The organism is Mesorhizobium sp. C416B (genome assembly GCF_030323165.1).
In the GTDB taxonomy this organism is placed as follows: domain Bacteria; phylum Pseudomonadota; class Alphaproteobacteria; order Rhizobiales; family Rhizobiaceae; genus Mesorhizobium.
Genome location: NZ_CP100471.1, coordinates 4,815,322 through 4,870,379, shown reverse-complemented (window position 1 = coordinate 4,870,379; position 55,058 = coordinate 4,815,322). Strand labels below are relative to the sequence as shown.

Below are 55,058 nucleotides of genomic sequence, written 5' to 3'. Positions count from 1 at the left end.
TCCTGCCGCTTGCCTATGTCGAGCAGAGCCTCGGCCGGCTGAAGAACACCGCGATCCGCCACCGCAACCACCAGGTCGCAACCGACGGTTCGCAGAAGATCGTCCAGCGCCTGCTCAACCCGATCCGCGACCGGCTTGCGATGGGCCAGAGCATCGGCCTGCTGTCGGTGCCGGTCGCCGGCTGGATGGCCTATCTGATCCAGGCCTCGGAACGTTTCGGCAGACGCTGGCCGGTGTCGGATCCCTATGCCGGCAAGGTCGCCGCAATCGCCGACGCGACGGGTCCCGATGCCAGCGCGCTGGTGTCCGCCATCCTTGCCATCGACGGGATATTCGACCCCGGCCTTGCCGTTGACGGGACGTTCCGCGCGGCCGTGATATCGGCGCTGGGCGACCTGCTGTCGGACGATCCGATGGCGGCTGTCCGGCACAGTCTCGAACAAGATGAGGTCGCGAGGTTGAAGCGATCCAAACAATCGGCATTATAGTCGTCGGGGTCTAGGGAGGCAGAATGAAACTAGGAGTGCTTACAGCACCTTTTGCGGAGACGCCGCTTGGCGAGGTTGCCGACTGGGCGCACTCGGCCGGCTTCGAGGCGCTGGAAATCGCCTGCTGGCCGAAGACCTCCGGCGCGACGCGGCGCTATGCCGGCACCAGCCATATCGATGCCGCTTCCACCTCGCTCGCGCAGGCCAAGGAGATCGTCGCCTCGCTGACGGAGAAGAAGCTGACGGTCTCTGGCCTCGGCTACTACCCGAACCCACTGCATCCGGACCCTGCCCATCGCGAGGCCGTCATCGGCCATCTGAAGAAGGTCATCGTGCTGGCCGCCAATATGGGCGTGCCGGTGGTCAACACCTTCTGCGGTGGCGATGCCTCGAAGACCGTCGACGTCAACTGGCAGGACGCGCTGAAAGTCTGGCCCGAGACCGTCGCCTATGCGCGCGATCACGGGGTAAAACTCGCCTTCGAGAACTGCCCGATGATCTTCAGTTATGACGAGTGGCCGGGCGGGCACAACATCGCCTATTCGCCCTACATCTGGCGGCGCATCCTCGAGGCCTGGGGCGGCGAGGTCGGCATGAATTTCGACCCCTCGCATCTGGTCTGGCAGATGATCGACCAGGGCCGCTTCATCAAGGAGTTCGGCCCCTACATGCTGCATGTCCACGCCAAGGATTTGATGATCGATCATGATGGTTTGTATGAGCGCGGGATTCTTTCCGCCGGGATAGGCTGGCAGGTGCCGCGCATGCCGGGATTGGGCGATGTCGACTGGAGCGGCTTCTTCTCCGGCCTCTACCGCGCCGGCTATGACGGCTCGGTCATCATCGAACATGAGGACAGGCGGTTTGAAGGCAACGACGATGCGGTGAAGCGGGGCTTCCTGCTCGCCCGCGACGTGCTGCGCCCCTTCGTCAAATGACGAGGTGAATGACTTGGTCTGAACCTGCCGAAGGGTCTGACCCTGAGACGAAAAACAACAATGTGGAGGAGTACTGACATGAAGAAAATACTGACCATGGTCCCGTTGCTTGCGGGCGCTGCCTTGCTGGCATCGATGGGCGTGTCGTCGGCCGAAGCCAAATATACGATCGGCATTTCCAACACCGTGCAGGGCAATGGCTGGCGCGAGGAAATGGTCTGCGCCATGAAGGCGCAGGCGCTGGCTTCGGGCGAAGTGACGAAGCTCAACATCGCCCACCGCAACACCGATGCCGCCGGCCAGCTCGAAGACATCCGCAATCTGATCAGCGCCAAGGTCGACGCCATCGTCGTCAACCCCGCTGATCCCGCCGGCATCAAGGCGGGCCTGGAAGAAGCCACCAAGGCCGGCATCGTCGTCGTTGCCGTCGACCAGGCGGTGACCGAACCGTCGGCCTACATCATCTCCAACAACCAGGAACAGTATGCCTATCTCGGCGCCAAATGGCTGTTCCAGCAGATGGGCGGCAAGGGCGAGGTGTTCTACATGCGCGGCGCCGCCGGCGCCTCGGCCGATAGCGATCGCGACAAAGGCTTCAAGAAGGCGCTGGCCGAAAACCCCGGCGTGAAGGTGGCGCAGGAAGTCTTCACCGGCTGGCAGCAGGATCAGGCCAAGCAGCAGATGCTGTCGTTCCTGGCCACCGGCACGCCGTTCAACGGCGTGTGGACGTCGGGCATCGACAACGTCATCGTCGACGCGCTGGTCGAATCGCAGGCGGCGCTGGTGCCGGTGGTCGGCGCCGACAATGCCGGCTTCGTCGGCCAGCTGAGCTCGGTGAAAGGTCTCGTCGGTGCAGCCGTCACCAACCCCGGCTCGATCGGCGGCGCGGGCGTGACGCTGGCGCTGCAGATCCTCGACGGCAAGAAGCCGGCGCAGCAGACCGTGCTGGTCGACCCGCAGCTGTGGGACAACGCCACCGACGAAGGCAAGGCCAAGCTGAAGGCAGCCGCCGACCCGTCGCTCAGCCCGGAATGGCCGGTCTCGATCTCGATCCCGGAGTGGACGACCTACACGAAGGAGCAGATCGTGGCCTGCAAGGGGCCGGGGGAGTAAGCCTGGTTTGAATGAACTGGCGAGGACGGCGAACGGCCGTCCTCGTCACACAGACTAGCGCTCTACGGCGCCCCCTCTGTCCTGCCGGACATCTCCCCCACAGGTGGGGAGATTGGCTGTCATCTCGGCTTTCGCTAATTTTCTACGTCGCAAGACGAGGGGCGGCGCCGGAACTGCCAATCTCCCCCAAGTGGGGGAGATGTCCGGCAGGACAGAGGGGGGCGCCGTAGAGCGCCGACATTAGTTTCTGGAACCGTCAATTTTGACAACAAACCATTTGACCACCAGCCCCCTCCTCGACGCCACCGGCGTCGCCAAGAACTACGGCGCGGTTGCAGCGCTTCGCAACGCGTCGCTCTCCGTGCTGCCGGGCGAGGTCCACGCGCTGATGGGCGCCAACGGCGCCGGCAAGTCGACGCTGGTGAAGATCCTGACAGGCGCCATTCCGGCGAACGCCGGCCGCATCCTGATCCGCGGCGAAGCGCGCGACATTCGCACGCCCGCCGCCGCGCGCCGCGCCGGGCTGCTGCCGGTCTACCAGGAGCCGTCGCTGATCCCCGATCTCGACGTTCTCTCCAATCTCAGGCTCACCGGCACGCCGGTCGAGCCGTTCCGCGCCTGGGTGCGCGAGCTCGGCATCACCGACCTCGATCTGCGCGACACCGCGCGCGACATTCCGCTCGCCGTGCTGCGCGTGCTCGACCTGGCGCGGGCGCTCGCCGTCGAGCCGGACGTGCTGCTGCTCGACGAGATGACGGCGGCCCTGCCCGCCAACCTCGCCGAAAAAGTGCTGGAAGTGGTGCGCCGCCAGGGCGATGCCGGTCGCGCGGTGATCTTCATCTCGCACCGCTTCGTCGAAATCTCCGCACTGTGCGACCGCGCCACCGTGCTGCGCGACGGCGAGACCGTCGGTGTCGTCGACATCGTACCCGGCGTCGAGGAAAAGATCGTCGAGCTGATGCTCGGCACCCGCATCGTGAAAACTCATGTCGCCGCCCGCAGCGCCGCCGAGAAGGCCGCGCCCGCAGCTGCCCGGCCGCGCATCTCCGTGCGCAATCTCCGCGTCGGCGCCAAGCTCAGCGATGTCTCCTTCGATCTCGCCGACGGCGAAGTCGCCGGCGTCGTCGCGCTCGAAGGCCAGGGTCAGGACGAGTTGTTCGCCGCCCTTGCCGGCTCGATCCGGCCCTCCGGCGGCACCATCGAAGTCGATGGCCAGCCGGTGAAATTCTCGCATCCGATCGACGCCATCCGCGCCGGCATTGCCTATGTGCCGGGCGACCGCTCGGAAGCGCTCGCCATGCAGCGCTCGGTGCGCGAAAACATCGCCCTGCCTTTCAGCGCTGCCTTGCGCAACTGGGGTCCGATCAACATGCGCCGCGAACGCGCGACCGTGCTCAGCGCGATCGAGCGGCTGCAGATCGACACCCGCGCGCAAGGCGAGGTGCAGCGCCTGTCCGGCGGCAACCAGCAGAAGGTGACCATCGCCCGCTGGATCGCGGCGGATGCCCGCACCATCCTGTGCTTCGACCCGACGCGCGGCATCGATGTCGGCACCAAGCAGGAGATCTACAAGCTGCTGCGCGAACTCGCCGGCAACGGCAAGTCGGTGCTGTTCTACACCTCGGAGCTGGAGGAGGTGCAGCGCGTCTGCGACCGCGTCATCGTCATCTTCGGCGGCCGCCTGGTCGACATTTTTCCGGTCGAGGACGCCGACGAGCCGGCGCTGATGCGCGCCGCCTACGGCCTGCCGCGCGGCGCCAAGGCCGATATCGGCATATTGGCTGATCCGACCGCGAACACTTCGGCTTCGCCGGAGGCGACGCCATGAGCCATTTCCTGCGCCGCCAGGGCTGGGTTGTCGGCCTGTTCGCCCTGCTCATCGTCCTGTTCATCGCCACCAGGATCATCCAGCCGGCCTATGGCAGCAATGATTTCGGCTCGCTCGCCCGCGCCGTTCTGCCCTATGCCTTCGCAGTCGCCGCGCAGACGGTGGTCGTCATCGCCGGCGGCATCGACCTGTCGGTCGCCGCCATGATGGCGCTGACCAGCGTCACCGCGGCGTCGATGATGAATGGCGCGAGCGAGGAATACGCGCTGTTCGTGGTGCCCTTCGTGCTGGCCATGGGGTTTGGCCTTGGCGCGCTCAACGGCCTGCTCATCGTCGTCACCCGCGTGCCCGACATTGTCGTCACGCTGGCCATGCTGTTCGTGCTGCAGGGCGCCGCCCTGCTGGTGCTCGATGCGCCCGGCGGTGGCATCGCCGAATGGCTGAAGGCGCTGATCTCCGGCACGGTACCGATCCCCGGCCTGCCCGACGCCGTAGATGCCTGGCTGCCCAAGGCGCTGCTGGTGCTGATCGTGTGCCTCTGCGTCATCTGGATACCGCTGCGGCGCTCGCGCCTCGGCCTCTCCATCTACGCCATCGGCTCTAGCGAACTGGCGGCGTTCCGCTCCGGCGTGCCGGTCAAGCGCACTCGCATCATCGCCTATGCGCTGTCGGGCCTGTTCGCCGCCTTTGGCGGCCTGGCGCTGACCATGAGCACCGGCATCGGCGCCCCCATCCCCGGCCCCTATCTGCTCGCCAGCGTCGCCGCCGTGGTGCTGGGCGGCGTAGCGCTCGGCGGCGGCAAGGGCGGCCTGCTCGGCCCCATCGTCGCCGTCTTCGTGTTGAGGCTGGTGCGCACCGACCTGACGCTGCTCGCCATCGACCCGAATGTCACCGCGATTATTGAAGGGCTGATCATGGTGGCGGTGGTGATGTTCGGGGCGTTTATCACCATGCGGGGGCGGCAATGATGGGTGTGCTGTCGCAGAGAGACGTCGGCGTTCCTTCGCGCCCCCCTCGGTCCTGCCGGACATCTCCCCCACGAGGGGGGAGATCAGCTGTCATCGCCGCTTTCGCCAGCCTTCAACGTTGCAAAAAGGAGCGAGGCGCTGGAGCTGCCAATCTCCCCACAAGTGGGGGAGATGGCCGGCAGGCCAGAGGGGGGCGCCGTAGAGCGCCATCCTCGCAGCACACAACACCAAGAGCCGCCCCATGAGCACCACCGCCATCACCCCGGTCCCCTTCGGCCGCCGCATAAAGCGCTTCATGGCCGATCGCCCGCTCATCCCGCTGATCGTCCTGCTCGCCATCCTGGTTATAATCCTGCAGGTCCTGCGCCCCGGCATCGTCAACGAGCGCTGGATCGCCAACACCATCAAATTCGCCATCCCGCTGGCGATCCTCTCGGGATGCCAGACCATAACCATGCTGACCGGCGGCATCGACCTGTCGGTCGGCACGGTGGCGACGATGAGCGCCTTCATCATGGCCACGCAAGTGGTCAACCAGGATCCGGCGGTGGCGTTCCTCCTGGCGATGATGCCGGCGGTGCTGATCGGCCTCGTCAATGGCATCGGCGTCGGCGTCTTCCGCGTCCACCCGCTGATCATGACGCTGGGCACCAGCCTGATCGGCACCGGCTGCCTGCAGGTCTACCAGCGCACGGTGATCGCGTCGGGCGCAAAAATCCCCGACTTCCTGGCTTGGCTCGGCACCGGCGTGACATGGGGCTTCCCCAACGCGCTGCTTTTGTTCGTGCCGCTCGCCGCCCTCATCGTCTTCACGCTCGCCCGCACCGGCTTCGGCCGCCTGCTCTACGCCGTCGGCGACAATGAGCGCGCGACCCGCCTGTCGGGCGTGCAATACTGGCAGGTCATCACCGCGCTCTACGTCACCTCCAGCGTGCTCGCCGGCATCACCGGCCTGCTCTATATCGGCTTGATCAAGGCGCCGTCGCTGTCGCTCGCCGAACCGCTGGTGCTGCCCTCGGTCGCCGCCGCCGTCATCGGCGGCACCTCCATCTTCGGCGGCCGCGGCGGCTACACCGGCACCATCATCGGCGCCCTGATCCTGACCGTGCTGACAACACTGCTGACCATCCTGCAGATGCCGGAGGGGGCACGGCGGATCTTGTTCGGGCTGATCGTGCTGTTCGTGACGGCGGCGTATTTGCGGATTGTGGAGGAGCGGTAGGGGGCTGGCGGCAGTAGTGCCGCCGGTCCGGCGCTGCAAGCCAGGCTTACCCGTCAGAAGCGCAAGGCTATCGCCTACGGCAGCGCCAGCCCCCACTCCGTCTCGGCTTCGCCGAGCCACCTCTACCCCCACGTCCGTGGGGGAGAGGAAATGCCAAGCTTTCATAGGAAGGAAATCCAAGTTTTTCTTGAGGCAGAACCTAAGCCTTTGAAGCCGCGACTTCCAAAATTAGCGTTTCCTCTCCCCCACGAAAGTGGGGGTAGAGGTGGCTCGGCGAAGCCGAGACGGAGTGGGGGACCGACCTACTGATTGCCACCATCCTGGGCGACCTTGCCCACCCAGACGCAACGCCCCTTACTTCAACGAAATCGCCATCCCGCTCAGATCCGCATTCACCTGCAGGCCCACCTGCCGGCCGGTAAGCTCGAGCTGGGCGCCCTTGTCGTTGGTCATGACGATCACCTGCGCCCCCTTGCCGAGCGCGCCGCCACCGCCGGCCGCGCCATAAACGCCGGTCGCATCCCGCACCCTGCGGATATGGCGCACGGTGCCCCGGAAATAGGTCTTGGAAACCCCGAAGGCGAAGCCGCCCGAAACGCCGCCGATCGTGATGGGATAGGAGCGGCCGTGGAAGGTCAGCGTCCCCTCGCCGCCGGAACCGCCGACGAAGAAGGCCGCCTTGTAGACGGCAAAGCGGATCGTGCCGCTATCGGCATGCGCGGCGCTGGCAGCGCTGACGGACACAGTTGTGATGGCCGCAACCGCAAGCGAACGAAAGCTGGACGAGATGGTCATGGTGGGAGCTCCTCAAGTGCGCCGCTTGCCCAGCCGGCAGGCGGCGTCGAATTCGTAACCAACTTGAACAATCTAGCCCGTGATTTGGTTCCAGGCAGGCTGTGACAAGATCCGACGAAACGTGACGTGGTGTACTTTCGGGTTGCGGAGGAGGCGGCGCCTATTTTCTCTTCCTGAGCACTTTTCGCAGCATTAACTTCAGCCGCCTCATCTGGTAATGGCGCCGCAACTTGGCCAGCGCCGACTGGTGGGCGGTGTCGATTGCAGCCAGCGAGTCCGCCTCGGTAGCCTGCGGCAGCGCGAGCAGCGCGTCGGCCTGAAGATCGGCAAAGGGCTTGGGGTCATAGCTGGCGAACGGCGTCGGCGGGTCGCTGAGCACGGTGGGGTTGCTGTTGATCTCGAACACCACCAGCCTGCCGTCGACGAATGTGTAGTCGATGCGTCCATACTGCATATGGGCTTTTTCGAAGACCCGCATGACCGCATTGGCGTCAGGATTCGTATCGATATAGGTCCTGATTTCTTCGATATGCGCCGGCAGCAATTGCTCGGGCGAATTCTTGACGAACCACGATTTCGACATGGCGCAATGCTGGCCGTAGATCGTATCGCCGACCCGAAACGCCGCGTACTTCCTGAAATAACCGTCCATTCCGGGGGTGCCGATCATCTCCACCACCATCGGCCGCACTAGATCGCTACCGTCCAGCCGGGCGATCGCGGCGTCCAGCGCCGGCCGGTCGTGCAGCAGCGGCGGCTCCCTGTAGAGTGCGCCCGTCTCGTCGCGGATGAAAACGGGATAGCGTATCGGCTCTTCCAACTCGTCCGGCCTGAACACACGAAAAGCGTTGCTGCCGTCGGCGTGAAGCAGGCGCAGCAGGTCGAAGCGCTGCAGGCTGGCGGTCGGGTGATTGAGCTGCGTCAGGCCGGTGTTGTCAGCCAGTTCGGCGCTGATGCCGGCCGCGCGGCTCAATTCGTCCGATGTCAGCCGGTCCATGTCGGACCAGATGACCACCCCGGCGCGAACGCCGCGCAGCAGCCCGGCATCCTCGTAGCGCACCAGCCGGAACCACGCCTCCAGGTCAGTCCGGTGATACAGAAGCACCACCGCCTGCGTGTAGGCGTGCTCCCGATGCGCGACGTAAAATATCATGCGTTTCCGTTGTCCGTATGTAATTGCAAAGGGGAACCATGATGATTAGACAGGCTTGTGAAAGCCGTGAAATGGTTCTCGATCCGGCATGCGTCAAACAGGAGATAGAACAGGTTGACGTTTCCGTGAAGCTGCAAACCGCATTGGCAAGAAACTGCCATGCGCCATCAACGCGTTAGAAGTCGAGGCAGCCGACACATGAATTTAGACGATGTTGCGATACCCATCCGCCGGTTAGAGCTGGAAGACATGCCGTTGCTGATGGAGCTTGAGGCTGCCGCCTGGGCAGCCCCGCTGCAGGCGAGCGAAACGACCATCCGCCACCGGCTGGCACTCGGACACACCATGTTCGGCGCGATCGATGGCGATCTGCTTGCCGGCACCATCTGCTTTGCCGAGACCAGCCAGGATCCGCTGGTGCGCGCCGATTTCCCCAGGAATTTCGATGCCTATGCATCGCTGCCGCGCAGCGAGCCGGTTTACGCGCTTTACGCCTACAATCTCTGCGTCCGGCCGAGCCATCGCGGCACCAACACGGCGGTGCGGCTCTTGAAGGAGATGGAGAGCCACGGCCGCCGCCTGGGCGCCAGCTGGCTGATCGGCGATGGCCGCTGCTCGTCCTATGCCGGCTCCTCGGGCGACGAGTATGATCATGTCAAGGCCGATGCGCGGTTCCGCGCCACCATCGACCGCTGGAACCAGACCGGCACAAGACCGCCGCTGGAAGAGATCATCCGCGATCCGCTGCTGCGCATGCACTACCGCGTCTACGGATGCGAGTTCCTCTACGTCATGCCGGACTTCTTCCCGCAGGACGCCACGTCAGGCGGCTTCAGGGTCATTTCAGCCAAGAATCTCAAGGCATGAGATTCGAGCCGTCATGACAGCTCCGCATTTCGATCCGTTCGCGCTCGGCGACGACCCGTTTCCGCATTTCGCCCGCATGCGCGCCGCCGGCGGCATTGCGCGCGGCGTCGCGCCCTATCCCGAGCTGGCCGACGCGCATTATGTGTTCAGCCATGAGCTGGTGTCGGGCGCGCTGAAGCATCCCGCTCTTGTTCAGGCGCCGCCGGGTACATATGAAGAGGTCCGCCGCAAGCTCGTCGACCATGCGCCCATGGCTCTGCTCAGCCGCTCGGTGCTGCTTGCCGATCCGCCTCAGCATGGCGCCTTGCGCCGGCCGGTCGCTGGCTTTTTCTCACGGCCGGCCATCGAAGCGCTGACGCAAGGTCTTCGCGCGCTGAGCCACGAGCTGGTCGAGCGTGCGCTGGCGGATGGCCGCGTCGACGCCGTCGCCGGGCTCGCCGTGCCGGTGTCCTTCTGGCTGCTGCAGGAAATCCTCGGCATCGAGATCGAGGACCCTTGGGCGTTGAAATCGGTGACCCGCCGCATGGCCAGCGCATTCGACCTGCGAAGAGCGCAGCCGCCGGCAGCAAGCGCCGAGGCCTATCGCGAATGCCAGGCTTTTGTCGAGGAGCGGCTGGCTCGACAGGCCTACCGGCCGGACGGAATGGTTGCCGGCATGGTGCGGGAGGTTGCGCAAGGCCGCTGGTCGCGTGAGGACATGGTGGCCAACATCGTCTTCATGCTGTTTGCCGGACAGGAGACTGTCGTCGACGCTCTCGGCAACGCAATTGTTGCGCTGGATCGCTTTCCCGAACAGCGCGCGCTGCTCGAGCGCGGCGCTGTCGACTGGAGCAGCGCGGCGGCCGAACTGCTGCGCTATGGCGCCTCGGTGCAATACGCCGTCGCCCGCATCGCGGCGCAGGACATCGACCTCGGCGACGTCAGGATTGCGGCTGGCGAAGCGGTCGTGCCGGTGCTCGGCAGCGGCAATCGCGACGATGCCGTCTTCGCCGATGGCGACCGGCTGGACCTCACGCGCCCGCCAACCATGTCGATGACCTTCGGCACCGGCCTGCATGTCTGCCTCGGGCAGCATGTCGCCCGTATCGAGATCGCGGCGATGATAGAAGCCCTGTTCACCCGTGCGCCCGGATGGCGGCTCGATGCCGCAAATGCCGAGCGCCGCGCCTCGATGTCGTTTCACGGCATGGCTACCGCGCCGCTGATCCTCAACCCCGCTGCGTGAAAAGCGGCCGCGTCTGGGGCATGACCGCCGGGTCGAGCGACCTGACGATTTCCGAAACCTTTGCCCGCAAGGCGCCCACCGTCGCATCGTCGAGCGGATCGAGAATATCGTTCTGATCTCTCGATACCCGGTACTCGTCCAGCGACGGCGCCTCGCTCGACGGCGTGAAGCCGCCGCCGCGGGCATGCTTGTCGGCCAGTTCCTGCCTCGATTTCACGGCATAGTGGCGGATCCAGCCGATCTTCCATTCCATCGGCATGGCCGCCGGGTGCTTGTCGAGCGTCATGCCGTCGACCAGCGTCCTGCGCAGCGAGATGCGGAAACCGTGCGGGTGCGGCATGAACTGCCCGGGATCCCGCAGCGCCTTGCGCAGCACCGAGGACACGCGGGCAAACGACTTCTTCCAGCGCGCGGTCGGGGCGTCATGCGTGCCGCGCCTTTGAAACCGCACCGTCACCAGTTCGTCGTCATAGGCCTCTTTGCCGTCGCTGCCGAAATTCACCCAGCGAAAGGCGACGCTGCGCACGCCCGGGCGGCTCAAAAGCGAGCGGACCAGTTCGGCTCCGCTCCAGGGCGGCGCGTCGAGCGGCTCGAGGAACTCGTCGGCGTCCATGAAGCCCAGATAGCGATAGCCGTGGAGCAATGCCTGCCAGTAAAGATAGGAATAGGCCCGCCGCTGCGGCAGCACCGTGTCGTGTCGCCAGTCGACCAGCCGGATCCAGCCGGCATCGCGCAACGCCTGGAGCACCGCCGTCTGCGGTCCGGCGCTGCAGTTGTCAGCGATCATCAGGTCGAAGCCATGCAGCTTGTGCCAGGCGACCCACTCGATCACATAGGGCTGCTCCAGCTTCATGATCGCGCAGATCACCGGCCTGTTGACGGAAAACGGAATTCTCATCGCAACGCTTTCCCCGCGCCACCGGCTGCTGCTTGAGGCTCGACCTGCCGGAACGGGATCGCGTCGCCATAAAATGCTGCAAGCTGCTCCGAAGAGCCCGTCCAGTCGCCCATGTCGAACTGGTGGAACCGATAGCGGGGGTCGTCAAGCGGCAGCAAGTCGATATCCGGCCTGATGCGCGGGTCGAATATGCCGGCCACCGGCAGATGGATCGTCCGCGCCGAAGACAACCAACCGGCCAGCCAGGAGAAGCTGCTCACCCCCGTGACGAGATGGCTCGCCCGGCGCAGCGTCTCGAAATCCGTCAATGGCGACGCCTTCGGCGCGAAGACAGCATCGGGAAAACGCTGACGCAGGCGCCGGCAATAATCGTTGTCGTCATGGGTCTGGCCGACGAAGACCGGCTTGCGGCCGCTATCCTTGATGAGCGTCTCGAAGAAGCCGAATGGCATCGGGCAATAGTTGCGGTGGAAGCCGTCGAGGATGTCGCCGGCCCGCACATGGATGACGAGAAAATCGTCGCCATGGGTCGGCGCGGCGACGGCACGCCCGTCGAACAGCCCGGAGACCTCGTCCCGGTCATAATAACCCAGCCGCTGCGCGAAGCCCTTGAAGCGGATGCTCCGCGCCCGCCTGTCGCGGAGCGCGGCTATGATCCCGTCGAGGTCGTAGCGGTGATAGCCGTCGACCCGAAGCAGCCGGTATTTCCACAACAAAGGCGGCCGCACCTTGGCAATGGACCATTCCGGCAGGTCGGCGTCGCAGACATAGCCACCGGGGATACGCTTCGCCAGCACATGGCAAAACATGTACTGGAACATCTTGTTCGCCATGCCGCCAAACGGCTGCATCACGATGGGCACTTGCCGCATTGGACCCCTTTCGCCAAAGACGGTCATTGTTACCCGAGCTGCGCGGGCCGGTCGACTGGCCTCTGACGCCAAGGGCGCATCATGATCGCCGCCGGCAAGCCACCCTCAGGGATAATGCGTCGGCTTTGGCGCGTAGATCTTTGGATCGAAGTCCAGATCCCTCGGCAAGGGCAGGCTTGAGCACTGCAAATGCACCTCGCGTGCGAGCAGCCGGCGCCGCTTCTGCTCATTCTCCTTGATGGCCGCAACGAGCCCCATGCTGTAAGGCCCCAGCACGACGCCGGCGGCCCATCCCGGATGCTCCTTCTCGCGCCGGTCGTAGTTCAAGGCATCCGTGCGGGCCTGCTGGCATTCCGGCGTCGCCCATTTCGGGTCCTGCGGCGAGAGCGAGGCTCCATACTGGACCGGAGACGATACGCACCCTGCCACTGTCGCGGTCAACGCGACGACCATTGCAATTCTCATCCGCAAGCCCCTCCTAATGTAGGAGGCGACTACAAGACGATTCCAGCGGGAAAAAGGCGGCTTCAGGATGCGGATCTTGCATGGCCGCTCACCCCAACAGGTTGCGCGCCGTGCGCATGAAGATTTTCGAGCCGATCGGGATCAGATCGTCGGGAAAATCATAATCGGGATTGTGCAGCGAAGGATGGCGCTCGCCGGCGCCGAGAAAGAACATGGCTGAGCTCGCCTTGTGGCCGAAGATGCCAAAATCTTCCGAGGCGCGCATCGGCAGGGCCTCTTCGCTGCGCGCGACACCTTCCTCGTCGAGTGCGCGGTTGAGATGCTCCACCGCATCCGGCGCATTGATGCTGGCGACGAATATCTCGTGATAGTCGCAGCGCACGGAAAGGTGGTGCTCGTCCGCAGTCCTGGCAGCCAGGGCTTCCGCAGCTGCGACCAGCTCCGCCATGCGCTCGTCGCGCCTTGTGCGCAGCGTCGCCCACACCTCCGCATGTCCGGGCGCAATGCCGAATACGGCCTCGCCCATGGTCGCATGGGTGACGGTCACCATGCTGAAATCAGCATCGGCGAAAGTGCCGCGCCCGAGTGCCGGAAGCGCCGGCATCAGTTGGCTGATCGCCGGCATCGGCGACACGCCGGTTTCGGGCATGGAGGAATGCGCGGTCTTGCCCTCCAGCACGATGCGGATGCCGCGCGAGGCGCAGTTGACGACGCCGGGCTTGAGGCGAACCTCGCCGAACGGCACGCCCGGCAGATTGTGCAGGGAGAAGGCGAAGTCCGGCGCGATCTCGTCAAAGCGCGCATCGGCGACGACGCCGGCCGCGCCATTGCCGGTCTCTTCCGCCGGCTGGAACATCAAGACGACGCGGCCGCGCGCCGGCCGTTCTCGTCCGAGCTGGCGGCCGAGTGCGGCCAGGATCGCGGTGTGGCCGTCATGGCCGCACATATGCGATTTTCCCGGCACCTGCGAGGCATGCTCGACGCCCGAAAGCTCCTCGATCGGCAGCGCATCGATCTCCGAGCGGAACAGCACCGTCGGTCCCGCCTGGCCGCTGTCATAGACCGCCGCCACGCCATGACCGCCGAGGCCGGTCAGTACCTTGTCCGGCCCTGTATCGGCGAGGAAGCTGACGACTTCCTTGGCGGTCTGTTCTTCCTCGTTGGAGATTTCCGGCCGCTGGTGCAGCTTGCGGCGCCATGCCGTCAGCTCGATGATATCGCGATTGGTCAGGGTCATGGTTGGGGCTCCGCTTAGTGCTGTGGCTGCAAACTCAACATACAATGACCTGTAGATAGTCCGGCGAGGCAAGCCCCTGCATGATTGTGTCGCGGGTGATGATCGGAATTTTTCTTACTCGCGCCGTCGCGATCAGGTAGCAGTCGCCGGGATCCTTATGCCCCGTATCGGTCACCACGGTCGCTGCCTCGCAAGCGATACGTTGCTTGATCGGGATGATCTTAGATCCCGTTGCTGCAACTGCCTCGGAAAACCATTTCGACGGCGTTCCTATGCCGAGATAGGGCGGGTTCTTGTGCGTCGGCTTATGGGACGCGATCGCCAATTCCCACGCAGTGATTGGGGAAACATAAAGCTTGCCCGCAGTTTGGCTCTCGGGGATTGCGATGAGAGCTTCTTCCGAAAGCGTGCCTGCGGACCAGCCAATAAAACGTATGCGTGTCGAGAAGCGCCCCTGGCAAGGATCAACTATCCCTGGGTTTGCGCACCTGGTGAGAGCCGCCTTTGAGGGCTTGATTAGCAATCGGCTTCGTAAGGTCCACACCCTTTTTCAGGGGCAACTGCGACGACTTCATCGAATCAGCACCGCGCACTTCAACGTAGCGGCCGCTGCGGGAATCGCGCACCACCCACTTGCCGGTCAGCTCCTGTTTGGTCTGTGCTTTTGTCATGAACCCAATATAGCGGCAAATTGTTATGGATGCGAGCGGTCTCGGCCTGTTGAAGCCAAAGGCGGTACCGTGACGGCGCATCAGAAAGTCGTCAATCTCATCTCCGACATCCGGTGGCTTCTCCTGAAAAGCGCCGCGTGCTCGCCTGTGCGACATCTTTCGCGATAATTGCTTCCATCCACCCGAAGGAACGGTTTCGGAGCAACAATGGCCAGGCGGTTTGCGTTTCTCTTGGTTCGCGACTTCACGCTGTCGCCGCTGTCGCTGTTCATCGACACGCTGCGGCTCGCCGGCGATGAAGGCGACCGCAGCCGCCGGATCGAGTTCGACTGGGAGATCGTCGGCGAGCGTGGCCTGCCGATCCGGGCGAGTTGCGGTGTCGAGCTGCTGCCGACCAAGGCGATCGGCAATCCGCAGAAGTTCGACAATGTCGTCGTGGTCGGCGGCCTGCTCGACACCAACCGCAGCCTCAGCTCCGAAAAGGAGGCCTTCCTGTTGCGGGCGGCCGAAAGGGGCGTGCCGCTGACGGCACTCTGCACCGGCAGCTTCGTGCTCGCGCGCTACGGTCTGCTCGATGGCTACAGTGCTGCCGTCAGCTGGTTTCACATCAAGGATTTCCGCAGCCAATTCCCTGATGTGAACGCCCATGCCGACAGCCTGTTTTCCGTCGATAGGGGCCGCTCGACCTGCGCCGGAGGCACGGGTGCGGCCGACCTTGCCGGCCATTTCGTGTCGCAGTTCATCGGCCGCAAGGCTGCGGAAAAAGCCGCCAAGATCCTCGTGCTCGACCGCATCCGCTCAAGCCTGGATGTGCAGCCCGTCGGCGATCTCTTTCCGGCCGCGTCGAGCCGAGCGGTGAAACGGGCGCTGCTTCTGATGGAAAGCAATCTCCAGGAGACGCTGTCGGTCGCCGAGATCGCGGGCCGGTTGCATTTATCCCGGCGCCAGCTTGAGCGGCTGTTCGGCGCCGAGCTCGGCATCGGCCCGATGGCCGCCTATCTTGCGCTGCGCGTACATCAGGCCAAGTCGCTGCTGGAGGGGAGCGACTTGGCAATCGGCGACATCGCCTACCGCTGCGGTTTTCCCAATGCCGGCCATTTCAGCCGTGTCTTCCGCCATCAGACCGGTATCACGCCGACCCATCTCAGGCATCCGAACCGAATGTCCGGTGTCTTTGCCGACGGCAAGGGGAGCGGTCCCTAAGCCTATATTGGGGCGTGCGATCTCGCCGTTGGTATGATAATATCATACCAACCTGATAGGAGGGATCCATGTCCGCCACCGAAAAACGCACCTTCAGCCTGCCGGCCGAGCAGGCTGCTTTCATCGACCAGCTCGTTCGGTCCGGCACATACGCGACCAGCAGTGAAGTGATCCGCGCCGGTCTTCGCGCATTGCAGGAACGCGACGCCGCCGTGGAGCGCTGGCTGCGTGAGGAGGTCGCGCCAACCTATGATAGGTGGAAGGCAGACCCCTCCCAGGCCATCCCGGCCGACAAGTCTTTTGACAGCATTCGCGCACATCACGCAGCTCGCCTCAAGGGGAACGTGTGAAGCGCCGGCATGTTGTCCTTTTGCCGGAAGCCCAGACGGATCTGTTATGGATATACGATACGGTCGCTCACGCATCCGGCAACCTCACCGCCCTTCGCTACATCGAGCGGATCGAGCGATTTTGCCTGGGTCTCGACTATGCCTCGGAACGCGGAACCCTAAGGGATGATGTGCGGCCGGGGCTTCGCATCGTTGGCTTCGAGCGCCGCCTGACTGTGGCCTTCACCGTAGAAGGCGACCAGGTGGTGATTCTCAGGGTGTTCTACGGCGGCGTCAACTGGGAGGACGAGTTGGCGCCTATCGCTCCGTGAACGCCCGCGCGAACGAGTCCAGCATCGGCCGCGCCAGATATTCGAGGAAGGTTCGGTCGCCGGTGCTGATAAACGCCTCGACCGGCGTTCCTGGGTAAAGCTGCTCGGCTTTCACGCCCTGCGGCAGCGTGTCGGTGATCTTCAGCCTGGCGCGGAAATACGCCTCATGCGTGGTTTCATCGATCAGCCGGTCGGCGGAAATTTGCATCACCGTAGCCGGGACCTCAGGGGTGAGGCGCGCGTTCAGGGCGGACAGCCTGAGCTTCGCCGGCTGGCCGACGCGAACCAGGTCCACGTCTTTCGGCCGCAGCTTCGCGTCGACGATGAGGCCCGACGCGGTCGGCAGGATCTCCATGATCTTCTGCCCCGGCGCAATCACGCTGCCTTTGGAGTTGTAGATCGAGGATACCACGATGCCGGCTGCCGGCGCCTTGATCGTCGTGCGCCCCAGCACCGCCTCGGCTGCGGTGATCTGTTCGCCGATGTCGGCCAGGCTGGTGCGAACCTCGTCGAGCTTGGTCAGCGCGTCCTCGACGCGCTGCGTGGTCGCGCGCTCGACCTGCGCCTGGGCTTCGACGATCTGCGTCTTGGTCGCTGCGATATCCGCCTCCAGCGCGCCGGCCTGGCCGACCAGATCGGCCTCGCTGCGCAGAAGCTGCGAATATTCGCTGCGGTTGGTGAGACCCTTGTCGAGCAGGCCGGTCTTGATGCCGAGTTCCTTCTTCACGATCTCGGCCTGTTGCTGGATGGCGAGTTTCTGCGCCTCCAGTCCCAGCGCCGACTCACGATGCATGGCGACGCGCTGCGCCAGGATCGACTGCTCGGAGCGGAACCGGGCGAGCCTGGCCTCGAACTCCTTCTGCTGTTCGTGCACCAGATTGTCGAAATCGCGCTGGAACGGCGCGGGTGCTGCTTCGGCGATCGGCGCCAGCCTGTCCGATCCGTCGCGCTCGGCCTCAAGTCGCGCGGCACTTGCCCTGAGCGCGATCGTCTGTCTGGTCAGCCGGTTGAGGTCGGTCTCGGCCGCCCTGCGGTCGAGCAGGACCAGCGGTTCGCCTTGTTGCACGCGGTCGCCTTCATGCACCAGCAACTGCTCGATGATACCGCCCTCGGGGTGCTGGATGAGGATGTTGCCGCCCGTCGCCGAGATCGTGCCGGAGGTGATCACCGCGCCGGAGAGCGGCGCGTTCGCCGCCCAATAGCCGAAGCAGCCGACGAAGAGCGCTATGGCCACGTAGCCGACGACGGCCATGCGGCGGAAGTCGGTGCGCGGTCGACCTTCGAAGGCGAGGCTCTGCTGCATCATCGTCTATGACCCGAAGCGGACGCTGTGCGGGCGCACGGTCGGCACGAACGAGCCTGTCACCACCGCGCTCCCGGCCTTGCCGGCCGCCGGTTGCCTCAGCACCTCGCTCGCAGGGCCGAAAGCTTCGACCATGCCGTTGCGCAGGACCATGACGCGGTCGCAGGCCGCGGCGATCGAAGGGCGATGCGTGATGACGACTGTCGTGACGCTTACACTTCGCGCGGCCGAAAGCATCCCTTCGAGCGCCGCCTCCCCACTGCCGTCGAGATGGGCGTTGGGCTCGTCCAGCACCAGCATGCGTGGCTTGCCGTAGAAGGCGCGCGCCAGCCCTATCCGCTGGCGCTCGCCGCCCGACAGCACGGTATGCGACGGGCCTATCATGGTCTGATAGCCGTCGCGCAGCGTGAGAATCAGCTCATGCGCCTCGGCGCGCCTGGCCGCTTCGACGATCGCGGCGTCATCGGCGTCGGGTTCGAAGCGGGCGACATTTTGCGCGATCGATCCCGGGAAAAGCTCCACCTCCTGCGCGAGATAGCCGATATGCCTGCCAAGCTGGGTTTCGTCCCAGCTCCTCAGGTCGGCGCCGTCGACCCTTACCGCGCCGCCGGTCGGCTGCAGCGCGCCCACAAGCAATTTCGCCAACGTCGATTTGCCGGCCCCGCTCGGGCCGACGATCGCCACCGCTTCGCCGGCGCCGATGGCAAAATTCAACCGCTTGAGGATGGGCTCCGTGCCGAAAGCCGCAGTCGGCGCGATGAAGAACAGATCCTGCACCGAAATCGCGCCCAATGGATCGGGCAGTGCGAGCTTGCGCCCCTGCGCTGGTTGCGCCGCAAGGGCGGTGTCCAGTCGCTTCCAGCATCGCTTGGCGTCGACGATCTGCCGCCAGGATCCGATCAGCTGGTCGAGCGGCTGCAGCGCGCGCGACGACACCAGCGACGAAGCGAAGATCATGCCGGCGGTCATCTGCCCTTGTAGCACCAGCCACGCGCCGGCGCCGAGGATCGCCAGTTGCAGCATCATGCGCAGCGCCCGCGACGTCGCGCTGAAGATCGCATTGGCGCTTCCGGAACGGTCATGCAGGGTCAGCGCCTCAGCAACGTGCTGTCCCCAGACCGCGGCGGCATTTTGCACCATGCCCATGGCGCGCAGCGTGTCGGTGTTGCGGGCGAAGGCCTGCTCCGCCTGGCTGGCCACCGCCGAGCGTTCCGCCGACATGGCATCGTTCCTGCCGATGGCAAGCTGGTTGGCCACGACCAGGAGAAACAGCAGCACGGCGCCGGCGAGCGTCAGCCAGAACAGGACGGGATGGATGAAATAGAGCAAGGCCAGGAAGACGGGCGCAAACGGCAGGTCGAACAGCACCGCCACGCCGCGCGACCTGATGAAGGCGCAAGTCGTGGCAAGGTCGTTCAGCGGCGACAGCCCGCTGCCGGCATGTCTGGCGCCAAGCGAGGCGGCGAATGTCCGCGCGCCCAGTTTCTGGTCGACGGTGGCCGCAACACGTTGCGCGTAGATGGCGCGGACCGCGTCCAGCAGGCCGAGGAAGGCGAGCGCGAGGACCGCCATGGCCGAGAGATAAAGCAGCGTCTCGACGCTGGAGGACGGCAACACCCGGTCATAGACCTGCAGCAGATAGAGCGGGATCACCAGGAGCAGGATGTTGATCAGCAACGAAAAGATGCCGATGTCGGCGATGCCACGCAGGAAGACCGGGCGCAGGCCGATGGCCGCATCCCTGAGTGGCGCGCGGTCCCGTGACATCTAGACCGCGTGCTCGGCTGTCGTGCTCAGATGGCTCTGCTGCAAATCGTTCAGCGTATAGGAGTGGATATAGTCGATCTTCATTTGCGCGGGCGTCGCCAGATGGTCGGGCGGCGCGCCGGCTTGACCGCCGACCGCAAGGTCGACCAGCATATACATGGGCTTGTTCATATCGGACGGCGTCGCCGCTTCCGCGACCTGGACGCCATCATAGGTCCAGACCAGCTTGTCCGGCGTCCACAACAGGCCATAGGTGTGATAGCCGTCGGTGTTGGAGACATTCACCGTCGACCCGACCGTGGTGTGGGTTCCCGTCTCATTTGTGTGCGCGGTCATGAGAAGCGCATTCGGGTTCTGCCCATACATTTCGATCACGTCGAGTTCCGGGGGCCATGAACCGTCTTCGGGCAGAAGCCAGAAGGCCGGCCACGCGCCGGCATTTTCCGGGAGATCGGCCCGCATTTCGAAATAGCCATAGGTCTGCGAGAAGGTGTCGTGCGTCGTCAGTATGCCGGAAGTGTATTCGTAATTGTTGATCAGCGGCTTGATGTCGTCGGGCGCATGCGCCGCGGTTATGGTGAGCACGCCGCTTGCGACGCTGAACGGATGGACCGAGCTGGTCGGCGCATAATTGGCGTCGATATACCATTGCAGCTCGCCGTTCTGGGGCTGCGAGCTGCCGTTCTGCGCCCCCCACCAGAAATTGGAATCCCAGATGCCGCTCTGGCCGTTCCACAGGCTCAGCGTGTTGAAATCGTCGTTGAAAGACAGCGTCATGCCGGTCTTGTCGATCGGCAGCTCGAACTGGCCGGGCTGAAACTTGTCGATCGTGGTGTTGTGGAACACCAGCACCTCGCTCGAGCCGAGGTTCAGCTGCACGTTCGATCCCACCTGGACCATATTGGCGTGGACGGCCTCGAACGAGGTGAAGGCATAGCCGTTGAGGCGCACCGTGTCGGTCGCGCCGAAATCGGAGATCAGGTCGCTGCCATTGCCCTTGGTGATGATGAAGGTGTCGGCGCCGGCGCCGCCGATCAGCACGTCATTGCCCTTGCCGCCTTCCAGCGTCTGGCTGCCAGCGCCGCCCGTTATGATGTTGTCCTGACCATTGCCGAAGGCATAGTGGCCGTCGCCGGTGACGACGAGGTTCTCGAAATTCGCGGGCAGCTTGTAGCTCATCCAGGTATCGATCGTGTCGACGCCCGCGCCGTAGTTCTCGACCGCTTTGTTGATCGTCGAATAGAGATGGTAATAGTCGTCGCCCGCGCCGCCATACATGGTGACCTTGACGTTGGTGTCGCCCCAGAAGGAATCGTTGCCCGAGGTGCCGTAGCGGTAAGGCGCGCCTCCAGTCGCCGAGAACCAATGGGTGGAAGCGCCGGTATACGGAAGTGGAATGCCTTTGGCGTTGAGGACTGTGGTCATTCCGACACTCCTTGCGCGTGCTGCCTTGGTCGTTCGACAACCTTCGAGCGACCATTTCGGATCAACTCTTAAATTGATCCGTCGTTCCAGGGAATCATTCTATAGTACACCAAGGAGATCGTCGCCCATCATTTAATAGATAATGCCGAAGGCGTTAAGCTGATCCTAATACAACTTTGTAGGAGAGACTTACAATTTTAATAAATTGTGAGATCCGCGCCGAAAAGTTAGGCAACCTGTCAATGATGCATGCAATTTGACGCGACACGACCGCCTGCCTGAGGCGGCGGTCGAAGTCGCGGGCGGATGGCCGCGGGCAAAGGGCTCAAGAAAATTTGACAGGCTATGTCGGACCGGGTGAGGTTCACCCGTCCTTGGGGCATCGGACAACGAAACCACAAAGGATACCGAAGAGATGCCAAGCACCGTACGTTTGCACCGCGTTCTGACGACCAGCCCGGAGAAGGTCTACCGCGCATTCACAGAAGCCGACGCGCTGGCGAAATGGCTTCCGCCGAACGGCTTCACTTGCACGGTACACAGCTTCGACGCGAAAGTCGGTGGCGCCTTCAAGATGTCGTTCCGAAACTTCACGACGGGCGGCAGCCATTCCTTCGGCGGCGAATATCTCGAACTCGTTCCCGGCGAGCGCCTGCGCTACACCGACAGGTTCGACGACCCCAATTTGCCCGGCCAGATCGAAGTGACCGTGCTCATGAAGAAAGTGTCGGTCGGCACGGAACTCGACATCACGCAGGCCGGCATTCCGGACGTTATTCCGGCCGAAGCCTGCTATCTCGGCTGGCAGGAGTCGCTGCGCAATCTGGCAAAGCTCGTCGAACCCGAGATCAATCAGTAGAGCCCATCGGATCGGCGGCGCCGCCCAGCCAGTCCGCGCCGCCGACAATGCCGAGCCGAGGACTCATCCCTCACGGCCCGGTGCAGATCGGCAACGGTTGTGGCGGCGGTGGCGGGTTGTCCTTGGCGTATTGCGCGATGATCGGCTCAAGGCTCTTTCGCGGCCAGAATTTCGGCTTGCCGATCTCCTTCAGGCAGGACGCATTCCAATAGGCGCCCGATTTACCAACGGCGGTGATGTCGCGCGATTCCGGGTATATATAGAGCGTCGTCGGATTGCCCTTCACCATCGAAATGATCTGGTCGGCGTCGGACGGCGACCAGCTGGTGCAGCCATTGCTGCGGCCGCCGGCATAATCCACCAGCTTGCCGTATGGCACGAAGCCGTCATGGTCGGCATAGGAGCTGTTCGGGTTCTTGCGCAGGCACATGCCGCGCAACAGCCGCGCCGCGTGGCCACCGATCACCCGCTGCCTGGCATTCGCCGTCTCCCCCTCACCGTCGAACTGGATGAAGGTGCGCAGCAGCGCCTGGTCCTTTTTTGCGCCGATGCGGTAAAAACCCTTGAATGAGGTCTTTGCCTCGCCGGTCATATAGGCGCCGCCGGTCGTCAAGGACGAGTCCAGCGCATTGCCGAAGTTTTTCGCGCAGCGCTTGCCGTTGGAGAAATCGACCACGCCCTTCAGATTGCGGCCGCCGCCATGGCCCGACGAGATCGCCCTGAACGACTGCTTGGCCTCGCAAATGACGTAGTAGCGCCGCCCCAGCACGCCATTGCCGAGATCGCCGGGGCGCGTCGCATCCATGGCGAAATAGCAGCCATTGTGGACCGCGCCTTGCGCGACCTTCTTCAGGTAAAGCGCGCGCGCCCGCTCCAGCACCACTTGCGAAATCTCGCCGTCGTCATTGCCGACATGGGCCTGCAGCCAGGCCGGTATATCGGAGGACGCGGCAAAAGACCGGGCAGACATCGTCAAGGTGATGCCGGCGATGGCGAGGAGGCCAAAGACAAAGACAGCCAGAGATTTCAACCGCACCGGACAACCCTCCCGCCCGAACCGTTCTGCGATTCTCGGAAACTCATCATAAATCGTCGCGCGTCGATCGGCGAAACACATCTTGTTCAGAACCGCGCAAGCAAGTCAGGTAGCTGCCTGTTCGCCTTTCACAGCGCCAGGCTGCCCTGTTCCGCCTCCGCGGCATTGGGGTCGCCCGGCGCCGTCGCCCAGGCGAGCTCGACCAGCGTCACCGTGCGGCGGCCGGTGCCGTCGAGCTGGCAGACGATGAGGCCCTGCTCCTCGATATAGGTGAGCAGCCGCCGGGCGCGCCGCAGCGAATGCGAGCCGTAGGCGCGCGCGATCGCCGCGTCGCTCGGGCACGGCCAGCCCTCCTTGGCGGCGCGGGCGATCATCATGAACACGCCCTGCATGTCCTCGGGCAGCAGCGAGGCGCGCACGGAAACGTCCTGCCAGGCGCCATCGCCTGCCATGTCGGCGCCGAGCCCGGCGCGGGCACGCGTCAGCATGCGGCGGAATTCTGAGAGGTCCGGCACCACCGAAGCGAGGCCTTCGATGCGGCAGCGGACGACGAACTCCTGATAAAGCACGCCGATGACGCGGAAACCCGCATCGGGCTGCGCCAGGATGGCGCGCAGGACACGGTCCACCCGCTCTCGCCGCTCGGCCCTATCCTCGGCGCTTACCGCCGGTTCCGCAGGTTCCGGGCGGATCTCCATCGCCGCCGATTTGGCCGCCATCAGCTGGTCGAGCAGCTCCGGCGACGCCATCCGGCGCGGCGCGCGCATCGTCTCGGGCGGCGGCGCCGCCAGGATGATGGCGCGCGCGTCTTCAAGCGCTGTTTCCGGCATTGCCATCAGCCGCGGCGTACCGTTGCGCGGGCTGGTCTCGGTCTGGCCGATGCGCACGCCGAGCGGACGGCGCGACAGCGCTGGGCCCAACGCCATGAAGTGCCCGCGCTCCAGGTCTCGAAACGCCTCGGCCTGACGCCGTTCCATGCCCAGAAGGTCGGCGGCGCGCGCCATGTCGATATCGAGGAAGGTACGGCCCATGAGGAAATTGGACGCCTCCGCCGCGACATTCTTGGCGAGCTTTGCCAGCCGCTGCGTGGCGATGATGCCGGCAAGGCCGCGCTTGCGGCCGCGGCACATCAAATTGGTCATGGCGCCGAGCGAGAGCTTTCGCGCCTCGTCGGACACTTCGCCGGCCACGGCGGGCGCGAACAGCTGCGCTTCGTCGACCACCACCAGCATCGGATACCAATGCTCGCGGGCAACCTCGAACAACCCGCCGAGAAAGGCAGCGGCGCGCCGCATCTGGTTCTCGGCATCGAGCCCTTCGAGATTGAGCACCGTGGAGACGCGGTGGATGCGCGCCCGCTCGCCGGCTGCTTGCAGGCCACGCTCCGTATGCTCCTCGGCATCGATGACCAGATGGCCGTAATGGTCGCCCAGCGAGACGAAATCGCCTTCCGGGTCGATGATGGTCTGCTGCACCCAGGGCGCGCTCTGCTCCAGGAGCCGGCGCAAAAGGTGCGATTTGCCGGAGCCGGAATTGCCCTGCACCAGAAGCCGGGTGGCCAGCAGCTCCTCAAGGTCGAGCGCCGCCGACGCACCCGCCGTCGTCTGTCCCATCTCGATGGCTACGGTCATGTCACGACTCTCCTTGCGGACAGGGCTTATCAACCCGGCCGCGAGCCGTCGAGCGCGCCATGGCAACTCGCCCGCTGTTCCACACCTATGCTGCCAAAGCGCCACACATCAGCCCATCTGCCCAAAGGGAAGGCACATCAAGCGGAGTTGACCGGCGGCAGAAGCGGCGCTTCCAGCCCGTCGAAGGGATCGCGCCAGGCATCGATGGCTTCGAGCCGGCGATACCAACCCAGAACAGAGGGATAGTCCGCCAGCGGCAGGCCGGCTGCATCGTTGAACGGCAAAAACGTCGCCATGCGGAAATCGGCATAGGAAAGCGACTTGCCCACAAGCCATGGCCGCTTGGCGAGCTCCGCCTCGAGAATCGCTGCCGCGATGCGGAACTCCGCCAGCCCCTCCTCGACCTTGCCCTGGTCGACAGGCCCAATCCCGTAGCGCTGCTTGGTTCCGCGCTCGAAATGCACGGTGTCGCAGGCCCGGACGAAATTTTCCTTGCCCCAGCTCAGCCAGCGGATCATGTCGGGTTGGTCGCCGCCGCCGCGCCAGAAATCCGAACCCGCTTCGCGCGACAGAAGGCAGGCTATGGCGTCGGCTTCCCACAGGCTGCCGCCCGGCCATGCCAATATCGGCAGGGTAAGATTGGGATTGAGCTGACGAAACCGCTCAGCCTGTCCGGGCGCCATGGGTGCCGCGAACTCACACTCGACCTTGGCCTGCAGATGACGTGCCGTTGCTACCGCAAGGCGCGGATTGGGATTGCGGCTGAAGTACAGTTTCATGTCGTGTCCTGGACGCTGTGGGCTCGATCCTATCAAACACGCAAACGTGCCCTCTCGGCAATCTGGTCGGACCACGATTCCGCTGGCACACGCCGTCGTTCGGCGTATTATTTCCTTCGGGAGAGGGTTCTTGGCAGGAGGAAGCCATGAACGTAGTGCCGAGCGTACCTGTCATCGACGTGACAACCCAGAACCTTGTTTCCTCTGCGCTTTCCAGATTCCGCGCCGGCGATACCGTCTCGACCAGGGCGGCGCTCGACGCCATCCGCCGCATGGATCCAACCTGTGTCGACAGCGACGACGATCTCGTCGAACTCGTCGTCATGGCGGCAATTGGTAAGACCATGGCGGTTGTGTTCGACCACCGCTCCCGCTAGCCCTGTTGGACGAACCTGTCCCGTTCAACTCGCTTGAGCTCGAGTGGGTTCGGTTGGCGAGCTTTTACAGCTGCAGCCCGGAAGCGGACGTCTTCGTGCGCGAAGGCCGGCAATAGCATCAGCGGGTAAACCTCAGTTCCCCAAGGGATGCGGCATGTAGCCGACGAAGCCGCCGATCTTCCAGTGGCCCGCCACCTTCCTGCAGAAATACAGCGTCTGCCATTTCAGCTTGTCGACGCTGCCATCGGCCTTGGCCACCGAGCCGTTGAACTTCTTGTGCAGCACGGCGCGGTCGCCATCGACATCGATGTCGCGCATGTTGGTGACGCGAAACAGCGCCTCGCGCAGCGGCTCGGCGAATCTGGTCGTCGCCGTCTCCTTGGCCTGGCGCAGCCATTCGTCGCGATAGACGGCAAGGCTCGGGAATTGCAGACGCCAAGCGTCGGCATCGCTGAGGAAATGCGCATGCATGCCGAAGAAGCTGTCGGCGAGGAAATCATCCTCGACCATCGACCAGTCCTGACCGATAAAGGCGTCGATGTCGCGCCGCACCAACATTTCCCAGAGCGCGTGGCGATCGGCATCGCCCTCTGGAAACGGGTTCTTGTCGAAGGTCATTGAAATCTCCTGTCGGGAAAATGCGACGCGCAAGATGCTGGCGAGCCTGCGATAAAGCAACACGCGTTTGGAAAAATGCTGCTTTCCAAAAAGCCCCCTATGAGGATCACCGGGACAGGCGTAGAGCGGTCGTCGAAAACGGGGCGCGGCCCGCCATTCTGAACAGGAGTTTCCTTTGCCCAAAGAGTGTTTTGGAACATCCCACGTGCCGCTGTCGCCGGCCGTGCGCGCCGGGGATTTCGTCTACATCTCAGGTCAGGTGCCGGTCGACGGCGACCGCATTGTGGTCAAGGGCGGCATTACCGAGCAGACCGAGCAGGTGCTGCAGAATGTGAAGGCAGCACTCGCGCTGGCCGGCTGCACCATGGACGATGTCGTCAAGACCACGGTCTGGCTCGAGGACGCGCGCGACTTCGGCGCCTTCAATGCCGTCTACGCCAAGCACTTCCCGAAAAATCCGCCGGCCCGCACCACGGTCGAATCGCGGCTGATGATCGACATCAAGATCGAGGTCGAAGCCGTCGCTTACCGGCCGGTTTGACCAGTCGGGGCATGATCCCGAAAAGTGGAAACCGGTTTTCTCGGACAAACGGAAACCGTTTTGTCCAAAGATCATGCCCCGAAACAAAGAGAGGCAGGCGCCGATGCAGTTCGATCTCCTGATCAAGGGCGGCCGCCTGATCGATCCGGCCTCGGGCCTGGACGCGCCGCGCGATGTCGCCGTTGCGGGCGGACGCATCGTGGCCATCGAGGCGGCGATCGATGCCGAGCACGCCACCAAGATAGTCGACGCTCGTGATTGCATCGTCACGCCCGGCCTCATCGATTTGCATAGCCATGTCTATTGGGGCGGCACCTCGCTTGGCGTCGATGCCGACCGGCTGGCGGCCAAGAGCGGCACCACCACCTTCATCGACGCCGGCAGCGCCGGCGCCGGCAATATTCTGGGCTTTCGCCGCCATGTCATCGAGCGCTCGAAGGTGCGCATCCTGGCCTATGTCAACATCTCCTTTGCCGGCATATTCGGCTTCTCGCAAAGCGTCTCTGTCGGCGAATGCAGCGATCTCAGGCTCTGCGAGCCACGCGAGACGGTGGCTGCGGTGCGCGAGCACGCCGATGTCGTCGTCGGCGTAAAAGTGCGCTCCGGTAAGCATGCCGGCGGCGCCAGCGGCATCGCGCCGGTCGATCTCGCGCTGGAAGCCGCCGACCAGGCCGGCCTGCCGCTGATGGCGCATATAGACGAGCCGCCGCCCGGCCGCTCCGAAGTGCTGCCGCGGCTGCGCAAGGGTGACATCCTCACGCACTGTTTTCGCCCGTTCCCCAACGCGCCGGTCTTCGCCTCCGGCGCGGTGCGGCCGGACATGCGGCTGGCCCGCGAACGCGGCGTCATCTTCGACATCGGCCACGGCATGGGATCGTTCGACTTCGCCGTGGCGAAAGCGATGCTGGCCGAGGGCCTCGCGCCCGACGTCATCTCCAGCGACGTGCATCTCTATTGCGTCGACGGTCCGGCCTTCGACATACTGGTCTGCATGTCGAAGCTAATGGCGCTGGGCATGCCGCTGGTCGAGGTGCTGCGCGCCGCCACGCAAAGGCCAGCCGAGGCGATCGCCAGGCCGGAGCTTGGGACGCTGAAAGTTGGCGGTGTCGGCGATGTCGCGGTGCTGAGACTGCGCCCCGGGCGCTTTACCTTCGTCGATGCGGTCGGTGCGGCGCTGATCGCGGATCAGCGGCTCACATCGGACGGCATCGTCGTGGGTGGTGTCTGGTGGCCGAACGAAGCCGCCGACCACAACGAGACCGAGCGCTTCGAGGCCCACACGCACCATACGCATGTCGAGGTCGCGGCACGGCATTTCGGGCGTAGGCACGATTAGCTGGTCTCCCCTTCATGGGAGATGGTCTGTCTTTCGGCGGCGCGTTTGAGGACCGCCTTCCCCCACTCCGTCTCGGCTTCGCCGAGCCACCTCTCCCCCCTCCGGAGGGAGAGGAAAGGCGCCAGCTGGAATCGCTTCGCGCCATTCCTCTCCCCCGTCGATCGGGGGAGAGGTGTCGAGCGAAGCTCGACGGAGTGGGGGTCGAACCTTACCCCGAATTACTCACCGCCCCAAACACCGGCGTCGCAATCCCTTCCATCCGCGCCTTGATCTGCAGCGCCACATATTTCGAGTAAAACCGCGACAGCGCCAGATTGCCGCCGTGGAACCACAGCGCGTCCTGGGCCGTCGGCTTCCACATGTTGCGCAGCTCGCCTTGCCAAGGACCGGGATCGCCCTTGACGCCGGAGCCGAGGCCCCAGCATGGCCCTACCTTGTCGGCGACCTCGCGCGAGACGATGGCCGCCACGGTCTCGTTCATCGACTGGTAGCCGGTACAGGCGACGATCGCATCGACGGCCAGCTCGCTGCGGTCGTCGAACAGGATGCCGGTCGGCGTCAATGAACTGATGCCGACGCCGCTCTTCACTTTGATCTCGCCATTGATGATCAGTTCGCAGGCGCCGACATCGATGTAGTAGCCGGAGCCGGTGCGGTAGGCCTTCATCAACAGCCCGGTCTCGTCCTCGCCGAAATCGATGGCGAAGCCGGCGGCGCGCAGCCGGTCGTAGAAGGACGCATCGCGCGCCTTGATAACTTCGTACAGATCTCGCTGGCCCTTGGGCACCAGCGCGAACGGCGTCGACGCGACGATCAGGTCGGCTCTGTCAGTGGTGATGCCGCGCGCCAGCGCATTCTCTGAAAAGATCTCGAAGCCGACCTCCATCAGCGTGTCGGATTTCACCACTGTCGTCGGCGAGCGCTGGATCATGGTGACATCGGCGCCGCTCTCCCAGAGATCGACGCTGACATCGTGCCCGGAGCTTGCCGCGCCGATGACCGCGACCTTTTTGCCGCGGAATTTCTCGCCGCTGGCATACTGGCTGGAGTGCAGCAGCTCGCCCTTGAAGGTCTCGGCGCCGGGCAACGCGATCTGCCGCGGCGGGCCATAGGCGCCGGTGGCAAAGACAATGTGCCTAGGCTTCAGCGTAATATGCCGGCCGACGCGGTCGACCACCACAGTCCACACCTTCTCGGCCTCGTCATAGCTGGCGCTGACGCATTTGGTGGCGACCCAGTAGTTGAGCTCCATCACCCTGGTGTACATCTCCAGCCAGTCGCCCATCTTGTCCTTGGGCGTGAACACCGGCCAGTTCTCCGGGAACGGAATGTAGGGCAGATGGTCGTACCAGACCGGATCGTGCAGCACGAGCGAGCGATAACGGTTGCGCCAGGAATCGCCGGGGCGCGCATTTTTCTCGATGATGATGGTGGGCACGCCGAGCTGCCTCAGCCGCGCGCCGAGCATGATGCCGCCCTGCCCGCCGCCGATCACCAGGCAATAGGGCTGCTCGGTGGCGCCGAGGTCACGCGTCTCGCGCGCCCGCGCCTCCGCCCAGGTTTCGCGCTTCGGATCGGCCTTGTGACGGATGCCTAGCGGCCGCGCCGGTCCCTTTTTCTCCTCGAACCCTTTGAGCTCCCGCACCGCCGTGAACAAGGTCCGGCAGCGGCCGTCCGTGAGGCGCACAATCCCTTCGCCCCGCGCGACCGACGTTTCGAACGTGAACCAGGCCTCGACGGTGCCCTCATCCGAGGTCGCCTCGCCGGACAGCGTCCAGTGTGAGGGCTTCGCTTCCGCCAGCGTCGCTTGCAGCATGTCGCGGATCGCACCGCGGCCTTCCATCGTGGTGATGTTCCAGGTGAAAGCCAGCAGATCGCGCCAGTAGCAATCCTCGACGAACAGGTTGGCGGCCGCTTCGGCGTCATCAGCTTCCAGCGCCCGTGCAAGCGCGCAAAGCCATGTCGCCGCCTGTTTCGATGGTGCCATGTCGAGCATCTGTTTTTCCCTCACTTTGCGTTCCCATTGTTTCAAAAGACGGCGGCGCCGCAAGAGGGGTCGCGATATCATGGCCTCGGTTTCTAGCGGCCCGGAACGGAGCCATCTCCCGGAAATCTTTATAGGAATTTTATATCTTTCCTCCGCGGCCCGTCTCGAACCTTTATGGCGATCGGGTCCATATTCCACTTCGAGCAAAACGCTGCGGACGCCGTGACCCCAGAGTTACGGCGGGCCGTTCTCATGGAATTTCTGGCTCGCCAGTCGCTGGCGCCAAATACAAGCAGAAGCAAGGACCAACACAAATGGACATCGTCGTCATCGGGATCGAGGTTTTGTTCTTCGGTCTTTCCCTCGCCTACATCAAAGCTTGCGACGCTCTTTAAGCGGAAGGATCGCACCATGCTTGTCGATTACATCCTCGGTGGCGGCGTGACCTTGTTCCTGCTCGTCTACCTGACATACGCCCTCGTTCGCCCAGAACGCTTCTGAAGCAAGGCACGGAAACCCATGACACTCAACGGATGGATACAGATCCTGGTTTATTGCGGGATCGTCGTTTTGCTGGTGAAGCCGCTCGGCGGCTACATGTACCGCGTCTTCAATGGCGATCGCACCTTTCTCTCGCCCATACTCGGGCCCGTTGAGCGCGGCCTCTACCGCATTTCGGGAACCAGCGAGCGCGAGGAGCAGCACTGGACGACCTACGCGGCAGGAATCATCTTCTTCAGCCTTGCCAGCTTCCTGGTGCTGTACTTTCTGCAACGCCTGCAGGGCGTCCTGCCTTACAATCCGGCCGGGATGGCATCGGTCGAACCCAATCTCGCCTTCAACACTGCCGTCAGCTTCGTCACCAACACCAACTGGCAGAATTACGGCGGCGAAAGCACGTTGTCCTACCTCGTGCAGATGGCCGGCCTCACCGTGCAGAACTTCATGTCGGCCGCCGTGGGCATTGCCATCGCGGTGGCGCTGATCCGCGGCTTCGCCCGCGCCTCGGCCAAATCGATCGGCAATTTCTGGGTCGATATGACCCGCTGCACGCTCTACATCCTGCTGCCGCTCAGCATCGTGCTCACCCTTGTCTATGTCTGGCTCGGCATGCCGCAGACGCTGGGGCCTTATGTCGATGCCACCACGCTCGAAGGCGCCAAGCAGACGCTCGCCCTTGGGCCCGTCGCCTCGCAGGTTGCCATCAAGATGCTCGGCACCAATGGCGGCGGCTTCTTCAACGCCAATGCCGCGCATCCTTTCGAAAACCCCGACGCCATCTCCAACATGATCCAGATGGTAACGATCTTCGCGCTGGGTGCTGCACTCACCAACGTCTTCGGCCGCATGGTCGGCAACCAGCGCCAGGGCTGGGCGATCCTGGCCACGATGAGTGTGCTGTTCATCGCTGGCGTCGTTATCTGCTACTGGGCGGAAGCCGCGGGCAATCCGCTGGTCCATGCGCTGGGCGTGGACGGCGCCAACATGGAAGGCAAGGAGAGCCGCTTCGGCATTGCCGCTTCGGCACTATTCGCCGTCATCACCACGGCTGCGAGCTGCGGTGCGGTGAACGCCATGCATGACTCGTTCACAGCACTTGGGGGCCTGATCCCGATGCTCAACATGCAGCTCGGCGAAGTCATCGTCGGCGGCGTCGGCGCCGGCTTCTACGGCATCGTCATGTTCATCGTCATCACCGTGTTCGTCGCCGGCCTGATGGTTGGCCGCACGCCCGAATATCTCGGCAAGAAGATCGAGGCCAAGGAGGTCAAGATGGCAATGCTCGCCATCCTAGCTCTGCCGCTGGTCATGCTGGTCTTCACGGCAATAGCGGTCGTGCTGCCAAGCGCCGTCGCCTCGATGGCCAATGGCGGTCCGCATGGCTTCTCCGAGGTTCTTTATGCCTACACTTCGGCGGCGGCCAACAACGGCTCGGCCTTTGGCGGCCTTTCCGGCAACACGCCCTGGTACAACATCACGCTCGGCATCTCCATGTGGGTGGGTCGCTTCTTCGTCATCATTCCAGCGCTTGCCATTGCCGGCTCGCTAGCGACGAAGAAGACGGTTCCGGCTTCCGCCGGCACCTTCCCGACCGACGGCCCGCTGTTCGTCGGCCTGCTCGTCGGCGTCATCCTGATCGTCGTCGGCCTGACCTTCTTCCCGGCACTGGCGATCGGACCGGTCGTCGAGCACCTGGCTGCCATCAACGGCCAGACATTCTGAGGCTTGTCATGTCCTGGTTCTACCCAAAACGCATGAAGGCCCGGCCGCGAGCCGGCCCACGAGCCGGCAATGAGGGGGAGGAAACGCCCCCTCCCTTCCCCGGCGTGTCCACCTTCCTCGGCATTGCGGCGGTCATGATCGTGATCTGGCTGCTGGCCTATGGGCCGCCGCCCCTCTTTTCGGCATCCGATCGGTCGGTGCCGGCCAACAGTTCAGATACTGGAGCCACCAAATGAGCCAGTCCAAATCCGCGAGCATCATGGATGCCCGCATCCTGTGGCCGGCCATCGGCGGCGCCTTCAGGAAACTCGACCCCCGCACGCTGGTCAGGAACCCGGTGATGTTCGTCGTCGGCATCGTCTCGCTTCTTACCACGGTCCTGTTCGTCAAGGATCTCGTCACCGGCGGCGGCGATTTCGGCTTTACGCTGCAGATCATCATCTGGCTGTGGTTCACCGTGCTGTTCGCCAACTTCGCCGAGGCCGTCGCCGAAGGCCGCGGCAAGGCGCAGGCCGATTCGCTGCGCAAGGCGCGCACCGAAACCCAGGCCAAGCTGCTTGCCGGCGAAGACCGCTCCAGGTTCAAGCTGGTGCCCGGCACCAGCCTGAAGGTTGGCGACATCGTGCTGGTCGAAGCCGGCGACATCATCCCGTCCGACGGTGAAGTGATCGAAGGCGTGGCCTCGGTCAACGAGGCGGCAATCACCGGCGAGTCCGCACCCGTCATTCGCGAATCCGGCGGCGACCGTTCGGCGGTCACCGGCGGCACGCAGGTTTTGTCCGACTGGATTCGCGTGCGCATATCAGCCGCCTCCGGCCACACCTTCCTCGACCGCATGATCTCGCTGGTCGAGGGTGCCTCGCGCCAGAAGACGCCCAACGAGATCGCGCTCAACATCCTGCTCGTCGGCATGACGCTGATCTTCGTGCTGGCCACCGCCACGATCCCGAGCTTTGCCTCCTATTCCGGCGGCTATATCCCGGTGACGGTGCTGGTCGCGCTGTTCGTCACCTTGATCCCGACCACCATCGGCGCCCTGCTGTCGGCCATCGGCATTGCCGGCATGGACCGCCTGGTGCGCTTCAACGTGCTGGCCATGTCCGGCCGCGCCGTCGAAGCGGCGGGCGACGTCGATACGCTTTTGCTCGACAAGACCGGCACCATCACGCTCGGCAACCGCCAGGCCACCGAATTCCGCCCGGTCAAGGGCGTCACCGAACAGGAACTGGCCGATGCCGCGCAGCTCGCCTCGCTCGCCGACGAGACGCCTGAGGGACGCTCGATCGTCGTGCTGGCCAAGGAGAAATACGCCATCCGCGCCCGTGACATGGCAACCTTGCATGCCAGCTTCGTGCCCTTCACCGCGCAGACCCGGATGAGCGGCGTCGACATCGATGGCTCCTCGGTGCGCAAGGGCGCCGTCGATTCGGTTCTCGCCTATGTCAGCCAGTCGACATCGGCCACTCACGGCACGCGCCCCGGCAGCGACACCGTCAAGGATCTCCAGGCGATCGCCGACGAGATCGCCAAGTCGGGCGGCACGCCGCTGGCCGTCGAGCGTGACGGCCGCCTGCTCGGCGTCGTCCACCTAAAGGACATCGTCAAGGGTGGTATCCGCGAGCGCTTTGCCGAACTGCGCAAAATGGGCATCCGCACCGTGATGATCACCGGCGACAACCCGATGACTGCGGCGGCGATCGCAGCCGAAGCCGGCGTCGACGATTTCCTCGCCCAGGCCACGCCCGAGGACAAGCTGAAGCTGATCCGCGACGAACAGGCCAAGGGCAAGCTGGTCGCCATGTGCGGTGACGGCACCAACGACGCGCCGGCCTTGGCGCAGGCGGATGTCGGCGTCGCCATGAACACCGGCACGGTTGCCGCCCGCGAGGCCGGCAACATGATCGACCTCGATAGTGACCCGACCAAGCTGATCGAGATCGTCGAGATCGGCAAGGCGCTGCTGATGACGCGCGGCTCGCTGACGACCTTCTCGATCGCCAACGACGTCGCCAAATACTTCGCCATCATCCCGGCCATGTTTGCCGTCTTCTACGTTGCGCCGGGACATACAATCGGCCCCCTGCAAGCGCTCAACATCATGCATCTGGCGACGCCGCAGAGCGCCATCCTGTCGGCCATCATCTTCAACGCGCTGATCATCATCGCTCTGATCCCGCTGTCGCTTAAAGGCGTCAAATACCGCGCCATCGGCGCCGGCGCGCTGCTCAGCCGCAACCTGCTGGTCTACGGCCTCGGCGGCATCATCGTTCCCTTCGTCGGCATCAAGGCGATCGACATGATCGTCACCGGCCTCGGCCTAGCTTAAGGAAATACGTCCATGCTCACTCAGATAAGACCCGCTGTTATCATGATCGTCTTTTTCACCGTTTTGACCGGCCTGATCTATCCCCTGGGCATGACCGGCATCGCCCAGGCGCTGTTTCCGCACAAGGCCAATGGCAGCTTGATCGAGAAAAACGGCACGGTCATCGGCTCCGAACTGATCGGCCAGGGCTTTGCCGACGACAAGTATTTCCATGGCCGCCCCTCGGCTGCCGGCGACGGATACAACGCCGCAGCGTCCAGCGGCTCCAATCTCGGTCCAACCAACCCCAAGCTGATCGACCGCATCAAGGGCGATGTTGCAAAGCTGAAGGCGGAGAACCCGAACCAGCCGGTGCCGATGGATCTGGTGACGACGTCCGGCAGCGGCCTCGACCCCGCTATCAGCCCGGACGCCGCCTATTTCCAGGTCGCTCGGGTGGCCAAGGCCAGGGGCTTCGACGAAGCCAAGGTCAAGGCGCTTGTCGACAGCCATGTCGAAGGCCGCGAACTCGGCTTCCTCGGCGAGCCGGTCGTCAATGTGCTGGCGCTCAACCTGGCACTGGACGATACCAAGCAGTGAGAGACAATCTCTGAAGCCAGGGGCCGGGGATCGACACGATCCTCGGCGCCGTTCATGATCGAGCCTGATGCCGGACGCCAGAAGCAACGATACCAGACCCTCTCCGGACGCGCTGCTCGAGCATGCGGAACGGGAAGAGCGCGGCCGTCTGCGGATATTTCTCGGCGCTGCCCCCGGCGTCGGCAAGACCTATGAAATGCTGATGGCCGGCCGCGCCAGGCTGGCTGACGGCGTCGACGTAGTGGTCGGCGTCGTGGAGACCCACGGCCGCAAGGAAACACTGGCGCTGGTCGAAGGCTACGAGGTGATCCCGCGCCAGAAGGTCGACTACAGAGGCCGCGTGCTGGACGAGATGGACATCGATGCCATTCTCGCCCGCCGGCCGGCGCTGGTGCTCGTCGACGAACTCGCCCACACCAATGCGCCAGGCAGCCGCCACCCCAAGCGCTATCTCGACGTCCAGGAAATCCTGACGCGCGGCATCGATGTCTACACCACGCTCAACATCCAGCATGTCGAGAGCCTGAATGACGTCGTGGCACAGATCACCCGCGTCAGGGTGCGCGAAACGGTCCCGGACTCCATCATCGACCAGGCCGACGACATCGAGATCATCGACCTCACGCCCGACGACCTGATCAAGCGGCTGAAAGAGGGAAAGGTCTATTTCCCCAACACTGCCCAGCGCGCAGTCGAAAACTATTTCTCGCCGGGCAATCTGACCGCGCTTCGGGAATTGGCGCTGCGCCGCACCGCCCAGCGCGTCGACGAGCAGTTGCTTAACCACATGCAGTCGCACGCGATTCCCGGCCCTTGGGCGGCGGGCGAAAGGGTGCTCGTCTGCGTCGATGCGCGTCCGGGCGGAGCGTCTCGTGTCCGCTATGCGCGCCGGCTGGCCGACCGGCTGCGCGCACCGTGGACGGCGCTGCATGTCGACACGCCGCGTTCGGCCGCCATGTCGGAGGAAGACAAGGACCAGCTGGCCACGCTCTTGCGCCTGGCCGAGCAGCTCGGCGCCGAGGTGACGACCATTCCGGGCCAGAACGTCGCCCAGGACATCGTCCGCCACGCCACGGCCAACAACTTCACCCATATCGTCGTCGGCAGGCCGACCCGCTCGCGCTGGCGCGAACTGATCGAGGGTTCGCTCACCTACGATCTGATCCGCAATGCCGGCGATATCAGCGTCCATGTCATTTCAGGAACGGAGCGCGACAACGAGGCCACGTCGAGGGTCAAGGCGGCGGCCGAGCAGACGCCATTTCAAATCTGGCCTTATCTTTTCTCGACCGTCTATGTCGCCGGCGCGCTTGCCGTCAGCGCCATCCTCGATCAGTTCCTCGACGTTCGCAACCTTGCCAGCGTGCTGCTGCTGGCGGTGCTGACATCGGCAGTGACCTTTGGCCTGTGGCCGGCGCTGTACGCCTGTTTCCTCAGCGCCATTGCCTTCAACTTCTTCTTTCTCGAGCCGCGCTACACGATGACGATCCGCGATCCGGAGAGCATCGTTGCCTTCGCCGTCTTCCTCGTCGTTGCCGTCATCGCCAGCAATCTGACGGCGCGTGTGCAGCGTCAGGCAGCCGCCGCCCGTTCACGCGCCCGGGCCACCGAGGACATCTACCTCTTTTCAAAGAAGCTCGCCGGCGCCGGCACGCTCGACGACGTTTTGTGGGCCACAGCCTTCCAGATCGCCTCGATGCTGAAGCTGCGCGTGGTGCTGCTTTTGCCGGAAGAAGGCACGATCACCGTCAAGGCCGGTTATCCCCCCGATGACACGCTGGCCGAGGCCGACATCGCGGCTGCACGCTGGGCTTGGGAACACAACCGGGCTGCCGGCCGTGGCGCCGATACCCTGCCCGGGGCAAAACGGCTCTACCTGCCCTTGCGGACCGGCCGTACCGCCATCGGCGTCGTCGGCCTCGACAATGACAAGCAGGGGCCGCTCTTGACGCCCGAGCAACAGCGCCTGCTCGACGCGCTGGCCGACCAGGCGGCGGTTGCCATCGAGCGCATCCAGCTGGTCGCCGATGTCGACCGCGCCAGGCTGGCGGCCGAGGCCGACCGCTTGCGCTCGGCACTGCTGACGTCGATCTCGCATGATCTGAAGACGCCGCTGGCGGCAATCATGGGCGCGGCCGGCACGCTCAGGGAATTTGCGCCGGCACTGCCCGAGGACGATCGGGCCGAGCTGCTGACCACCGTGCTCGACGAGTCCGAACGGCTGAACCGCTTCATCGCCAATCTGCTCGACATGACCAAGATTGAATCGGGCGCCATGGAACCGAATTTCGCCCTGCACTATGTCGGCGATGTCGTTGGCTCGGCCTTGCAGCGGGCACGCAAGATCACTGCCGGGCACAAGACCGAGGTTGATATTCCGGCCGACCTGCCGATGCTGAAGCTTGATCCCGTGCTGTTCGAACAAATGCTGTTCAATCTGCTCGACAATGCCGCGAAATACGCGCCACAGGGATCGACAATCCGGCTGCAGGGCTGGGCCGACAATGGCTCCGTCGCGCTGCAGATCATGGATGAGGGACCGGGCATTCCGCCCGCCGACCTGGAGCGCGTCTTCGACAGCTTTTACCGGGTGCGCAAGCGCGATCAGGTCCAGGCCGGCACCGGGCTCGGCCTGTCGATCTGCCGGGGCTTCATCGAGGCGATGGGCGGCACGATCATGGCGGCGAACCGCAGCGATCGCCCGGGCGCAGTCTTCACAATCCGCATGCCGAGGTTGGTACAATCGTCCGATACGGACGTATCAGGTGTGGACGAGCAAGCATCTGGTTATCCGGCATGACAAATTCCAATGTCAGCATACTGGTCGTCGATGACGAGCCGCCGATCCGCAAACTGCTGCGCGTCGGCCTCGGCAGCCAGGGCTATGCGGTCAGCGAAGCGCCCAACGCCAAGGCTGCGATCGAACTCGTCGATGCACAAAAGCCGGATCTGATCCTGCTCGACCTCGGCCTGCCCGGCATGGGTGGCCTCGATCTCCTGCGGAAATGGCGCGACGACGGCCTCGACGTGCCCGTGGTCATCCTGTCCAGCCGCACCGACGAAGCCGGCATCGTCGCGGCGCTCGAACTCGGCGCTGACGACTACATCACCAAGCCGTTCGGCATGAACGAGCTTGTCGCCCGCATCCGCGTCGCGCTGCGCCACAAATTCCAGCAGCAGGGCGAAAAGCCGGTGTTCCACACCGGAGATCTCAGCGTCGACCTGGTCAAGCGCATCGTCAAGGTCGAAGGCAAGGAGATAAAGCTCTCCCCCAAGGAGTACGACATATTGCGCATTATGGTGCAGCATGCCGGCAAGGTGCTGACCCACCATTTCCTGCTGAAGCAGGTGTGGGGCGATTCGACCGACGTGCAGTATCTCAGGGTCTATGTCCGCCAGCTCCGGCAGAAGATCGAAAAGTCGCCCGACCAGCCGCGCTACATCACCACCGAGACCGGCGTTGGGTACCGGCTGCGCGAGGTTGAGTGACCGGACGTTTTCCGCTCAGTCCGCCGAGAGTTCCGCGGTCCGTGCCAGTGCGCCGCCGAAGCCGTTGAGCGGGATGGTGAAACTCACCGCTTGACCGGTGTCGGCCGCGAAGGCGTCGATCTTCAGCGTGGTGGCTGCCTTGAGCAGCGGCGTGACGCTGGCATCGAACGCCACCGGCACCAGGCAGCCGACGGCCTGGCAGGTGTTGAACGGCAGGCTGCCTTCCAGCTTCTGGTCGTCGATGGTCAGGCTGACGCCTTTGGCGAGCGCCAGGCCGAACGGCAGCGCCAGCGTTCCGGCGGCATCCTCGCCGCTCTTGCTCGACAGCTCGATCGCCAGCAGGCGCTGGTTGGACTGCTTGTTGAACTGCTGATGCGACAGGCTGCAAACCTTGGCCGTGCCGGTTACCTGGCAATTGACCGTCCAGTCGCCATGTGTCTCGGACAGCGCCGAGGCGCCGCCAGGCAATGTCGGGCCGGCAGCAGGGGCGGGCGCTGCGGCGGCAGGCGCCGCCTTGTCGGTCTTGGTTTGCGCCGCGACTGCCACCGGGCCAAGAATACAGATGCTGCCCAGTAGCGCCGCGAAATATACTTGCCTGCTTTTCATCAATATGCTCCCGATTGTGCCTCGAGTCAGCCGCGATTGAGGCCGAGATCCGCGCCCGATAGAGCGGTCAATCGATCTTTTCTGTCAAGTGCGGCCGGGCCGCTTCCTCAGGGATTTCGCCAACCCGTGGCAGATCGGCCCATGGCAGACCGGCCCATGGCAGATCGAGACGAACGCCCTATATAGAGAGGAGGTTATATCTGTACGGGAATGAACTGATGTCGACGCTTCGCCTATCGACAGTTCTCATGTCGGCAATGCTGGCGGCGGCAACGCTCGCCGGCATCATGCAATCTGCTGCGGCTCAGTCCGTCAATCCCAGCGCCAACCGGCTGATCCAGCAGAACCAGCTGCAGCAATTGCGCAACAGCCTGCAGCGGCAGCAGTTCCAGCAACAGCAGCAGCAATATCGCGAGCAGGACCGTCGGATCGTGCCGCAGCCGCGCCCCGAAGTGCCCGTCGTCCGGCAAGCTTGTCCGATTCAGATCGTCAACAACCAGATTGTGCGTGTTTGCCGTTGATATCGGTCGCTTGCGATTTACTTAGTCGACTTATTTACTAAAAATGCTCATTGCCTCGCGGGCATATCAGGGTTTGCAGGCGGCGTGCGGCGGTGCGCCCGCCGACGGTGCGCCCGCCGACCGGATTTTCAGCACATGGCGACGACGAAGAAAAAGGCGGTACGCAAGGCAAGGCGAGGCGAACGCATTCGCCAGGTCGCCGCCATTCCCTTTCGTCTGGACGTTTCAGGCAATTTCGAAGTGATGCTGGTGACGTCGCGAGCGACGAAGCGCTTTATCGTGCCCAAGGGCTGGCCGATGAAAGGAAAGAGCGGGCGCAAGGCCGCCACCATCGAGGCGCGCGAAGAAGCCGGCGTGCTCGGCAAGACCCGCAAGGCGCCTGCCGGCAGCTATTCCTACTGGAAACGGCTGGAGCACAATTTTGTGCGCGTCGACGTCGTCGTCTATCTGTTGGAGGTGTCCGAGGAACTGGCCAACTGGCAGGAGGCCAAGAGCCGCCAGCGGGCATGGCTCAAGCCGCAGGACGCGGCGTTGCTCATCGATGAGCCGGATCTCTCGACGCTGATGGCCAACCTGGCGCCGCCTCAGCCGGCAGTGCCGGACCCGGCCTGACCAACCTCACTTGCCCTCGTCCCCTTCAGCGGGACCCTCATCCCCCTCAGCGGGAAATGGCCGCAGCGGCGTGCCCGTATAGGCCCACAGCCATTCGCGCGGCAGCGGCCCTTTGTTGCGCTCGCTTTGCTGCGACTGTTCCCATGCATGCGCCAGGATGCCGACCGAGCGCGAGAGCACGAACAGGCCGCGCGTCAACGGCGGCGGAAAGCCGAGCTCGCCATAGATGACGGCGGTGGCGCCGTCGATGTTGAGCGGTATTTTCTTCCCCTTGCGCCGTGCCACCTCTGATTCGACGGCCTCGGCGATGTCGGCAAAGCGTCCGCTGACGACGCCGCGCGCGGTAAACTCGCGCGTCACTGCGATCAGGCGCGGCGCGCGCGGATCGACCGGGTGGAAGCGATGGCCAAATCCCGGCACATAGCCTTTCTCCTCGGCGAAGAAACGGTCGAGCCGTGCGGCTACGGCTTGGTCCAGCGCAACACCCTGGTCAAGTGCCACGGCAATGTCGCCATAGAAGGACAGCGCCTGTTCGCCGGCGCCGCCATGCACGTCACCCAGCACGTTGACGGCGGACGCCATGGCGCTGTTGATGCCGACGCCGCAGGTGATGGCCATGCGGGCAATGGCGATCGACGGCGCCTGCGGCCCGTGGTCGACGGCCGCCCCCAGCGCAATGCCGAGCAGCGCCGCCTGCTCCTCGCTCGGCAATTCGCCGCGCAGCATCAGCCAGATCGTGGCCGGAAAGCTGACGCGGCCGATCAGCTCCTGGATTTCATAGCCGCGCAGCCGGATAATGCCGGGGCTCATCTCGATGATGCCGGTCTGCCACCATTCCTCGCCGCGTTCGCGGCCGGTTTTTCTCTCGCTCACGCGCTTCTCCTGGCGCGCGGCGGCAGGGTGGAAAAAACCTCGTCCATATGCTCGCCCAGCACAGGCGGCGGCAGGACCGGCAAGGGTGCCGCGCCATCGACCATGAAGCCGCCGCGCACCACGGTCAGCGGCTGCGCCATGCCGGGCAGACCCTGGAAACGCGCGGTCATGTCGCGCTCGAGCACCTGGCGCTCGCCAAGCACCTGCGGGATCGTCAGCACCCGGCCCGCCGGAACGCCGGCGCGGTTGAACTTTTCTTCCCAGGCAGCCGCCGAGGCGCTCGCAAGCGCTGTCTCGATCAGCCCTTTCAAGGAGGCGCGGTTCTGCTTGCGCGTCTCGCGCTCGGCAAAGCGCGGATCGTCGGCCAGTTCCGGCTGGCCGATCAGCCGGCAAAGCGTGACGAACTGCTCCTGCTTGTTGGCGGCGATGTTGAGCAGGCCGTCGCCGGTGCGAAACGCGCCGGAGGGCGCAGCCGTCATGTTCTCATTGCCCATCGGCTGCGGCTCGAGACCGGCGGTCAGATAGTTGGACACCGGCCAGCCCAGCGCCGACAGCGTGCATTCGAGCATCGAGACATCGAGAAACGCGCCCTCGCCCGAGGTCTTCTGCTTGACCAGCGCCGCGGCGGTGGCGAAGGCCCCGACCAGCCCGCCCAGCGTGTCGGCGACGGGATAGCCGACCCGCAAGGGTGCGGTCTCCGGCGTGCCGGTGATGCTCATGATGCCGGACAGCCCCTGGATGATCTGGTCGTAGGCCGGATTGTCGCGCATCGGCCCGGTCTGGCCGAACCCCGATATGGCGCAATAGACGAGACCCGGACGAACCGCTTTCAGCGCCTCATAGCCAAGCCCCAGCCGCCCCATCACGCCCGGTCGAAAGTTCTCGACCAGCGCATCGGCGGAGGCGACGAGATCGAGGAAGCGTTCGCGGTCGGCTTCGCTTTTGAGATCCAGCACCACCGATCGCTTGCCGGCATTCTGCGCCAGGAACGACGCGCCCATCCCCGCCTCGTTGAGCGCCGGCGAGGCGCCGAGCTGGCGCGCCAGATCGCCGCCTTGCGGCGTCTCGACCTTGATGACATCGGCGCCGAGCAGCGCCAGCTGGTAGGCACAATAAGGGCCCGCCAGCACATTGGTCAGGTCGAGAATGCGGATGCCGGCAAGCAGATCGGTCATGATGCTCCAGGTCGCTCAGGCATCGCCCGGCACATGCTCGGGTCCGCGCCGGCGCCGATGCTCGATGAAGGTCCAGATATGCGGACCGGCGAGCCCGATGAAGGCAAGGATCAGCAGCACCAGCGACAGCTTGTGGGTGTAGAACACCGACCAGTCGCCGTTCGAGATCGTCATCGCCCGGCGGAACTGCGTTTCGGCAAGCGGCCCCAGGATCATGCCGATGATGACCGGCGCGGTCGGGAAATCGAAGCGTCGCATCAGGAAGCCGGCGGCCCCCAGGAGATAGAGGATGACGAGGTCGATCGGCGATTGCGAGATGCCGTAGGTGCCGACGGTGGCGAACACCAGGATGCCAGCATAGAGCTGCGGCGCCGGGATTTTCAACAGCCGTACCCACAGCCCGATCAGCGGCAGGTTGAGAACGACCAGGATGACGTTGGCGATGAACAGGCTGGCGATCAGGCCCCAGACCAGATCGGCCTGCGTCGTCAACAGCAGCGGTCCCGGATTGATGCCGTAGCTCTGGAAGGCCGACAGCATGATTGCGGCGGTCGCCGAGGTCGGCAGGCCAAGGGTGAGCATCGGCACCAGCACGCCGGCGGCAGACGCATTGTTGGCGGCTTCCGGTCCGGCAACGCCCTCGATGGCGCCGACCGTGCCGAACTCCTCCTTGTGCTTCGACAGCTTCTTTTCGATGGCGTAGGACAGGAAGGTCGGGATCTCGGCGCCTCCGGCAGGCATGGCGCCGATCGGGAAGCCGATGAAAGCGCCGCGCAGCCATGGCTTCCACGAGCGCCCCCATTCGGCCGCGGTCATGTAGAGCGAGCCCTTGAGCGGCACGATCTCGTCCTTGCCGGCATAGCGGCGCGAGGCCATGTAGAGCGTCTCGCCGACGGCAAACAGGCCGACCGCGGCAATGATGACATCGACGCCATCGAGCAGTTCGTTCATGCCGAAGGTGAAGCGCGGCTGTCCCGTCTGCAGGTCGACGCCAATCATGCCGATGACGAAACCGATGAACAGGCTGGTGAGGCCGCGCACGGAGGACGAGCCGAGCACCGCCGACACCGTGATGAAGGCAAGCACCATCAGCGAGAAATATTCGGCCGGCCCGAAGGCGAGCGCGAACTTCACCACCACCGGGGCCAGGAAGGCGACGCCCATCGTGCCGATGGTGCCGGCGACGAAGGAGCCGATCGCCGAGGTCGCCAGTGCCGCGCCGCCGCGACCCGAGCGGGCCATCCTGTTGCCTTCCAGCGCGGTGACGATGGTGGCGCTTTCGCCCGGCGTGTTGAGCAGGATCGAGGTCGTCGAGCCGCCATACATGGCGCCGTAATAGATGCCAGCAAACAGGATGAAGGACGCCTCCGGCGCCACCTGGTAGGTGATCGGCAGCAGCAGCGCGATGGTCAGCGCCGGCCCGAGGCCGGGCAGCACGCCGATGGCCGTGCCGAGCGTGGTGCCGACCAGGCACCACAGCAGGTTCATCGGCGAGAAAGCGACGGAGAATCCGTGGGCGAGATGGCCGAGCGTCTCCATGGCGTCAGCCCCTCGCAGTGGCGATGATCGCGTCGATCACCGTGTTCAGCTGGTTTTCGATGAAGCCGGCGCCAATGTTGACGCCGAGCGCCCTGGCAAAGCCGAAATAGGCGGCAAGCGCCAGGATCAGGCCGGTCAGCGCATCGCGCAGCGTGTGCTTGCTGCCGAAGCCATAACAGACGAGCACGAACATGATGACCGAGGCGGCGGTGAAGCCGAGCGGCTGGATCAGCACCAGATTGGCGACCAGGCCGGCAACGACGATGCCCATGGCCTTCCAGTCGGTCGGCGTTTCCTTTTCCTCCTGCGGCTGCCAGCCGCCGCGCAGCGCGGCGACGATGAGCAGCAGCGAAAGCACGATCATGCCTGTCATGGTGATGTAGGGGAAGACGGTCGGCCCGACCTTGGAATAGAGCGGCGAAACCGGGATGGCCAGGGTCTGCCACGCCACGGCCGCGGCACAGGCGAGAAGCCCGATGCCGATCAACAATTCGGGCATGGCAAGGCGCGGGGGCGCCGGCTGCTGGTCGCTGGTGCTCATCGATGTCCTCCCGAGATGGCCGGCATCCTCCCGCCGGCCGCATCCGCAGTTTCACTCCCAGCGCATGATATGTCCATGCCGCAGGCGAATGTCGGAGGGGCGGCCGTGGCCGCCCCTGAAGACATCAGGCGAGGCCGAGATCCTTGAGGATCGCGGTGATGCGGGCGGTGTCGTCGACGAGGAATTTCGCATAGTCGTCGCCGGTAAGCAGGATGGGCGTCCAGTTACGGTTCTTGCACTCGGCTGCCCAGGCATCGCTCTTGGCCATGGTCTCGATCATCGTGACCATCGCCGCCTTGTCGGCGTCGGAGACGCCTGGCGGTGCGAAGACGCCGCGCCAGTTGAACAGTTCGACGTCAATGCCGGCTTCCTTCATCGTCGGTGCGTCGATGCCGTCCTGGCGCTTGTCGGCGGAGATCGCCAACAGCCGAAGCGCGCCCGCCTTGACCTGCTCGGAGAACTCGCCGAAGCCGGAAATGCCGGCCGCCACCTGGTTGCCGAGCAGCGCCGACAGCGCCTCGCCACCGCCGGCGAAAGGCACATAGGAGAGGTTGGTTGCCGGAACGCCGACCGTCTTGGCGATCAGCCCGAACAGGATGTGGTCGGAGCCGCCGGCCGAGCCGCCGGCCACGGGAACCTTGGTCGGATCCGCTTTGAGCGCGGCGACGAAATCGCCGGCCGTCTTGAACGGCGAATCCGCCGGCACCACCAGCGCCTCGAACTCGCCGGTGAGGCGGGCGATGGGCGTCACTTCGGAAAGGTTGTTGGCCGATTTGTTGGCGATGATGGCGCCGACCATGACCATGCCGGCCACCATCAGCGAATTGCCCTTGCCCTTCCACTGGCTGATGAACTGCGGCAGGCCGACAGTGCCGCCGGCGCCGCCGACATTGGTGATCTGCGAGCCGGAGATCAGTTTTTCACTGCGCAGCACCTGGTCGATGGTGCGCCCCGTCTGGTCCCAGCCGCCGCCGGGCGCGGCCGGCACGAAGATCTGGATCTGCGGTGCATCCTGAGCGAAAGCGGGAGTCAAATGCGTTGCGACGAATCCGGCAGCGCCTGCGGCCGCGGTGCTCATCAAAAATCTGCGTCTGTTCAGCATGGGATTCCTCCAAATCACGACACCTCCTCCGGTGCCTGCCAGAAACGTAGCCTGAAAACAGACCCGCTCGGCAAAAATTCATGCCGATTTCGGTACGTTCTGTCAACAGGAACGCTGTTCTACTAGACAGAACCATGGATGTGCGGCACAATCGCTTCGGCCGGCCTTTGTCCGAGCAGGTAAACTGGAATGAAACTGTTCGTGAGATGACCGAAGCGCGATCCCAGCCGTTGCCGGCCGATGGCGTTGCCGCGCTCGACCGCGCGATCGCCATTCTCGACGCGTTCGCGACCGCCGACCGCTCGCTCAGCCTGGCCGAGATCGCGGCGCGCACCGGGCTCTACAAAAGCACCATTTTGAGGCTGGCGAACTCATTGCTGCGCGGGCAGTTGCTGGAGCGGCTCGACGATGGCCGCTACCGCATCGGACCCGCCACCTTCCGGCTCGGCGCGCTCTACCAGCGCTCCGTGGTGGCGGTCGACATCCTGCTGCCGATCATGCGCGATCTCGCCGAGCGCAGCTGGGAAAGCGTGGCGTTCTATGTCCGCTCGGGCGACGCCCGCACCTGTCTCTACCGCGTCGAATCCAAGCATCCTATCCGCTACACGATCCGGGAAGGCGACCTGCTGCCGTTGCTCACCGGCTCGGGCGGCCGCGTGCTGGCAGCGTTTTCAGGCCAGCCGGGCGAACCATACGAGACCATCCGCAAGGCCTGCCACTATCTGTCGATCGGCGATCGCGACCCTGAGACGGCGGGCGTCTCGGTGCCGGTGTTCGGACCGGGCCGCGTTCTGCTCGGCGCCTTGACGCTGGCCGGCCCGTCGACACGCGTCGATACGGCGTTCCTGCGCCGCATGACACCGGACCTGCTGGAGGCCGCCGCTCGCGCCACCCGCGCCTTTGGCGAGGATGCCTCGATGCTGGAGCAGGCAGCGCGCCTAGCCGGCGCTGAAACCGTGATCGGCCTCAGTTCGCCTTGACCAGCACTACGCGGCGGTTCTTGGCGCGGCCGGCTTCGTCGTCATTGCTGGCGACGGGCGCCATCATGCCGGCGCCGGCGGCGGTCAGCCGGCCGCCATCGATGCCGTATTTCGAGACCAGCGCCGCCTTCACCGACTGCGCCCGCCGCGACGACAGATCGATATTGTAGTCGAAGGCGCCCTGGTTGTCGGTATGACCGACGACGATCACCGCCATACCGGGCTCGTTGGTCAGAAGCGTCGAGATCTCCTTCAGCGTCGGTTCCGATTCCGGCTTGATGTCGGCCTTGTCGGTGTCGAAGAAGATGCCGTAGAGCGAGATGGAGCCGGTGGCCGACAGCGAATCCGCCATCTTGGCCGCTTCGACCACCACCATCTTCTTGTCGCGCGCCTTGGGCTCCAGCACCTGAACGACGGCGATGGTGCGGCCGTTGAGTTCCTTGCAGTAGAGGTCGTCGATCAGCGAATAGGCCTGAACAGTGACATAGGCGTCGCCGCCATCCTGCGGCACCTTGGCAGCGAAGAAGCGCTGGTCGTTGATACCGGTGGTTACCGCACAGGCGCCATTGGAAAAGGCCGCGTCCTTGACGTCGCTTTCATGGAAGAAATACATCATCAGGCTCATGTCGCCGCCGCCACCGCTCGACGACCGGTCGGCGGCGCCGCCGCACTCTTCCTTCTTGCATTCGAACAGGACTTCGCCGCCGGCGGCCGCGATCACATCCTGGTAGTTGCGCAGCACTTCGAGCGGGGAGCGCTCGGCCGGCAGCACATAGGCGATGCGGGTCAGCGCGCCTTCGACCTCAGCCTTCTTGTCCGGCGCGAACACACGGTTGTTCATCGTGTCACGGGCATCCGGATCGGCGCTCGGCTTCAGCGGCGACAGCGGCACTGTAAAATCGGTATAGGCGAATTTTTCGTAGGAGACGATGAACGACCCCTCGTAGCGCTTGGCCAGATGATTGTCGGCACCGCCCTCGATGTCGGCGGTCGGCACCGTCGCATCGGCGCCCGCCAGTTGCACGGCCGCCAGGAGCAGCAGCCCCGCCCAGAAAAGCTTCAGAAATATCGCATTGATCGCACGCATGGTCGGCTCCCCCAAAGAGCAATTCCAGGAAAAGTGTGAGCGGTTTTCCCACAGGAATTGCGTAGCTAGATTAGAATAGCCAACCCTGGCAGAACGTGGAAATTGCGTCGATGAAGCGCTTCACACCCGCCGTTCGAGCAGGATCGTCAGCCCGTCGTGATAGGTGGTTTCCAGGACCTTGGTGTAGCCGCACTTTGCCGCAACGTTCAACGAGCCGGTGTTTTCCGGATCGATGATGCAGACGGTTCTCGCGCCGGCAAAGGTTTCGTCGCCCCAGGCCAGGGCCCTTCTGACGACTTCGCTGGCAAGACCCTTGCCATGCGCTTGCGGCGCCAGCGCCCAGCCGGCTTCCGGAATGCCCTCGAGCGACGGCTCGATGTCGCGCTTCAGGTCGTGGAATCCGGCTTCGCCGATGAAGCGACCGCTGGCCTTGTCCTCGACCGCCCAGAAGCCGTAGCCGAGCAGCGACCACAGGCCGGCATGCCGCAGGAACCGCATCCAGCTTTCCTCCCGCGTCCGCGGCTTGCCGCCTATGAAACGGGTGGTGACGGGGTCGGCCCACATGACGGCATAGTCGTCGAAATCTTCGATCCGGTGCGCCCGCATGATGGTCCGTTCCGTTTCGAGAACCGGGACGCCGGCTGTTTTTGGACTGCCCATGAAACTCTGCCTCCGTTGACGGTCAGCGCTTAGCAAACCAGCGCGCCCGGACAAGGGCCAAGCCGGATCATCATTCAGCCAGGGAAGCTTCCGAACGGCCCGGCGCGACCAGGCGGTCGAAGCGAACAGCGTCGGCTTACTTTCAGCCGTGCCAGACCATCTTCATGTAGAGCCCACCGCGCCGCAATTCGTCCAGCATCTGGTCGAGCCGCTTCTGCCTGGTGTCGCTGCGTTTGGCGCGGGCGACCCAGCCGAGATAATCGTTCTTCTGGTAGTCCGGCCGCGCCTCGTAGGCCGCTGTCAGTCCTTTTTCGGTCAGGGCGATGCGGATGTCGTCCGGCATCGGGTTCAGGGCGCGCTTCAGTCCGGTCATTTCAGAAAACCCCAGCTGTCAGGATGGCGACGCCGATGGTCCAACCCAGGTCCGCCTCTGGGAATTCTGCCGAACGATGCTACCTTTCGCAACCGGTCCGGCAAGGGCCGGTCTCGATACCGCCAATGGGAGGAGAACGCCATGGACACCACCGATCTCGTGCTTGCCATTTTCCATCATCTGCTGGTGTTGTCGCTGGCCGGCATCATCGGCGCCGAATTTGTCCTGATCCGCGGCGACCTCTCCGCCGCCACGCTCAAGCGGCTTGCCGGCATCGACCGCCATTATGGCATCATCGCCATGCTGATCATCATCATCGGCGTCTGCCGCGTCATCTACGGCCTGAAGGGCTGGGAATTCTACGTCTACAACTGGGTGTTCTGGGCCAAGATGGCGGCATTCGGCATCGTTGGCCTGCTGTCGATCATCCCGACCATCCGCTTCATCTCCTGGAACCGGCAAGCCAGTGCAAATCCCGGCTTTCAGGTGCCGGTTGCGGAACTCGCCTCGGTGAAGACCTATGTGCGCGCCGAAGCCTTCATCTTCCTGCTGATCCCGATCTTCGCGGCGGCGATGGCGCGCGGCTACGGTTATTGAAGCAACGCCAACACCAAACCCATCTCCTCCGGGCATACTCCCCACTGATCGCCATGGTTGCGCACGACTGTATTTTGCAGTTTGCGTCAGGCGACAATCTGTTAGCTTGCCTTTGTTGCACCCTCGCTGCCTGACCTGCACAGCGATCGGAGATTGATATCCTGGGAGGAGAATTACGATGAGGAAAATTGTAGCCGCCCTGGCCGCCGCCGCGGCCGTCACGCTTTATTCGTTCACCGCCAGCGCACAGACCTATCCCGAGCGCACCATCACCGTCGTCGTGCCGTTTGCGGCCGGCGGTCCGACCGACACGGTTACGCGGCTCGTCGCCGAAGCCATGTCGAAGGATCTCGGCCAGCAGATCATCGTCGAAAATGTCGGCGGCGCCGGCGGCACGCTGGGCGCCGGCCGCGTCGCCAACGCCGACCCGGATGGCTACACGCTGCTCCTCCATCACATCGGCATGGCGACCAGCGCGACCCTCTACAGAAAACTCGCCTACGACACGCTCAACGCCTTCGAGTATGTCGGCCTCGTCACCGAGGTGCCGATGGCCATCGTCGCCCGCAAGGACCTGGAGCCGGCCGACCTGAAAGGGCTGGTCGAATACGCCAAGACCAACAAGGACACCATCACCGTCGCCAATGCCGGCATCGGCGCTGCCTCGCATCTGTGCGGCATGCTGTTCATGAGCGCCATCGGCACGCCGCTGGTCACCGTGCCCTACAAGGGCACCGGTCCGGCCATGACCGACCTTCTCGGCGGCCAGGTCGACATTATGTGCGACCAGACCACCAACACCACCAAGCAGATCCAGGGCGGCACGATCAAGGCCTATGCCGTCACCACGCCGGAGCGCCTCGACGTGCTGAAGGACGTGCCGACGACCATCGAAGCCGGCCTGCCCGCGGTGCAGGTCGGCATCTGGCACGGCCTCTATGCGCCGAAGGGCACGCCGGCCGAGATCACCGGCCGACTGTCGAAATCGCTCCAGGTCGCGCTGAAGGACCCCAACGTCATCGCCCGCTTCGCCGAACTCGGCACCAAGCCGTCGTCCGAGGCCGACGCGACGCCGGCAGCGCTGAAGGCCAAGCTGGAAGGCGAGATCATGCGCTGGAAGCCGATCATCGAAGCCGCCGGCCAATACGCCGACTGAGGCTTGAACGGGGCGCTGCCGGCGCCCCGTTTTCGCTTCGACGTCCGTTTTCACATTTGCAACGGCAAGCCCGTTGCAAGGGTCAGGGGAGGACCGCCATGAAACCTTTCGCCATCGACAGGGCAAACGGCCTGTGCGCCGCGCTGTTCATCTTTTTCGGCGCCTTTTTCGCGATACAATCGCTCGGCCTCGAAATCGGCACCGCCTTCCGCATGGGACCGGGCTATTTCCCGCTGGTGCTGGCGATCGTGCTGATCGTGCTCGGCGCCATCATCCTCGTCCAGGCGGTGCGCGTCGAGGGCGAGCCGATCGGCCCCATTGCGTGGCGCGGCATGCTGTTCATCCTGCCGGCGCCGATCTTTTTCGGCATGACCGTGCGCGGCCTCGGCTTCGTCCCGTCGATCTTCCTGACGGCGCTGATCGCCTCTTTTGCCAGCGCCCGCATGAAGCCGCTGACGGCACTTCTGCTGTCGGCCGGCCTGACGCTGTTTTCGGTGCTGGTCTTCAGCTACGCGCTCGGGCTGCCATTCCAGCGCTTCGGCCCCTGGTTGCCCCAATGGCTGGCATTGTGAGGCGCTGAGATGGACCTCCTCAGGAACCTCGAACTCGGCTTTTCGACGGCCACCACGCCGGCCAATCTGGGTTTTTGCCTCATCGGCGTTCTGCTCGGCACGCTGATCGGCGTCCTGCCCGGCATCGGCGCCACCGCAACCATCGCCATGCTGCTGCCGATCACCTTCCAGATCGGCGACCCGGTCTCGTCCCTCATCATGCTGGCCGGCATCTACTACGGCGCCCAGTATGGCGGTTCGACCACCGCCATTCTCATCAACATGCCCGGCGAATCCTCCTCGGCCGTGACCGCCATCGACGGCTACCAGATGGCCAGGAACGGTCGCGCCGGGGCGGCTCTGGCGATCGCCGCGATCGGCTCGTTCTTCGCCGGCACGGTGTCGACCTTCCTGGTCGCCGTCTTTGCCCCGCCGCTGACGGCAATAGCCCTGCAATTCGGCGCGGCCGAATATTTTTCGCTGATGATCGTCGGCCTCGTCTCGTCCATCGCTCTCGCCCATGGCTCGATCGTCAAGGCGCTGGCGATGGTCGTGCTCGGCCTGCTGCTCGGCATTGTCGGCACCGACATCTACACCGGCACGCCGCGCTTCACGCTCGGCATCCGCGAATATGCCGACGGGCTGAACTTCGTGGCGGTGGCGGTCGGCGTCTTCGGCGTCGCCGAGATCCTGCGCAATCTCGAAAACGAGCACGAGCGCTCGGTGATGATCAAAAAAGTCTCCGGCCTGATGCCGACCCGCGACGACTTCAAGGCGATGGCAGCACCCATCGTGCGCGGCACGATCATCGGTTCGGCGCTCGGCATCCTGCCCGGCGGCGGCGCGGTGCTTGCGGCCTTTGCCTCCTACACGGTCGAAAAGCGCGTGTCGAAACACCCGGAGGAGTTCGGCAAGGGCGCCATCGCCGGCGTCGCCGGCCCGGAATCGGCCAACAATGCCGGCGCCCAGACCTCCTTCATTCCGATGCTGACGCTGGGCATTCCGGCCAATCCGGTCATGGCGCTGATGATCGGCGCCATGATCATCCAGGGCATCGTGCCCGGCCCCAATGTCGCGATCGAGCAGCCGGCGCTGTTCTGGGGCATCATCGCCTCGATGTGGATCGGCAATCTGATGCTGATCGTGCTGAACCTGCCGCTGATCGGGCTGTGGGTGAAGCTGCTGACGATCCCCTATTATGTGCTCTTCCCGATCATCATGGCGTTCTGCTCGATCGGCGTTTACAGCGTCAACACCAACGCCTTCGATCTCTACGCGGTCGCATTCTTCGGCCTGCTCGGCTACATCCTGACCAAGCTGCGCTGCGAACCCGCACCCCTGCTGCTCGGCTTCGTGCTTGGCCCGCTGCTCGAGGAAAACCTGCGCCGCGCCATGATCCTGTCGCGCGGCGACCCCTCGACCTTCGTGACGCGGCCGATCAGCGCCGGCCTGCTGCTCGTCGCACTGGCCGTGCTCGTCGTCGTCTTCCTGCCGTCGGTCAAGAAGAAGCGCGAAGAGGTGTTCGTGGAGGAAAGCTAGTTGTCGGGACGCCGGGCGCCGCGATTTCCACCAGCGGCGCCGGCACATCGGTCGTCTTCACTTCGGCCTTGCAGAGATCGGCGATGACGCAGGCCGGGCAATCGGGTTTGCGCGCCTTGCAGACATAGCGGCCATGCAGGATCAGCCAGTGATGCGCGTGGCGCATATACTCATCCGGAATGATCCGCAGCAGCCCTTGCTCGACCTGCTCCGGCGTCTTGCCTGGCGCCAGGCCGAGGCGGTTGCCGATGCGGAAAATATGGGTGTCGACCGCCATCGTGTGCTGGCCGAACGCCATGTTGAGCACGACATTGGCGGTCTTGCGCCCGACCCCCGGCAGCTTGACCAACTCATCGCGCTCGCTGGGCACCTCGCCGCCGTAATCGCGTATCAGCGCCTCCGAGAGCGCCACGACATTCTTGGCCTTGTTGCGCCAGAGTCCGATGGTGCGGATGTACTCGCCGACCCTGGCTCCGCCCAGCGCCAGCATCTTTTCAGGTGTGTCGGCGACCTTGAACAACGCCCGCGTCGCCTTGTTGACGCCGGCATCGGTCGCCTGCGCCGACAGCACCACGGCCACCAGCAGCGTGAAGGCGTTGACGTGCTCGAGCTCGCCCTTCGGCTCGGGCCGCTGCACCGAAAACCGCCGGAAGATCTCATGCACCTCGGCGGCGCTGTAGAGCGAACGGAGCCGCGCCGGCCGCGGTCGCGGCTTGGCATTCGAGCCGTCGCGCCGCCCGGGCGGCAGTTCACTTTTGGATAGGGAAAGATTTTTGGACTTGGGGCTGGCCATTTCCCTCCTATAATATCCTGGGATGAGCGACACAAACGCCTCGTTTCAGGCCGACGAGCCATTCTTCCAGGCGCTGCTGACACCGCACCGCTCGCTGGGCCGCACCGGCTTTGCCGTGCTGATGGGCGCGCTACTGTTCGGCTGGGTGGTGACCGGGGCGTTTTTCCTGTCGCGCGGCGCTTGGCCGGTGTTCGGCTTCTTCGGCCTCGACGTCATCGCCGTCTACGTCGCCTTCCGCGCCAACTATCGCGCCGCCCGTGCCCGCGAGGAAGTGTCGGTGTCGCGCACCAGCCTCGACATCCGCAAGACGGCGCCCTCGGGCCGGTCGGAAGCGCATAGCTTCAACCCGTTCTGGGCGCGCTTTTCCGTCGCTCGCCATGCCGAGATCGGCATCACCAGGATGACGGTGGAAGCACAAGGACAGAATGTGCCGATCGGGTCATTCCTGGACCCTGACTCCCGCGAGAGTTTTGCCACTGCATTTTCACGTGCTCTGACAAAAGCCAGGACGCATTAGAGCCGGCGCGTCAGAACCGGTAGCGTAAAATCCTGCCGACCTTGCGCAATGCGGGAATGTGTCTCCAGAGCCCGATGAACAGTTTTGCGGACCAGCTCATATGCGCTGTGCGTTCCGCGCTGTAGGCCGAGATATCGTCGACAAAGCGCAGCTTCGGAACGGCACGCTTCAGTACCTGCGGGTCGTCGATCGCCCAGTGAACCTCGGCGCCCGTCGCCCTGATGGTCGGATTGAGGCGCAGCATCTTCAGGCCGAAGTGGCTGTAGGCGTCGAACATCAGCTCGCCGCCGGCAAGATGCGCGACAAGGCGTGACAGCAGCCGTGGCCCCTCCTCTACCGGGAGATAAGGCGTCAACCCCTCCATCACCACGACGGCCGGACGATTGCTCGGCACTTCTGCCAGCCAGTCTGGGTCGGTTACCGAAGAGCCGACGAAGTGGTAGTGGTCCCGGGACGGGTAAAGCTTGCGCCGGAGCGCGATGACATCCGGAAAATCGACATCGAACCACTCCACGCCTTCGGGTGGATCGACACGGAAAATGCGCGTATCGAGCCCGCAGCCGAGATGCAGCACGATGGCGCCGGGATTTTTGGCGATGAAGTCCTGAACGCGGACATCATACGTCTTGGCCCGGATCGCCAGGCCGATGCCGAGATTGGTGTCGACCTTGAGGCGCGAGAAATCATAGTCGATCTTGCGCACGGCCTCGTCGGCGAAGCGATCCCCGAGCAGCGAATGCGGCAGCCGGCTTTCCAGTGCCTTGCCATAAAGCGTCATCAGCAAGGTCTCCCTTGCTCCGCTCAGATTCACCCTTTCGCCGGCCATTGGCATCTCCCGGGGCGCAATCCAGTATTTATCTGGGAACAGGCGGCAACAAGGCAAGTTTCGGGTGGTTGCAAGGGGCGGAAAGACCGACATTCGCGGTCAAGGAGATATTGCCATGAACGCCCAGATG

At 64.3% G+C, this 55,058-nt stretch carries 58 protein-coding genes (2 of these 58 only partly in view); 31 read left to right on the top strand and 27 right to left on the bottom strand.

The genetic code is table 11. The annotated features are described in order from the left end of the window. From NLY43_RS23795 to NLY43_RS23770, 6 genes are all read left to right on the top strand, one after another. Positions 1-488, top strand: the end of a protein-coding gene (locus NLY43_RS23795; protein ID WP_023710853.1) for a mannitol dehydrogenase family protein. It extends 1,048 nt beyond the left edge of the window; the window shows 488 of its 1,536 coding nt (coding positions 1,049-1,536); its start codon lies beyond the left edge, outside the window; it ends in the stop codon at positions 486-488. A 23-nt stretch (positions 489-511) separates the two neighbouring features. Then, positions 512-1,426, top strand: coding sequence for a sugar phosphate isomerase/epimerase family protein (locus NLY43_RS23790; protein ID WP_023723447.1), 915 nt, complete (start codon positions 512-514; stop codon positions 1,424-1,426). Positions 1,427-1,504: 78 nt separating this feature from the next. After that, a complete protein-coding gene (locus tag NLY43_RS23785) occupies positions 1,505-2,539 on the top strand; it encodes an ABC transporter substrate-binding protein (RefSeq protein ID WP_023710851.1) in 1,035 nt (344 codons plus the stop codon). 277 nt (positions 2,540-2,816) lie between these two features. Beyond that, positions 2,817-4,367 (top strand): sugar ABC transporter ATP-binding protein, encoded by a 1,551-nt coding sequence (locus NLY43_RS23780; RefSeq protein ID WP_023710850.1) that lies wholly within the window; start codon positions 2,817-2,819, stop codon positions 4,365-4,367. After that, positions 4,364-5,335, top strand: a complete 972-nt coding sequence (locus NLY43_RS23775; RefSeq protein WP_023710849.1) for an ABC transporter permease — start codon at positions 4,364-4,366, stop codon at positions 5,333-5,335. The genes NLY43_RS23780 and NLY43_RS23775 overlap by 4 nt, the downstream gene beginning before the upstream one ends. Positions 5,336-5,576: 241 nt before the next feature. Beyond that, on the top strand, positions 5,577-6,557 hold the full coding sequence (locus NLY43_RS23770) for an ABC transporter permease (RefSeq protein ID WP_023704177.1): 981 nt from the start codon (positions 5,577-5,579) through the stop codon (positions 6,555-6,557). A 354-nt stretch (positions 6,558-6,911) separates the two neighbouring features. On the opposite strand, the gene NLY43_RS23765 is transcribed toward NLY43_RS23770, so the two are convergent. After that, a complete protein-coding gene (locus tag NLY43_RS23765; RefSeq protein WP_023686526.1) occupies positions 6,912-7,352 on the bottom strand; it encodes a lipid-binding SYLF domain-containing protein in 441 nt (146 codons plus the stop codon). A gap of 160 nt (positions 7,353-7,512) precedes the next feature. Beyond that, entirely contained in the window at positions 7,513-8,505 is a 993-nt protein-coding gene (locus tag NLY43_RS23760; protein WP_023710848.1) for a hypothetical protein, read from the bottom strand. A gap of 198 nt (positions 8,506-8,703) precedes the next feature. Here NLY43_RS23760 and NLY43_RS23755 point away from each other — a divergent pair, with 198 nt between their 5' ends. Both NLY43_RS23755 and NLY43_RS23750 read left to right on the top strand, forming a co-directional pair. Beyond that, positions 8,704-9,372 carry a GNAT family N-acetyltransferase gene (locus NLY43_RS23755; protein ID WP_031199642.1) on the top strand — a complete coding sequence of 223 codons (669 nt, stop codon included), beginning with the start codon at positions 8,704-8,706 and terminating at the stop codon, positions 9,370-9,372. Between the two features lie 13 nt (positions 9,373-9,385). Continuing rightward, complete coding sequence (locus NLY43_RS23750; protein ID WP_023710847.1) at positions 9,386-10,597, top strand: cytochrome P450; 1,212 nt, start codon at positions 9,386-9,388, stop codon at positions 10,595-10,597. Here the strand turns inward: NLY43_RS23750 and NLY43_RS23745 are convergent. From NLY43_RS23745 to NLY43_RS23720, 6 genes are all read right to left on the bottom strand, one after another. Beyond that, entirely contained in the window at positions 10,581-11,495 is a 915-nt protein-coding gene (locus tag NLY43_RS23745) for a glycosyltransferase family protein (RefSeq protein WP_023710846.1), read from the bottom strand. The genes NLY43_RS23750 and NLY43_RS23745 overlap by 17 nt on opposite strands. Further along, a complete protein-coding gene (locus tag NLY43_RS23740) occupies positions 11,492-12,367 on the bottom strand; it encodes an alpha-1,2-fucosyltransferase (RefSeq protein WP_023710845.1) in 876 nt (291 codons plus the stop codon). Before NLY43_RS23740 ends, NLY43_RS23745 begins: the two co-directional genes overlap by 4 nt. 105 nt (positions 12,368-12,472) lie before the next feature. Then, positions 12,473-12,832 carry a hypothetical protein gene (locus NLY43_RS23735; protein ID WP_023710844.1) on the bottom strand — a complete coding sequence of 120 codons (360 nt, stop codon included), beginning with the start codon at positions 12,830-12,832 and terminating at the stop codon, positions 12,473-12,475. Positions 12,833-12,920: 88 nt separating this feature from the next. Then, on the bottom strand, positions 12,921-14,069 hold the full coding sequence (locus NLY43_RS23730; protein WP_023710843.1) for an amidohydrolase: 1,149 nt from the start codon (positions 14,067-14,069) through the stop codon (positions 12,921-12,923). A gap of 34 nt (positions 14,070-14,103) precedes the next feature. Then, positions 14,104-14,613, bottom strand: coding sequence for a PIN domain-containing protein (locus NLY43_RS23725; RefSeq protein ID WP_084561072.1), 510 nt, complete (start codon positions 14,611-14,613; stop codon positions 14,104-14,106). Beyond that, on the bottom strand, positions 14,534-14,896 hold the full coding sequence (locus tag NLY43_RS23720; protein WP_023710841.1) for a hypothetical protein: 363 nt from the start codon (positions 14,894-14,896) through the stop codon (positions 14,534-14,536). Before NLY43_RS23720 ends, NLY43_RS23725 begins: the two co-directional genes overlap by 80 nt. A gap of 51 nt (positions 14,897-14,947) precedes the next feature. On the opposite strand from NLY43_RS23720, the gene NLY43_RS23715 reads away from it, so the two are divergent. From NLY43_RS23715 to NLY43_RS23705, 3 genes are all read left to right on the top strand, one after another. After that, positions 14,948-15,943 (top strand): GlxA family transcriptional regulator, encoded by a 996-nt coding sequence (locus NLY43_RS23715; RefSeq protein WP_023710840.1) that lies wholly within the window; start codon positions 14,948-14,950, stop codon positions 15,941-15,943. A gap of 68 nt (positions 15,944-16,011) precedes the next feature. After that, complete coding sequence (locus NLY43_RS23710; protein WP_023669694.1) at positions 16,012-16,293, top strand: type II toxin-antitoxin system ParD family antitoxin; 282 nt, start codon at positions 16,012-16,014, stop codon at positions 16,291-16,293. Beyond that, complete coding sequence (locus NLY43_RS23705; protein ID WP_023669695.1) at positions 16,290-16,604, top strand: type II toxin-antitoxin system RelE/ParE family toxin; 315 nt, start codon at positions 16,290-16,292, stop codon at positions 16,602-16,604. Before NLY43_RS23710 ends, NLY43_RS23705 begins: the two co-directional genes overlap by 4 nt. On the opposite strand, the gene NLY43_RS23700 is transcribed toward NLY43_RS23705, so the two are convergent. Genes NLY43_RS23700 through eglC form a run of 3 tightly spaced genes read right to left on the bottom strand, consistent with a single transcriptional unit; the run spans position 16,591 to position 21,099 of the window. After that, the gene (locus tag NLY43_RS23700; protein ID WP_023710839.1) at positions 16,591-17,910 is read right to left on the bottom strand and encodes an HlyD family type I secretion periplasmic adaptor subunit; all 1,320 of its coding nucleotides are present in this window, start codon (positions 17,908-17,910) and stop codon (positions 16,591-16,593) included. The genes NLY43_RS23705 and NLY43_RS23700 overlap by 14 nt on opposite strands. Before the next feature lie 3 nt (positions 17,911-17,913). Further along, positions 17,914-19,674, bottom strand: a complete 1,761-nt coding sequence (locus NLY43_RS23695; protein WP_023707581.1) for a type I secretion system permease/ATPase — start codon at positions 19,672-19,674, stop codon at positions 17,914-17,916. Next, positions 19,675-21,099 carry an endo-1,3-1,4-beta-glycanase EglC gene (gene eglC / locus NLY43_RS23690; protein ID WP_023710838.1) on the bottom strand — a complete coding sequence of 475 codons (1,425 nt, stop codon included), beginning with the start codon at positions 21,097-21,099 and terminating at the stop codon, positions 19,675-19,677. Positions 21,100-21,514: 415 nt separating this feature from the next. Here eglC and NLY43_RS23685 point away from each other — a divergent pair, with 415 nt between their 5' ends. Then, the gene (locus NLY43_RS23685; protein WP_023710837.1) at positions 21,515-21,958 is read left to right on the top strand and encodes an SRPBCC family protein; all 444 of its coding nucleotides are present in this window, start codon (positions 21,515-21,517) and stop codon (positions 21,956-21,958) included. Positions 21,959-22,028: 70 nt separating this feature from the next. Here NLY43_RS23685 and NLY43_RS23680 read toward each other — a convergent pair whose 3' ends face one another. The 3 genes from NLY43_RS23680 to NLY43_RS23670 form a co-directional block, all read right to left on the bottom strand. Then, the gene (locus tag NLY43_RS23680) at positions 22,029-22,994 is read right to left on the bottom strand and encodes a hypothetical protein (RefSeq protein WP_023710836.1); all 966 of its coding nucleotides are present in this window, start codon (positions 22,992-22,994) and stop codon (positions 22,029-22,031) included. A gap of 128 nt (positions 22,995-23,122) precedes the next feature. Then, a complete protein-coding gene (locus NLY43_RS23675) occupies positions 23,123-24,625 on the bottom strand; it encodes a helicase HerA domain-containing protein (protein WP_023710835.1) in 1,503 nt (500 codons plus the stop codon). 137 nt (positions 24,626-24,762) lie between these two features. Further along, positions 24,763-25,404, bottom strand: coding sequence for a glutathione S-transferase family protein (locus tag NLY43_RS23670; RefSeq protein ID WP_023710834.1), 642 nt, complete (start codon positions 25,402-25,404; stop codon positions 24,763-24,765). Between the two features lie 146 nt (positions 25,405-25,550). Here NLY43_RS23670 and NLY43_RS23665 point away from each other — a divergent pair, with 146 nt between their 5' ends. Further along, on the top strand, positions 25,551-25,781 hold the full coding sequence (locus NLY43_RS23665) for a hypothetical protein (RefSeq protein ID WP_023669703.1): 231 nt from the start codon (positions 25,551-25,553) through the stop codon (positions 25,779-25,781). 132 nt (positions 25,782-25,913) lie between these two features. Here NLY43_RS23665 and NLY43_RS23660 read toward each other — a convergent pair whose 3' ends face one another. Further along, positions 25,914-26,399: a hypothetical protein gene (locus NLY43_RS23660; RefSeq protein WP_023710833.1), complete on the bottom strand. Its 486-nt coding sequence runs from the start codon at positions 26,397-26,399 to the stop codon at positions 25,914-25,916. A 175-nt stretch (positions 26,400-26,574) separates the two neighbouring features. Between NLY43_RS23660 and NLY43_RS23655 the strand changes: the two genes are divergently transcribed. Then, complete coding sequence (locus tag NLY43_RS23655) at positions 26,575-26,940, top strand: RidA family protein (RefSeq protein ID WP_023683098.1); 366 nt, start codon at positions 26,575-26,577, stop codon at positions 26,938-26,940. Between the two features lie 103 nt (positions 26,941-27,043). After that, positions 27,044-28,276, top strand: a complete 1,233-nt coding sequence (locus tag NLY43_RS23650) for an amidohydrolase/deacetylase family metallohydrolase (RefSeq protein ID WP_023710832.1) — start codon at positions 27,044-27,046, stop codon at positions 28,274-28,276. 208 nt (positions 28,277-28,484) lie between these two features. Here the strand turns inward: NLY43_RS23650 and NLY43_RS23645 are convergent, their stop codons facing one another. After that, a complete protein-coding gene (locus NLY43_RS23645) occupies positions 28,485-30,272 on the bottom strand; it encodes a flavin-containing monooxygenase (RefSeq protein ID WP_023710831.1) in 1,788 nt (595 codons plus the stop codon). A gap of 402 nt (positions 30,273-30,674) precedes the next feature. Between NLY43_RS23645 and NLY43_RS23640 the strand changes: the two genes are divergently transcribed. From NLY43_RS23640 to NLY43_RS23610, 7 genes are all read left to right on the top strand, one after another. Continuing rightward, complete coding sequence (locus NLY43_RS23640; protein WP_023669708.1) at positions 30,675-30,764, top strand: K(+)-transporting ATPase subunit F; 90 nt, start codon at positions 30,675-30,677, stop codon at positions 30,762-30,764. Positions 30,765-30,782: 18 nt separating this feature from the next. After that, positions 30,783-32,486, top strand: coding sequence for a potassium-transporting ATPase subunit KdpA (gene kdpA / locus NLY43_RS23635; RefSeq protein WP_023710830.1), 1,704 nt, complete (start codon positions 30,783-30,785; stop codon positions 32,484-32,486). An 8-nt stretch (positions 32,487-32,494) separates the two neighbouring features. Beyond that, complete coding sequence (locus tag NLY43_RS23630; protein ID WP_023710829.1) at positions 32,495-32,722, top strand: hypothetical protein; 228 nt, start codon at positions 32,495-32,497, stop codon at positions 32,720-32,722. Beyond that, positions 32,719-34,812, top strand: coding sequence for a potassium-transporting ATPase subunit KdpB (kdpB, locus tag NLY43_RS23625; protein WP_023710828.1), 2,094 nt, complete (start codon positions 32,719-32,721; stop codon positions 34,810-34,812). Before NLY43_RS23630 ends, kdpB begins: the two co-directional genes overlap by 4 nt. A 12-nt stretch (positions 34,813-34,824) precedes the next feature. Further along, positions 34,825-35,391 (top strand): potassium-transporting ATPase subunit KdpC, encoded by a 567-nt coding sequence (kdpC, locus tag NLY43_RS23620; protein ID WP_023710827.1) that lies wholly within the window; start codon positions 34,825-34,827, stop codon positions 35,389-35,391. 67 nt (positions 35,392-35,458) lie between these two features. Next, positions 35,459-38,191: a DUF4118 domain-containing protein gene (locus tag NLY43_RS23615; protein WP_286458709.1), complete on the top strand. Its 2,733-nt coding sequence runs from the start codon at positions 35,459-35,461 to the stop codon at positions 38,189-38,191. Next, positions 38,188-38,880 carry a response regulator transcription factor gene (locus NLY43_RS23610; protein ID WP_023691942.1) on the top strand — a complete coding sequence of 231 codons (693 nt, stop codon included), beginning with the start codon at positions 38,188-38,190 and terminating at the stop codon, positions 38,878-38,880. Before NLY43_RS23615 ends, NLY43_RS23610 begins: the two co-directional genes overlap by 4 nt. A 15-nt stretch (positions 38,881-38,895) precedes the next feature. Here NLY43_RS23610 and NLY43_RS23605 read toward each other — a convergent pair whose 3' ends face one another. After that, entirely contained in the window at positions 38,896-39,486 is a 591-nt protein-coding gene (locus NLY43_RS23605) for an invasion associated locus B family protein (RefSeq protein ID WP_023669715.1), read from the bottom strand. A 218-nt stretch (positions 39,487-39,704) separates the two neighbouring features. Here NLY43_RS23605 and NLY43_RS23600 point away from each other — a divergent pair, with 218 nt between their 5' ends. Next, the gene (locus tag NLY43_RS23600) at positions 39,705-40,007 is read left to right on the top strand and encodes a hypothetical protein (protein WP_023683090.1); all 303 of its coding nucleotides are present in this window, start codon (positions 39,705-39,707) and stop codon (positions 40,005-40,007) included. 135 nt (positions 40,008-40,142) lie between these two features. Next, entirely contained in the window at positions 40,143-40,619 is a 477-nt protein-coding gene (locus NLY43_RS23595; RefSeq protein WP_023669717.1) for an NUDIX hydrolase, read from the top strand. 6 nt (positions 40,620-40,625) lie between these two features. Here NLY43_RS23595 and NLY43_RS23590 read toward each other — a convergent pair whose 3' ends face one another. The 5 genes from NLY43_RS23590 to NLY43_RS23570 form a co-directional block, all read right to left on the bottom strand. Then, on the bottom strand, positions 40,626-41,492 hold the full coding sequence (locus NLY43_RS23590; protein WP_023710826.1) for a citryl-CoA lyase: 867 nt from the start codon (positions 41,490-41,492) through the stop codon (positions 40,626-40,628). After that, a complete protein-coding gene (locus tag NLY43_RS23585) occupies positions 41,489-42,667 on the bottom strand; it encodes a CaiB/BaiF CoA transferase family protein (protein WP_031215764.1) in 1,179 nt (392 codons plus the stop codon). Before NLY43_RS23585 ends, NLY43_RS23590 begins: the two co-directional genes overlap by 4 nt. Positions 42,668-42,682: 15 nt before the next feature. Then, a complete protein-coding gene (locus tag NLY43_RS23580) occupies positions 42,683-44,206 on the bottom strand; it encodes a tripartite tricarboxylate transporter permease (RefSeq protein ID WP_023710825.1) in 1,524 nt (507 codons plus the stop codon). 4 nt (positions 44,207-44,210) lie between these two features. Further along, positions 44,211-44,747 (bottom strand): tripartite tricarboxylate transporter TctB family protein, encoded by a 537-nt coding sequence (locus NLY43_RS23575; protein ID WP_023683087.1) that lies wholly within the window; start codon positions 44,745-44,747, stop codon positions 44,211-44,213. 124 nt (positions 44,748-44,871) lie between these two features. Further along, positions 44,872-45,849, bottom strand: a complete 978-nt coding sequence (locus NLY43_RS23570) for a Bug family tripartite tricarboxylate transporter substrate binding protein (protein ID WP_023691946.1) — start codon at positions 45,847-45,849, stop codon at positions 44,872-44,874. A gap of 206 nt (positions 45,850-46,055) precedes the next feature. Here NLY43_RS23570 and NLY43_RS23565 point away from each other — a divergent pair, with 206 nt between their 5' ends. Further along, positions 46,056-46,829 (top strand): IclR family transcriptional regulator, encoded by a 774-nt coding sequence (locus tag NLY43_RS23565; RefSeq protein WP_023683085.1) that lies wholly within the window; start codon positions 46,056-46,058, stop codon positions 46,827-46,829. On the opposite strand, the gene NLY43_RS23560 is transcribed toward NLY43_RS23565, so the two are convergent. From NLY43_RS23560 to NLY43_RS23550, 3 genes are all read right to left on the bottom strand, one after another. Then, entirely contained in the window at positions 46,816-47,916 is a 1,101-nt protein-coding gene (locus tag NLY43_RS23560) for an OmpA family protein (protein ID WP_023713331.1), read from the bottom strand. The genes NLY43_RS23565 and NLY43_RS23560 overlap by 14 nt on opposite strands. A 120-nt stretch (positions 47,917-48,036) precedes the next feature. Continuing rightward, on the bottom strand, positions 48,037-48,576 hold the full coding sequence (locus NLY43_RS23555; protein WP_023686555.1) for a GNAT family N-acetyltransferase: 540 nt from the start codon (positions 48,574-48,576) through the stop codon (positions 48,037-48,039). Positions 48,577-48,718: 142 nt separating this feature from the next. Further along, the gene (locus NLY43_RS23550; protein WP_023683083.1) at positions 48,719-48,949 is read right to left on the bottom strand and encodes a YdeI/OmpD-associated family protein; all 231 of its coding nucleotides are present in this window, start codon (positions 48,947-48,949) and stop codon (positions 48,719-48,721) included. A 141-nt stretch (positions 48,950-49,090) separates the two neighbouring features. Between NLY43_RS23550 and NLY43_RS23545 the strand changes: the two genes are divergently transcribed. The 4 genes from NLY43_RS23545 to NLY43_RS23530 all read left to right on the top strand — a co-directional run bounded on the left by NLY43_RS23545 (position 49,091) and on the right by NLY43_RS23530 (position 52,792). Continuing rightward, positions 49,091-49,546 (top strand): DUF2214 family protein, encoded by a 456-nt coding sequence (locus NLY43_RS23545; RefSeq protein WP_023710823.1) that lies wholly within the window; start codon positions 49,091-49,093, stop codon positions 49,544-49,546. 178 nt (positions 49,547-49,724) lie between these two features. Then, positions 49,725-50,702, top strand: coding sequence for a tripartite tricarboxylate transporter substrate-binding protein (locus NLY43_RS23540; RefSeq protein ID WP_023683081.1), 978 nt, complete (start codon positions 49,725-49,727; stop codon positions 50,700-50,702). A 98-nt stretch (positions 50,703-50,800) separates the two neighbouring features. Then, positions 50,801-51,274 (top strand): tripartite tricarboxylate transporter TctB family protein, encoded by a 474-nt coding sequence (locus NLY43_RS23535; protein WP_023683080.1) that lies wholly within the window; start codon positions 50,801-50,803, stop codon positions 51,272-51,274. A gap of 9 nt (positions 51,275-51,283) precedes the next feature. After that, a complete protein-coding gene (locus NLY43_RS23530) occupies positions 51,284-52,792 on the top strand; it encodes a tripartite tricarboxylate transporter permease (protein WP_023683079.1) in 1,509 nt (502 codons plus the stop codon). Here NLY43_RS23530 and nth read toward each other — a convergent pair. Next, positions 52,752-53,585, bottom strand: a complete 834-nt coding sequence (gene nth / locus NLY43_RS23525; protein ID WP_023683078.1) for an endonuclease III — start codon at positions 53,583-53,585, stop codon at positions 52,752-52,754. The genes NLY43_RS23530 and nth overlap by 41 nt on opposite strands. 22 nt (positions 53,586-53,607) lie before the next feature. Between nth and NLY43_RS23520 the strand changes: the two genes are divergently transcribed. Continuing rightward, entirely contained in the window at positions 53,608-54,102 is a 495-nt protein-coding gene (locus tag NLY43_RS23520) for a DUF2244 domain-containing protein (RefSeq protein WP_023699119.1), read from the top strand. A 10-nt stretch (positions 54,103-54,112) separates the two neighbouring features. Here the strand turns inward: NLY43_RS23520 and NLY43_RS23515 are convergent, their stop codons facing one another. Further along, the gene (locus NLY43_RS23515; protein ID WP_023710822.1) at positions 54,113-54,928 is read right to left on the bottom strand and encodes a class I SAM-dependent methyltransferase; all 816 of its coding nucleotides are present in this window, start codon (positions 54,926-54,928) and stop codon (positions 54,113-54,115) included. A gap of 115 nt (positions 54,929-55,043) precedes the next feature. Here NLY43_RS23515 and NLY43_RS23510 point away from each other — a divergent pair, with 115 nt between their 5' ends. Continuing rightward, positions 55,044-55,058, top strand: partial view of a methylated-DNA--[protein]-cysteine S-methyltransferase gene (locus NLY43_RS23510; RefSeq protein ID WP_023669734.1) — the 5' portion only. It continues 891 nt past the right edge of the window; only the first 15 of its 906 coding nucleotides appear in the window; it begins with the start codon at positions 55,044-55,046; its stop codon lies beyond the right edge, outside the window.

Bases quoted from the DNA above. Each gene is read 5' to 3' on its own strand.
- NLY43_RS23790 (WP_023723447.1), top strand. From the start codon at position 512: ATGAAACTAGGAGTGCTTACAGCACCTTTTGCGGAGACGCCGCTTGGC.
- NLY43_RS23785 (WP_023710851.1), top strand. From the start codon at position 1,505: ATGAAGAAAATACTGACCATGGTCCCGTTGCTTGCGGGCGCTGCCTTG.
- NLY43_RS23775 (WP_023710849.1), top strand. From the start codon at position 4,364: ATGAGCCATTTCCTGCGCCGCCAGGGCTGGGTTGTCGGCCTGTTCGCC.
- NLY43_RS23770 (WP_023704177.1), top strand. From the start codon at position 5,577: ATGAGCACCACCGCCATCACCCCGGTCCCCTTCGGCCGCCGCATAAAG.
- NLY43_RS23765 (WP_023686526.1), bottom strand. From the start codon at position 7,352: ATGACCATCTCGTCCAGCTTTCGTTCGCTTGCGGTTGCGGCCATCACA.
- NLY43_RS23760 (WP_023710848.1), bottom strand. From the start codon at position 8,505: ATGATATTTTACGTCGCGCATCGGGAGCACGCCTACACGCAGGCGGTG.
- NLY43_RS23755 (WP_031199642.1), top strand. From the start codon at position 8,704: ATGAATTTAGACGATGTTGCGATACCCATCCGCCGGTTAGAGCTGGAA.
- NLY43_RS23750 (WP_023710847.1), top strand. From the start codon at position 9,386: ATGACAGCTCCGCATTTCGATCCGTTCGCGCTCGGCGACGACCCGTTT.
- NLY43_RS23745 (WP_023710846.1), bottom strand. From the start codon at position 11,495: ATGAGAATTCCGTTTTCCGTCAACAGGCCGGTGATCTGCGCGATCATG.
- NLY43_RS23740 (WP_023710845.1), bottom strand. From the start codon at position 12,367: ATGCGGCAAGTGCCCATCGTGATGCAGCCGTTTGGCGGCATGGCGAAC.
- NLY43_RS23735 (WP_023710844.1), bottom strand. From the start codon at position 12,832: ATGAGAATTGCAATGGTCGTCGCGTTGACCGCGACAGTGGCAGGGTGC.
- NLY43_RS23730 (WP_023710843.1), bottom strand. From the start codon at position 14,069: ATGACCCTGACCAATCGCGATATCATCGAGCTGACGGCATGGCGCCGC.
- NLY43_RS23720 (WP_023710841.1), bottom strand. From the start codon at position 14,896: ATGTCGCACAGGCGAGCACGCGGCGCTTTTCAGGAGAAGCCACCGGAT.
- NLY43_RS23715 (WP_023710840.1), top strand. From the start codon at position 14,948: ATGGCCAGGCGGTTTGCGTTTCTCTTGGTTCGCGACTTCACGCTGTCG.
- NLY43_RS23710 (WP_023669694.1), top strand. From the start codon at position 16,012: ATGTCCGCCACCGAAAAACGCACCTTCAGCCTGCCGGCCGAGCAGGCT.
- NLY43_RS23700 (WP_023710839.1), bottom strand. From the start codon at position 17,910: ATGATGCAGCAGAGCCTCGCCTTCGAAGGTCGACCGCGCACCGACTTC.
- NLY43_RS23695 (WP_023707581.1), bottom strand. From the start codon at position 19,674: ATGTCACGGGACCGCGCGCCACTCAGGGATGCGGCCATCGGCCTGCGC.
- eglC (WP_023710838.1), bottom strand. From the start codon at position 21,099: ATGACCACAGTCCTCAACGCCAAAGGCATTCCACTTCCGTATACCGGC.
- NLY43_RS23685 (WP_023710837.1), top strand. From the start codon at position 21,515: ATGCCAAGCACCGTACGTTTGCACCGCGTTCTGACGACCAGCCCGGAG.
- NLY43_RS23675 (WP_023710835.1), bottom strand. From the start codon at position 24,625: ATGACCGTAGCCATCGAGATGGGACAGACGACGGCGGGTGCGTCGGCG.
- NLY43_RS23670 (WP_023710834.1), bottom strand. From the start codon at position 25,404: ATGAAACTGTACTTCAGCCGCAATCCCAATCCGCGCCTTGCGGTAGCA.
- NLY43_RS23665 (WP_023669703.1), top strand. From the start codon at position 25,551: ATGAACGTAGTGCCGAGCGTACCTGTCATCGACGTGACAACCCAGAAC.
- NLY43_RS23660 (WP_023710833.1), bottom strand. From the start codon at position 26,399: ATGACCTTCGACAAGAACCCGTTTCCAGAGGGCGATGCCGATCGCCAC.
- NLY43_RS23650 (WP_023710832.1), top strand. From the start codon at position 27,044: ATGCAGTTCGATCTCCTGATCAAGGGCGGCCGCCTGATCGATCCGGCC.
- NLY43_RS23645 (WP_023710831.1), bottom strand. From the start codon at position 30,272: ATGCTCGACATGGCACCATCGAAACAGGCGGCGACATGGCTTTGCGCG.
- NLY43_RS23640 (WP_023669708.1), top strand. From the start codon at position 30,675: ATGCTTGTCGATTACATCCTCGGTGGCGGCGTGACCTTGTTCCTGCTC.
- kdpA (WP_023710830.1), top strand. From the start codon at position 30,783: ATGACACTCAACGGATGGATACAGATCCTGGTTTATTGCGGGATCGTC.
- NLY43_RS23630 (WP_023710829.1), top strand. From the start codon at position 32,495: ATGTCCTGGTTCTACCCAAAACGCATGAAGGCCCGGCCGCGAGCCGGC.
- kdpB (WP_023710828.1), top strand. From the start codon at position 32,719: ATGAGCCAGTCCAAATCCGCGAGCATCATGGATGCCCGCATCCTGTGG.
- kdpC (WP_023710827.1), top strand. From the start codon at position 34,825: ATGCTCACTCAGATAAGACCCGCTGTTATCATGATCGTCTTTTTCACC.
- NLY43_RS23615 (WP_286458709.1), top strand. From the start codon at position 35,459: ATGCCGGACGCCAGAAGCAACGATACCAGACCCTCTCCGGACGCGCTG.
- NLY43_RS23610 (WP_023691942.1), top strand. From the start codon at position 38,188: ATGACAAATTCCAATGTCAGCATACTGGTCGTCGATGACGAGCCGCCG.
- NLY43_RS23605 (WP_023669715.1), bottom strand. From the start codon at position 39,486: ATGAAAAGCAGGCAAGTATATTTCGCGGCGCTACTGGGCAGCATCTGT.
- NLY43_RS23600 (WP_023683090.1), top strand. From the start codon at position 39,705: ATGTCGACGCTTCGCCTATCGACAGTTCTCATGTCGGCAATGCTGGCG.
- NLY43_RS23595 (WP_023669717.1), top strand. From the start codon at position 40,143: ATGGCGACGACGAAGAAAAAGGCGGTACGCAAGGCAAGGCGAGGCGAA.
- NLY43_RS23585 (WP_031215764.1), bottom strand. From the start codon at position 42,667: ATGACCGATCTGCTTGCCGGCATCCGCATTCTCGACCTGACCAATGTG.
- NLY43_RS23580 (WP_023710825.1), bottom strand. From the start codon at position 44,206: ATGGAGACGCTCGGCCATCTCGCCCACGGATTCTCCGTCGCTTTCTCG.
- NLY43_RS23575 (WP_023683087.1), bottom strand. From the start codon at position 44,747: ATGAGCACCAGCGACCAGCAGCCGGCGCCCCCGCGCCTTGCCATGCCC.
- NLY43_RS23570 (WP_023691946.1), bottom strand. From the start codon at position 45,849: ATGCTGAACAGACGCAGATTTTTGATGAGCACCGCGGCCGCAGGCGCT.
- NLY43_RS23565 (WP_023683085.1), top strand. From the start codon at position 46,056: ATGACCGAAGCGCGATCCCAGCCGTTGCCGGCCGATGGCGTTGCCGCG.
- NLY43_RS23560 (WP_023713331.1), bottom strand. From the start codon at position 47,916: ATGCGTGCGATCAATGCGATATTTCTGAAGCTTTTCTGGGCGGGGCTG.
- NLY43_RS23555 (WP_023686555.1), bottom strand. From the start codon at position 48,576: ATGGGCAGTCCAAAAACAGCCGGCGTCCCGGTTCTCGAAACGGAACGG.
- NLY43_RS23550 (WP_023683083.1), bottom strand. From the start codon at position 48,949: ATGACCGGACTGAAGCGCGCCCTGAACCCGATGCCGGACGACATCCGC.
- NLY43_RS23545 (WP_023710823.1), top strand. From the start codon at position 49,091: ATGGACACCACCGATCTCGTGCTTGCCATTTTCCATCATCTGCTGGTG.
- NLY43_RS23540 (WP_023683081.1), top strand. From the start codon at position 49,725: ATGAGGAAAATTGTAGCCGCCCTGGCCGCCGCCGCGGCCGTCACGCTT.
- NLY43_RS23535 (WP_023683080.1), top strand. From the start codon at position 50,801: ATGAAACCTTTCGCCATCGACAGGGCAAACGGCCTGTGCGCCGCGCTG.
- NLY43_RS23530 (WP_023683079.1), top strand. From the start codon at position 51,284: ATGGACCTCCTCAGGAACCTCGAACTCGGCTTTTCGACGGCCACCACG.
- nth (WP_023683078.1), bottom strand. From the start codon at position 53,585: ATGGCCAGCCCCAAGTCCAAAAATCTTTCCCTATCCAAAAGTGAACTG.
- NLY43_RS23520 (WP_023699119.1), top strand. From the start codon at position 53,608: ATGAGCGACACAAACGCCTCGTTTCAGGCCGACGAGCCATTCTTCCAG.
- NLY43_RS23515 (WP_023710822.1), bottom strand. From the start codon at position 54,928: ATGGCCGGCGAAAGGGTGAATCTGAGCGGAGCAAGGGAGACCTTGCTG.